We start from the raw sequence: 45,657 nt of genomic DNA on the forward strand, positions 1-45,657 counted from the left end.
TCGACCGCACCCTCGACTACACCGACCCGCACGCCACGGCGGGCACTCCCGTCACGTACGAGGTCGCGACCTGGACCTCGCCCGTGGTCGCGCCCGGCTTCGGCCTGACCGAGCTCGTCGCCTCGTGGAACGCCGTGACGCCCGGCGGTTCGTGGGTCGAGGTGCGCGTCCGGGGCACCAGCGCCGGCACGACGACGAAGGACTACGTCCTGGGCCGCTGGGCGTCCGAGGACCCCGCGGACGGAGGCGGCATCCACCGCACCTCCGTCGCCGGCCAGGGCGACACCGTGGCGACCGTCTTCACCGACACCCTCGCGACCCGCACCGGCTACTCCCTGACGGACTGGCAGCTCGAGGTCCGGCTCCTGCGTCCCCGCGGCACCTCCGACACGCCGTGCGTGTCCGTCGTCGGGGCGATGGCCTCGGCCCTGCCCGACGCCAAGAAGGTGCCGCGCAGCCCCAACGGACCCGCCTGCGGCACGACCCTCGACGTCCCCACCTACTCGCAGGAGGTCCACGTCGGGCACTACCCGCAGTGGGACAACGGCGGCGAGGCCTGGTGCTCACCCACCTCGACGTCGATGGTCGTCGCCTACTGGGGCGCCGGGCCGACGGCGTCCGAGACCGCGTGGGTCGACCCGCCGGTCGACGCCCAGGTCGACTTCACGGCACGCAACGTCTTCGACTACACCTACGACGGCGCCGGCAACTGGCCCTTCAACACCGCGTATGCCGCCACACGCGCCGACCTCCGTGGTTTCGTGACGCGACTGCGCACTCTCACCGAGGCCGAGGCGTTCATCGCCGCAGGCATCCCCTCGTCGTGTCGGTGTCGTTCAAGAAGGGCGAGCTCACGGGCGCGGGCTACGGCACGAACGGCCACCTCATGGTCGTCGTCGGCTTCACCCCGTCCGGCGACGTCGTGTGCAACGACCCGGCCTCGCACCTCGTCGCGAGCGACGACCAGGTGCGCGTCGTCTACGACCGGGAGCAGTTCGAGAACGTCTGGGTGCCGCACAGCGGGGGCATCGTCTACGTCATCCGGCCCGCCGACCGTCCGCTGCCCCCGGCGCCGGCACACGAACCCAACTGGTGACCTGACGCCCGGTCCGGCGTGGCCTCGGGCGTCACCGACCGAGGCCCGACCTCGGGTCGCGGTCGGTGATGCAGTAGAGGGCGCCGGCCGGGTCGCGGAGCGTGGTCCACCCGCCGCCGTGGTCGGCCGCGACGGTCGCGCCGAGGCCCACGTGTCGGGAGACCTCGGTCGGCCGGTTGTCACACGCCAGGTCGAGGTGGCCGGTGACCGGACCGGTCGCGGGCTCGACGAGCCGCTGCAGGAGCAGCCGCAGCGGGATGCCGTCCGGACGCACGAGGTGGCGGAACTCCGGGCGGCTCACGGACCCGCGCAGCGGCCAGCCGGTCAGCTCGGACCAGAAGGTGCACTCCGTCTCGTAGGCGGCGGCCGGGATGTCGAGGCACACCTGGTCGACGACACTCTCGTGCTCCTGGGGCCACCGGGTCGGCCAGGGACGTTGGGCGAGCGGCTCGTGGACGAAGCAGAAGACGAAGCCGCCGGGGGAGTGGAGCACGACGTACCCGTGCTCCGACTCGTGGACGACCTCGGCGCCCAGCCCTGCAGCCCTGACCGCTGACTCTGCGGCCGAGCTGACGTGCAGGTCCAGGTGGATCCTGGGCACGGCTGCATCGTCGGCGGCGGTGCGCTGGATCTTGAGGTAGGGGTCACCGACCGGTGGGAGCAACGTCGTGAACTCCGCGTCGTCCCCGCGAGCCGGCGACACGGCATACCCCGTCACTGCCGACCAGAAGTGGGTGCCCGCCGCGTGGACGTCGGGAGGGAGGTCGAGGAAGGCCGTGACCCAGCTGACCGTCGTCATGCTCCGAGAGTAGGCGAGGCAGACTGGGAGCATGCCGACTCCGACCTCCTCTGCGTCTCGAGGACACACCCCACCGGGGTGGCCGCCTGGCGTCCCGCCGGCCCACACGCCCGGCTGGGAGGACCGCGCCGTGCTGTGGCTGCTCGACCAGTGCCCGCCCGACTACCGCGCGTATGCCGGGTGGCGGCGTCACCCGATCGCGCTCGCGTGGCTGGCCGGTCGGCACCTCGACGGGCAGGTCGTGGCGATGCGGGACGCGTGGCGTGAGGCACGCGTCGCCATCGGGCCGCACGTGCCGGCAGACGCCCTGACCGAGATCCTCGGGCAGATCGAGGCCGAGGGGATCCGGCTGCTGGCGGCCTCGCGCTCGGCGCGGCTGCTCCACGAGGCGCTCCAGGGCAAGGTCTTCGCGCCCCGCCTCTGAGCGCGTCAGCCGGGACGTCGGGCGTCGGGTTGCCGGGTGGAGGTCGTGTGACGAGACCGACAGGGCCTCGTGCGCACGGTTGGGAGCCGCTGGACGTTGACCCGTAGACTCGATCGACCCACCCGAGTGGGTCGAGACACCACCGAGAGGACGAGGCAGCGTGGCCCTGCTGGAGACGATCACGAGCCCCGCGGCACTCAAGGCGCTACCGGCGACCCAGCTGCCGGCGCTGGCCGAGGAGATCCGCACCTTTCTCGTCACCGAGGTCTCCAAGACCGGTGGACACCTCGGCCCGAACCTCGGCGTCGTCGAGCTGACGATCGCGCTGCACCGGGTCTTCGAGTCGCCTCGCGACACCCTCGTCTTCGACACGGGCCACCAGGCCTACGTGCACAAGCTGCTCACCGGGCGGCACGACTTCAGCAAGCTCAAGAAGCAGGGCGGGCTCTCCGGCTACCCGAGCCGCGCCGAGTCCGAGCACGACGTCGTCGAGAACTCGCACGCCTCGACCGCGCTCTCGTGGGCCGATGGCATCGCCAAGGGCCGCCGGCTGTCGGGAGAGAGCGACCGGCACACCGTCGCGGTCATCGGTGACGGCGCACTGACCGGGGGCATGGCATGGGAGGCGATCAACAACATCGCCGTCGACAAGACCCTGCCGCTCGTCATCGTCGTCAACGACAACGAGCGCTCCTACGCGCCGACGATCGGCGGGCTCGCCGACCATCTCGCCACGCTGCGCACGACCCGTGGCTACGAGCGGTTCCTCGACTGGGGCAAGCGGTCACTCGCCAAGACGCCGGTCGTCGGCGGCGCGATGTTCGAGACGCTCCACGGCGTCAAGAAGGGCATCAAGGACATCGTCGCCCCGCAGGGCATGTTCGAGGACCTCGGCCTCAAGTACATCGGTCCCGTCGACGGCCACGACGAGCAGGCGCTCGAGCGGGCACTGGCCAAGGCCAAGGACTTCGGCGGCCCCGTCATCGTGCACGTCATCACCCAGAAGGGCCGCGGCTACCAGCCGGCCATCGACGACGAGGCCGACCAGTTCCACGGCGTCGGCAAGTTCAACCCCGAGACCGGCCTCCCGTTCGAGGTCTCGGGGCGCATCTGGACCGACGAGTTCAACGAGGAGATGGTGGCCATCGGGGCCGAGCGCCCCGACGTCGTCGCCCTCACTGCCGCCATGCTCATCCCGGTCGGCCTCGACGGCTTCGCCGCCGCCTATCCCGACCGCGTCTTCGACGTCGGCATCGCCGAGCAGCACGCCGTCACGATGGCGTCCGGGCTCGCCTACGCGGGCCTGCACCCGGTCGTCGCCGTCTACGCGACCTTCCTCAACCGGGCCTTCGACCAGCTCCTCATGGACTGCGCGCTCCACCGGGCCGGCATCACCCTCATCCTCGACCGGGCCGGTGTCACCGGCAGCGACGGCGCATCGCACAACGGGATGTGGGACATGACGCTCACCTCGATCGTGCCCGGGCTGCGCCTCGCCGCGCCCCGCGACGGCGAGCAGGTCCGACTCCAGCTGCGTGAGGCCGTCGACGTCTCCGACGGCCCGACGGTGATCCGGTTCCCCAAGGGCGACGTCGCCGACCCGCTGACCGCCGTCCGCTCGATCGGCGACGTCGACGTGCTCTTCGAGAACGCCGGTGACGACGTCGACCTGCTCGTCGTGGGCGTCGGTGCCTTCGCCGGGCTCGCCATCGAGGCCGGCGAGAAGATCGCCGCTCACGGACTCACCGTCCGCGTCGTCGACCCGCGGTGGGTGCTGCCCGTCAGCGACGACGTCGTCGCCCTCGCCCGCCGGGCGAAGGCGGTCGCCGTCGTCGAGGACAACCTCGTCAGCGGCGGGGTCGGCGCGGCCGTGACCCTCGCGCTGCGCGAGGCGACCGTCGACGTGCCCGTCCACACGTACGGCATCCCGAAGCGCTTCCTCGACCACGCCTCTCGCGGCCAGATCCTCGAGGAGCTCGGCCTGACCGGCGACCAGGTCGTCGCGGACCTCGAGCCGAGGCTCTGACATGAAGCTTCGGGACGCAGCCGACGTGACGACCGCCCCCATCGCTGCCCTCGGGCTCGTCGGCGGCTACGTCGTCGCCCGCGAGAGCGGCATCCGACCCCTCGGAGGCGTCGTGCTCGGTGCGGCCGGCCTCTATGCCGGACGTAGCTGGGTCGCCAAGGCCGGGGGAGCCGGCGCCGCGGGTCTCGCGGCCGTCTACCTCGGTGGCTTCGGCGCCTCGCACGTGCTGGCGAAGAAGATCGGTGCGTGGCCGGCGGTCCTCACCGTGGCCGCGGCCAGCGCTGCCGCATCCTGGGTCGTCGCCGACCGCCCTCGCTGAGTAGGGGCGAGACACATGCCGACACCTGCTTTGTGGTCTCCGGTCCCACCGCGGGCCGTTCGAGGCTGAACTACTTTCGCCGAAACGGTTGGGCGTCAACGGATCTCGTTGCAGCAAAGGCGCGAGCGCCCACCAGAGGTGGAGGACGTCGGTGTCCAAGCGGTGGAGTCTCGCGCTCGCGAGCGCCATGATCACGTTGTCGGTCGCGGCCTGCGGCTCTCCCGGCCAGCCGGGCGCACCGGCTGCCGACAACGGCACGGGGGCTGCCTCCGGCGGTGCCGGCGCCCCGTACAAGGTCGGCCTCGTCTACTCGAAGTCGGGCCCGCTGGCCAGCTACGGCGGGCAGTACCGGCAGGGCCTCACGGCCGGCATCGACTTCGCCACCAAGGGCACCGGCGCGGTCGCCGGTCACACGATCCAGATCACCGAGCAGGACGACGCGGGCGACCCGGCCAAGGCCGTGGCCTCGGCGACCGATCTCATCGGGCAGGGCAACACGATCATCGCGGGCTCGACGTCGAGCGGCGTGGCCCTGCAGGTCGCGCCGCTGGCCAAGGACAACAAGGTGCTCTTCATCTCGGGCCCGGCTGCCGCCGACGCCGTGACCGGTGCCAACCGCTACACTTTCCGGTCGGGTCGCCAGACCTACCAGGACGTCGCGACCGCGGGCAGCATCCTCGGTGACGTCAAGGGCAAGAAGGTCACGGTGCTCGCGCAGGACAGCGCGTTCGGCAAGGCGAACGTCGCCGCCGTGACGGCCATCCTCGGAGCCAAGGGGGCAACGGTGAGCGCCGTCGAGGTGCCCTCGGCCGCGACCGACCTGACTCCCTTCGCGACCAAGGTCAAGGGCGCAGCCCCTGACCTGCTCTTCGTCGCCTGGGCCGGTGCCAACGCGACGGCGATGTGGACCACCCTCGGCCAGCAGGGCGTCTTCGACTCCACGAAGGTCGTCACCGGGCTCGACATCAAGGCGACGCACGCCCTCTTCGGCGAGGTCGCGACGAAGATCAACTTCCTCTCCCACTTCTTCGAGGGTGCGGCGGACAACACCGCCTACCAGGCGCTCGACGCCGGCCTGAAGAAGCAGGGCGCCACCGTCGACCTGTTCACCAACGACGGCTTCGTCGCCGGCCAGATGATCGTCCACGCGCTCGAGGCCGGGGGAGACGACGTCGACAAGATGGTGACCTCCCTCGAGGGCTGGACGTTCGACGGTCCCAAGGGCTCGCTCGAGATCCGAGCCGAGGACCACGCGCTCCTCCAGCCGATGTTCACGGCCACCCTGAAGAAGGACGGCAGCAACGTGGTGCCACAGCTCGTCGACACCCTCGACGCGGCCACCGTCGCACCGCCCGTCACCCCCTTCAAGTGATCGGGCACCCTCCGTCGTGATCAGCGCAGAGGCCGTCGGCTGGAAGGTCGGTGGCGCCCAGATCCTCGACGACGTCTCCCTGACCGTCGGGGCCGGTGAGTTGCTCGGCATCATCGGCCCCAACGGCGCGGGCAAGTCGTCGCTCGTCAACATCCTCAGTGGGGTGACCAGTCCGTCCTCCGGCCGGATCATCCTGCAGGACAAGGACGTCACCGGAGCGAGCGCCACCCGGCGCGCCCGTCTGGGACTGGCGCGCTCCTTCCAGACGTCGGCACTCTTCGACGGTCTGACCGCGGGAGAGAACGTCCGTCTCGCCATCCAGGCCGCCGGGCCGGCGGCGTTCTCGCCCTTCCGCGGCGCCGGACCGGCATCGTCGGGCCAGATCAAGGCCCTCCTGACCCGAGTGCGTATGCCGGGTCGCGCGCAGACGCTCGCTCGTGACCTCTCGCACGGGGACCGTCGCAAGCTCGAGCTCGCCATGGCCCTCGCCTCCGAGCCCGCCGTGCTGCTCCTCGACGAGCCGATGGCGGGCGTGTCCGCAGAGGACGTCGACGGCCTGAGCGAGATCATCGGCGAGGTCCGGGACTCGGGGGTCGCCGTCGCGATGGTCGAGCACCACATGCACGTCGTGCTGGGCCTCGCCGACCGTGTCGCCGTCCTGCACCACGGGCAGCTGCTCGCCGTCGGTGCCCCGACCGAGGTGACCGCCGACGAGCGGGTCCAGCAGGCCTACCTGGGAGAAGCCCTGTGACCGAACGCAACCCATCCGCACCCGAGTCGTCGGAGGCAGCTCCCGTCCTGGCCCTCGAGGATGTCCACGTCCGCTACGGCGGGTCCCACATCCTTCAGGGCGTGTCCTTCGACGTCCCCGCCACCGGTGTGACGGCGCTGCTCGGGCGCAACGGCGTCGGCAAGACGACGACGCTCAGGTCGATCATCGGGCTGGCCCCGCGCACCGGCCGGATCCTGCTCGAGGGCACCGAGATCCAGGGCCGGACGACCGCACGCATCGTCCGTGGAGGCATCGGCTACGTCCCCGAGGACCGAGAGGTCTTCGGGGGTCTCACCGTCGAGGAGAACCTGCGCCTCGTCGACCCGGACCGTGGGGTCGACGCCCCCGTGGTGGCCAGGCTCTTCCCGGACCTCGTGTCCCGGCGCGGCCAGCGGGCCGGCACCCTCTCGGGGGGCCAGCAGCAGATGGTCTCGCTGGCCAGGGTCCTGCTTCGGGAGAACGTCCTCCTGCTCATCGACGAACCCACCAAGGGCCTCGCCCCGAAGCTCGTGACCGAGGTCGCCGACGTGCTCGCCGAGGTGGCCCGCACGACCCCCATCCTGCTCGTCGAGCAGAACCTCCCGCTCGTGCGTCGCATCGCGGACCGGGTCGTCGTGCTGGACGCCGGAGCCGTCGTGCACCGTGGCGCCACCGCCGACCTCGTCGCGGACGCGGACCTGACCCGCGAGCTGCTCGGGGTCTCGATGCGGCGGGCGGGTGTGGCATGAGCGACCTCGTCCTGCTCCTCGTCACGGGCCTCGGCCTGGGGGCCCTCTACTTCATCGCGGCGAGCGGGCTCAGCCTGATCTACGGGCTCATGGGCGTGCTCAACTTCGCCCACGGCGTCTTCATGACGGCCGGGGCGTATGCCGCGTGGCTGACGATGGGTGCCCTGCCCGTCGGTTGGCCGGTGGCCGGACGCCTCGTGGTCGGCGTGCTCGTGGCCGTCACGGTCGGGGCTGTCGTCGGTCTCGTGGTCGAGGTCGTCCTCATCCGGCCGCTCTACCGCCATCACATCCAGCAGGTCCTCGTCACGGTGGGCCTTGCCCTCGCGGGCGTGGCTGCTGCACAGGGGATCTGGGGCGCGGACCCGCGGCCGGTCGAGTCGCCTGCGTGGATGAGCGGGACGACGGACGTCCTCGGCGCACGGCTGCCCAATGACCGCTTCGTCTACCTGCTCGTCGCCGCCGCGCTCTTCGCCGGGCTTCTCGCGCTCCTTCACCTGACCCGCCTCGGCCTCGTGATCCGCGCGGGCGTCGAGAACCGGACGATGGTCGAGGCCCTCGGCATCAACGTGCACCGGACCTTCACCACCGTCTTCGCCCTCGGCGGTGCCGCGGCGGGTCTCGCCGGGGTGCTCTACTCGCAGTACGCCGGGGCCGTGTCACCCGCGCAGGGCGGCTCGCTGCTCATCTTCGCCTTCATCGTCGTCGTCATCGGCGGCATGGGCTCCCTCACGGGCACCGCGGTCGCCGCCGTCGTCGTCGGGCTCGTCCAGCAGCTCGCGAACTACTACGCGGCGAGCGGGGTCGGCGACCTGTCGGTCGTGCTGCTCCTCGCGCTGGTGCTCCTGCTCCGACCGACCTCGCTGAAGGGAGCGACGGCATGACGTCGCCCACGGACCACCTGACGCAGCCGCATACGCCATCCACGACCCCGGAAGTGGTGGCCGGGACGGTGACGCCCGTGGCGTCGGGGGTGGGCGACGGCGCGCGCCGGACCGTCCGGGCGCTGCTCGCCGTCGTCGTGCTGGCCGTGCTCGCCTACCTGCCCTACCTTCCGGTCGAGCTGCCGGGCGTCCTCCCGGGCCGGGTCAACGGGCCGGGCTCGATGCAGCTCCTCGCGACGTGTCTCGTGATCGGTGGCATCGCCCTGAGCTACGACGTGCTCTTCGGCCGGACCGGCCTGCTCAGCTTCGGGCACGCCCTCTTCGTCGCGGCCGGCAGCTATCTGCTGACGATCTCCCTCTCGACGTGGGCCCTGCCCCTTCCGCTCGCGGTGCTCGTCGCTCTGGCCCTCTCCACGGGGCTCGCCCTCGTCGTCGGCGCGATCGCGCTGCGCGTCGGCGGTATCGCCTTCGCGATGGTGACCCTCGCATTCGCCCAGGCCGCCTCGATCATCGTCATGCGCAACCCGGGAGGCGTGACCGGCGGTGAGGAGGGACGCCCGCTCGACCGCGACGCCGTGCCGGACCTGCTCGTCGGCGTCGCCAACGCGCCCTACCGCTACTGGCTGGCGCTGTCCTTCGTCGTCGTGGCCTGGGTCGTCGTCACGGCCCTCGTGCGGTCGCGGGCCGGGCACGCGATGGCGGCCGTCCGCGAGAACGAGCAGCGCGCCGCGGTCCTCGGCTTCGGGACCTACCGCGTCAAGCTGCTCGCCATCGTCGTCGGGTCGTCCCTCGGAGCCCTCGGCGGGGTCGTCCACGCCCTCGTGCTCGGCGGCTCGAACCCCCACCTGACGACCTCGGAGTTCACCCTGTCCCTCCTCGTCATGGTCGTGCTCGGAGGTGCGGGCAGCCGCTGGGGCGCCCTCGTCGGCGGCGTGCTCTACACGTATGCCGATGCCCGGCTCGTCGAGGTCAGCAACGCCGCGTTCCTGCAGGACCTGCCCGTCGTCGTGCGCCAGGTCCTGTCGCAGCCGTTGTTCATCCTCGGCGTCTTCTTCGTCGTCGTGGTCTACTTCGCTCCGTCGGGCCTCACCGGGCTCGGCGGCAGACTGATCAGGAGGTCAGGGTCCAGATGAGCACCACACCGTCCGCGTTCGTCATCGAGCTGCCCGAGGGAAGCCTCGCCATCCACGACCTGAGCCTGGGCACGCCGGCGCCCGACGCGCCCGTCGTGCTCGCCGTCCACGGCATCACGGCCAACGGCCTGTCGTGGCGCCGGGTCGCCGACGAGGTGGGTCGTCGCCACGGGCCCGGCGGTGTGCGCTTCCTCGCGCCCGACCTGCGTGGACGCGGCGACAGCCGCTCGGCGCCGGGACCCTACGGTCTCGGTGCACACGTGGACGACCTGACCTCGATCGCCACCGTGTTCGGCTCCGCCCCGGTGCTCGTCGGCCACTCCATGGGGGCGTTCATCGCGGCCCTCGCCGCGGCCCGGCATCCCGAGCGGTTCCCGGCGGCCGTGCTCGTCGACGGGGGCCTGGCCTTTCCCGTGCCCGACGACCTCGACGTCGACGCCGCTCTCCAGTCGGTGATCGGGCCGGCCATGGACCGGCTGTCGATGCGCTTCGCCGATCCGGCGGCATACCTCGGCTTCTGGATGGGGCACCCGGCCCTCGGACCGGTGCTGCACGGGCCCGGTGGCGACGCCGCTCGGGCCTACATCGAGCACGACCTCGTGCAGGATCCCTCCGACGGTCAGTGGCGCAGCACGTGCGTGCTCGAGGCCGTCCGTGCCGACGGCGCCGACGTCATGGCCGACCGCGAGACCCACGCCGGCCTCGCGACCGCGGTCGGGGAGGGGGTCCGGGCCGAGCTCGTGTGGGCCGAGCGCGGCCTGCTCGACGAGCCGCAGGGGCTCTACGACGAGTCACGGCTCGCGGCCCTGCACCTGCCGGAGGGCGTGCGGACGACCCGGGTCGACGCGAACCACTACGACGTCATCCTCGGGGACCCGGGCGTCGCATCAGTCGTCGACGCCGTCGACCGCCTCCTCCTCACGAGCTGACGACTACCGGGAAAGCGTTCACCGTCTGTGGGTGATGCCCGCCTGGCGCACGTCGGCCGATCCTGCCGTCATGACCGGTATCCACGTCAATGCAGACACGTTCGCCCGCGCCGAGACCGACCGGATGTTCACCGCGATCGCCCGGGATGCCGGCGGCGTCAACCAGCTCAACCACTCCCGGGTGCCCACACCGCTCGACCACCAGCCGGTGATCCGGATGAACCGCGACACGCTCTACAGCGCGGCGATCGTCGACATCACGAGCCGCGCGGCCCTCAGCCTCCCCGACACGGGAGACCGGTACCTCTCCGCCATGGTCGTCAACCGCGACCACTACGTGAACGCCGTGTTCCACGAGGCCGGCACGTACGAGCTCACGACAGACCGCTTCGACACCGACTTCGTGTGCGTCGCGATCAGGACGCTCGTCGACCCGGCCGACCCCGACGACGTCGCGGCCGTCAACGCCGTCCAGGACGCCATCACCCTCTCGGCCAGTTCAGCGAGCCCGTTCACGGCGCCGGACTACGACGACGGATCCCTCGACCGGACACGGGGCGCGCTCCTGGAGCTGGCCAAGGACTACCCGGGTTTCGACCGGGCCTTCGGCGCACGACAGGACGTCGACCCGGTGCGCCACCTCCTGGGTACCGCGGCCGGCTGGGGTGGCCTCCCGTCCGACGAGGCGACGTACGTCAACGTCAGTCCCGACCTGCCCGTGGGGGAGTACCGGCTCACGGTGCGTGACGTCCCTGTCGACGGCTTCTGGTCGGTCAGCGTCTACGACGGCGACGGGTACTTCGCCGACGACGGAAGCCGCGTCAGCCTCAACAACCTCACGGCGGACCGGGACCCGGACGGCTCCGTGACCGTGCACTTCGGGGGTGCGGCGACGGCCGGACGAACTGCCTCGGTATCACGGAGGGGTGGAACTACCTCGTGCGCCTCTACCGCCCGCGGCCTGAGGTCCTCGACGGCACGTGGACGTTCCCGGAGGTCTCGCGCCTCGGCTGACCGTGCTGTCGTGCTGTCGTGCACGGGTCAGGCTGGGGCCTGGAGCGCGCGGAGACGCAGCGCGATCTGCAGCTCGAGTGCGTGGTCGGGGTGCTGCCAGGACTCCCCGAGCAGGGCCGCGATGCGCTCGAGCCGTTGCGAGACCGTGTTGACGTGGACGTGGAGGGTGCCCGCGGCGTGGCGTGGGCTGCCGCCCGCGGCGAAGTAGGCCGCGAGCGTGCCCACGAGGTCGGTGCCGCGCCGCTCGTCGTAGTCGAGGACGGGGCCGAGCAGCTTGCGGACGTACTCGTCGACGTCCGGCGACGAGCCCACGATGAGCCCGGCGAAGCCGAGCTGGGTCGCCGCGGCGCCCTTGCCCCGGTGGCCGAGGGCGATGAGGGCTCCGACGGTGCGGTGGCCCTCCTCGTGCGCCTCGGTGATCCCGTCGACGTCGGTGACCGGACCGACACCGGCCACCGTGACGCACGTGCGCTTGCCGATCCGGGCGGCCACGGCGCGGGCCAGGCCGTCGGGCTCGGTGCCGGGCACGAGGGCGATGACGTCGCCGTCGTGGGAGCCGACGAGCGAGGCCTCACCGGTGGCGGCACTGGCGGAGATGAGCAGGGCCCGATGCCCGGTCGGCTCGTCGCCGCGGAGCACGAGCAGGCAGAAGGGTCGCTGGGGGTCGAAGCCGACGGCGCGGGCGAGCGCGAGGCGCTCCTCGCGCGAGCCGCGCGCGCTGACGAGGTCGCTGACGAGTCGGTTGCGGGCGGACTGCCTGGCGTCGGCGGCCTGGCGCTCGAAGAGCAGGACGAGGGCGGTGACGACACCGGCGCGCTCGACGGTGCGCTGGTCCGAGTCGCTGAGGGTCGGGCCGCCGACGTAGATCGTGCCGAGCCGTTCGCGGGCTGCGGTGACGGCGACGGCATAGACACCGTCCCGTTCGACGAGGCGACCGGCGGCCAGGCCGGGAAGCGCGTTGAGGGCCGCGAACGGGTCGCCACCGGCAGGGTCGTGCTCCGGCGCCGGGCCGGACGAGCTGTGGCGATGCCCGTTCTCGTCGACGAGCACGGCCCACCCTCCGAGCAGCTCGGCGAGGGCGTGCGTGATGTCGTCGACCCCACCGCCGCCGAGCACGAGGGAGGCGAAGCGGTCGTGGGCCGCGGCGGCCTTCTCCACGCCCTCGGCATACTGCCGCACGGTCTCGTGGGCGTCCGAGAGGGCGGCCAGCGCGTTCTCGGCGTCGGCGAGGGCGCGTGTCTGCACGAGGGTCACCGCGGCCAGGGTGGCGAGGTTGCCGAGGAGTCCGACCTCCTCGCGGGTGAACGGGCGCGACGACCGGTTGGCTGCGAAGAGCACACCGACGAAGTGCTTCTCGACGATGAGGGGCGTCCCGCAGATCGCGATGATGCCCTCCTCGCCCACGGCCCCGTCGATGGCGTTGGTGTGCCGGAAGCGCTCGTCGGCCCAGTAGTCGGCGGTCCAGTAGGGCTTGTGGGTCGAGGCGACGAGACCGCCGAGGCCGGCCCCGAGCGCCAGACGCACGGACTGGAACGCCGCCGAGACGGACCCGTCGGTGGCCCGCATGAAGGTGTCGCCGGCGTCGGGGTCGTAGAGCGTGAGGTAGGCGAGGTCGGTGCCGACGAGGCGGCGGGCCCGGCGGACGATCGCGTCGAGCACCGAGCCCGGGTCGCTCTCGGTCGCGAGCTCACGGGCCGTGTCGAGCAGGGCCGCGAGGCCGGCCTCGCGGTGCTGGTGGACCTCGCGGGCGCTCGTGATGCGCAGGGCCAGGTCCCGGGCCTCGGCCGGGGCGTCAGCGGCGGCGATCTCGGCGACGGTGGCGTCGGCGGCGAGCAGCTCGAGCAGGGCGATGACCTGGTCGGCCTGCTCGGTGCCCACGTGCTCGGCGGGCGGCTGCGTCTCGCTGCGGGTGGCCACGGGCAGATCCTAGGCGGGTCGGGTCTCGGGTGGGTCGGGTGAACGGGGCGACAGCGGGCTGGGCCCGTTCAGTGGGCCGTCCAGCCGCCGTCCATCGAGAACGACGTGCCGCTCATCGAGCCCGATGCCGGTCCGCACAGGAAGAGCGTGAGCGCCGCGACCTCGTCGGGCTCGACGAGGCGCTTGACCGCGACGGGCGCCAGCATGACCTTCTCGACGACCTCGGACTCGGGGATGCCGTGGGTGCGCGCCTGGTCGGCGATCTGCCTCTCCACCAAGGGCGTCCGCACGTAGGCGGGGTTGATGCACGTCGAGGTGACGCCGTGCGGGGCCCCCTCGAGCGCGACGACCTTCGAGAGTCCTTCGAGCCCGTGCTTGGCGGTGACGTAGGCCGACTTGAAGGCGCTGGCACGCAGGCCGTGGACGCTGGAGATGTTGACGACGCGACCCCACCCGCGGTCGTACATGTGCGGGAGGCTCTGCCGGATCAGCCGGAACGGCGAGGTGAGCATGAGGTCGAGGATGAAGTCGAAGCGGTCGAGCGGGAAGTCCTCGATGGGGCTCACGTGCTGGATGCCGGCGTTGTTGACGAGGATGTCGACCTCTGTGGGCAGGTCGGCCAAGGCATCGAGGTCGGCGAGGTCCGCCGTGATCGTGGCGACGCCCGAGTTCTCGGCCAGGGCTGCGAGGCCCTCCTCGTCCCGATCGACGGCGTGCACCTTGGCGCCGGCGGTCGCGAGGGCCCGCGCGACACTTGCCCCGATGCCGCTCGCAGCGCCGGTGACGAGCGCCGTGCGCCCGGTGAGGTCGATGGGGTCGTTGACCGCCAGGGAGCCGCGCTGCTGGCGGTCCGGGGCGTCGTCGCGTGCGTCGGTGCGGGCGTCGGCCATGCGGGAAGACTAGGTAGGCGATCCGGAGCCACCTGTGTGGTGACCTGACACAAAACCCGGCAACCCATGTGGGTCCCGCTCACCTTCGGTCACCGCGTGCGAAAGGGTCCCGGCGGCGGTCGCGGACCTGCCGCCGCACCGGGACCTTCGCCTCTGGCCCGCGCCGCGTCGTCCGCTCGACGATGAAGGGGTGGAGACCGTCGTGAGGACGAGATGTGGGACGGTGCAGGGCTTCGAGCACGAGGGGGTGCACACGTTCCTCGGCATCCCCTATGCCGCACCACCCGTCGGAGCCGCTCGGCTCCGGCCACCCCGGCCACCGGACCCGTGGCAGGGCGTCCGCGACGCGACGAGGCCGGGTGCCGAGCCGCCTCAGGTGGCGCCACCGTCGTCGGGTGGGCCGCCGGCCGGAGCGGGGGAGAGCTGGGACGACGTCACCGGCGCCTTCGAGCAGGTGCGACGCGCTGCCCCGTCCTCGGACTACCTCAACCTCAACATCTGGACGCCCGAGCCCGGTCCGGGCGGTCGGCCGGTGATGGTCTGGATCCAGGGCGGCATGTTCGAGCTCAGCTCGACGGCGGCGTACGACGGACGACAGTTCGCACGTGACGGGGTCGTGTGCGTCGTCATCAACTGGCGCCCCGGCGCAGAGGGCTTCCTGTATCTCGACGACGGCATCGCCGACCTCGGTCTGCTCGACCAGGTCGCAGCCCTGGCCTGGGTGCGCGACAACATCGCGGAGTTCGGCGGCGACCCGGGCCGCGTGACCGTCTTCGGGGAGTCGGCCGGGGCGATGAGCATCGGCTGCCTGCTGGCGATGCCGGAGGCCGCGGGACTCTTCCGCCGAGCCGTGCTGCAGAGCGGTGCCGCGCACCACGTGAGCGAGCCCGAGCACGCCCTGAGCATCGCCCACGACCTCGCCCACCGCCTCGGCGTCCCGCCGACGCGCGAGGCCATCGCAGGCACCGGGGTCGCGCGGCTGCTGACGGCCCAGGCCGACCTGAAGCGTGACCTGCTCGCCGACCCGGACCCGGAGCGCTGGGGCCCAGCGGTGGTGACGAGCACGATGCCCTGGCAGCCCGTCGTCGACGGGTCGGTGCTTCCGGGGCGACCGATCGACCGGATCGCCGCGGGCTCGGCCGCCGACGTCGACGTCCTCATCGGCACCAACACCGAGGACTGGCGGCTGTGGCTCATGGTGAGTGGAGCGTTCGCCGGGATCACCGACGACATCCTGTGCGGGCCGGTCAGCACCCATGGCCACCAGTGTCTCGAGGCCTACGGCCTCGACCCGCAGGTCGCGCTGCACGCCTACCGGGCGCACTACCCGCGAGCCGTTCCCGGTGACCTGCTGGCTGCGGTGCAGACGGACTGGTGGATGCGGATCCCCGCCATCAGACTCGCCGAGGCGCACGCGTACGCCCGCTCACCCGCGCCTTCCCCGGGAGCTCAGGCCGGGACCTACATGTACGAGTTCGCCTGGGGTGCGCCGGGACTCGGCGCGGTGCACGCCCTCGAGGTCCCCTTCGTCTTCGACACGGCGAGGGGCGACACGCCACTCTTCGGGCCGTTGCTCGGAGCGGACCCGCCCCAGGAGCTGGCGCGGACGATGCACTCCGCCTGGGTGGCCTTCGCGTCGACCGGAGACCCGGGTTGGGCGGCATACGACACGGACCACCGCAGGACGATGCGCTTCGACACCCCCAGCGCTGTGGTCGACGACCCTCGTGTCTGGGAGCGGGCGTTCTGGGAGGGCCTGCGGTGAGCGGGGACCACACCCTTCCAGTGGGCTATGTCGTCCGTCGGATGCCGACGGGACGCCAGCCCGTCCTCGACCGGCTTGCCGGGGCGAGCCGTCGGTTCCAGGTGCACGCGCTCGTCGAGCTCGACGTCACGACGGCCGCGGAGCGGATGCGGGCGGATCCGGAGGAAGGCGTCTCGTGGACCGGGTTCGTCATCGCCTCGGTCGCGCGGGCCGTGTCGTTGCACCCGGAGCTGAACGCCCGCCGGGCCGGTGGTCGGCTGGTCTGCTTCGACCGCGTCGACATCGGTGCCACGATCGAGCGCGGCACACCCGACCGCCCTGCCCTCGATGTCGTCGTCGTCCCGGGAGCAGACCGGCTCACGTGCGCCGAGACCACGGCGCTGCTCCACGAGGCCAAGGTCGGGCAGGCTCCGCCGCACGAGGTCACCCGCCCGATGGCCGCGATGCTGCGACTGCCGGGACCACTACGACGGGCGGCCATCCGCGCCGCAGGGGCTCGACCAGGAGTCTCGGCGCGCTTCGGTCCTGCGATCGGCGTGACGTCCCTGGGCATGTTCGCACACACCTGGGGCTGGGCGATCCCGCTGGCCCCGCTGACCGTGATCGTCACCGTGGGCAGCGTCACCGAACGACCCACGGTGGAGTCGGGGGCCGTCGTCGCGAGGCCGCGACTGCCCCTCACGCTGACCTTCGACCACGCCGTCGTCGACGGAGCGCCGGCGGCCCGCTTCGTCGACACGCTCGGCGAGCTCGTCGAGACGGCAACCGCCCTCGATGACGGCGCTCGCCGAACCGCTGCCGCTCCACGGCCGGCGCGCGACACGGCCTGACGCGGACGATCCCGCGAGGTCCCACTCAGATGTCGCGGAAGACCTCGATCGTCGCGCCGAGGGCGTTGAGGCGCTCGGCGAGGTCCTCGTAGCCGCGGTTGATGACGTAGACGTTGCGCAGCACCGACGTGCCGGGCGCGGCAAGCATGGCGAGCAGCACGACGACCCCGGGACGCAGCGCCGGCGGACACACGACCTCGGCCGCACGCCAGCGGGTCGGCCCCTCGACGATGACACGGTGCGGGTCGAGCAGCTGCACCTTGGCCCCGACCTTCGTCAGCTCGGTGAGGTAGATCGCGCGGTTCTCGTAGACCCAGTCGTGGATCATCGTGCTGCCCTCGGCGACCGCGCCGATGAGGGCGAAGAACGGCAGGTTGTCGATGTTGAGGCCCGGGAACGGCATCGGGTGGATCTTGTCGATCGGGGCGTGGAGCGGACCGGGGATGGTCGTGAGGTCGACGAGGCGGGTCTTGCCGTTGGCCGACGTGTACTCCGGCGTGAGGTCGTACTTCATCCCCATGCCGTCGAGCGTCGCGAGCTCGATCTCGATGAACTCGATCGGCACGCGTCGGATCGTGATGGCGCTGTCGGTGACGACAGCGGCGGCGATGAGGCTCATGGCCTCGATGGGGTCCTCGCTGGGGGCGTACTCGACGTCCACGTCGATCTGGGCCACACCGTGGACCGTCAGCGTCGTGGTCCCGATCCCGTCGATCCGGACCCCGAGCTTCTCGAGGAAGAAGCACAGGTCCTGGACCATGTAGTTGGGACTCGCGTTGCGGATGATGGTGGTGCCGGCGTGGCGGGCCGCGGCCATGAGGACGTTCTCGGTGACGGTGTCGCCGCGCTCGGTGAGCACGATCGCTCGATCCGGGCCGACGGAGCGGTCGGAGCGCGCCTCGTAGAAGCCGTGGGTCGCGGTGACCTCGAGACCGAAGGACCGCAACGCCGCCATGTGGGGCTCGACGGTGCGGGTACCGAGGTCGCAGCCACCGGCGTACGGCAGCTGGAAGGCCTCGTGCTCGTGGAGCAGGGGGCCGAGGAACATGATCACGGTGCGCGTGCGACGGGCGGCCGCGACATCGATGTCGTCGAGGTTGAGCACGGCCGGCGGGATGATCTCGAGGTCGCTGCTGTCGGGCAGCCAGCGCGTCTTGACGCCGATCGAGGCGAGCACCTCGAGGATGCGGTTGACCTCCTCGATGCGGGCCAGGTTGCGCAGCGTCGTGCGACCCCGGTTGAGCAGGGCGGCGCAGAGCAGCGCCACCGCGGCGTTCTTCGAGGTCTTGACGTCGATGGAGCCGGTGAGCTTCTGGCCGCCGACGATGCGCAGGTGCTGGGGGCCGGAGTGGCCGAGCGAGACGAACTCGGAGTCGAGCGCGTCACCGATCTTGGCGAGCATGTCGAGGCTGAGGTTCTGCTTGCCCTGCTCGATGCGCGTGACGGCGCCCTGGGAGGTCCCGAGGAGCTCCGCGAGGTCCGACTGGGTCATCCCCTTGTGGCGTCGCGCGTCGCGGATGAGTCCGCCGATCCGGGTCAGGTAGGTCTGAGGCACGTCGAAGAGGCTAACTCATATATGAGTTACGGCAAATCCGCCGCACGGCCGGAGGCCACGGACCGGGACGTCCGTCCCGGGGTCCGTGGCCTCCGAACAGCGATGGCGTATGCCGTGTGGCTGGGTCAGCCGCGTGCGTTGGCGACGCCGACGGGGAGGAATCGCGAGCCCGTGACGGCCTCGGCCACGCCGGTCCGGTCGAGGAGCGGGGTGATGCCGCCGTTCCAGAACTGGAAGCCGGCGCCGGTGATCATCGCGAGGTCGATGTCCATCGGCGCCTGTGCGACACCCCCGTCGAGCATCCGTCGTGCCTCGTCGGCCAGGACCGTGAGGACACGCTGGCGCACCTGGCCGAGGTCGAGCACGACCGGCTCGGCCGGCTTCTCGATGAGCTCGGCGACCTCGGGGTCGAGCACCGGACGGCCCGAGCTGAGGTCGTAGAAGCCGCGCTTGCCGGCCGCGACGATCCGCTGGAGCGTCGGCGAGGCGTAGAAGCGGTCCGGGAAGGCCCGGACGAGCGTCTCGCCGTTGTGCAACGCGATGGCCGGCCCGACGAGCCCGATGAGGACGAAGGGCGGCATCGGCGCCAGGCCGGCGAAGGCGCGGTCGACGACCTCGATCGGCGTGCCCTCGTCGAGGATCTTCGCGGCCTCGCCCATGAAGCGGCCAAGGAGTCGGTTGACGATGAACGACGGCCGGTCCGCGGCGCGGATGCACGTCTTCTTCAGCGCCTTCCCGACGGCGAAAGCCGTTGCGAGAGTGGGGTCGTCGGTGTGCTCGCCCGGGATGATCTCGAGCAGCGGCATGACGGCCACCGGGTTGAAGAAGTGGAAGCCGACGACGCGCTCCGGGTGCTCGAGCGTCGATGCCATCTCGGCGATCGACAGGCTCGACGTGTTGGTCGCGAGCACGCACTCGGCCGACACGACGGCCTCCACCTCGGCGAAGACCTGCTGCTTGACCGACATCTCCTCGAAGACGGCCTCGATGACGAAGTCGGCATCGGCGAAGCCGTCCTTGCTCGTCGACCCGGTCACGAGGGCCTTGTAGCGGTTCAGCTTGTCGGCGTTGAGGCGTCCCTTGCCCGCGAGCTTGTCCAGCTCGGCGTGGACGTAGCCGACGCCCCTGGCGACGCGGTCGTCGTCGATGTCGGTGAGAACGACGGGCACCTGGAGGCGCTGGAGGAAGAGCAGCGCGAGCTGGCTCGCCATGAGCCCGGCGCCGACGATGCCCACCTTCGTGACCTTGCGGGCGAGCTGCTTGTCGGGAGCGCCAGCAGGCCGCTTGGCGCGCTTCTGCACGAGGTCGAAGGCGTAGAGGCCGGCACGGAGCTCGTCGCTCATGAGCAGGTCGGCGAGCACCTCGTCCTCGGCGGCGAAGCCCTCTTCGCGGGTCGCGGTGCGAGCCGCCGCGAGCAGGTCGAGGGCGGCATACGGGCTCCTGGCCTGTCGGCCGGTCTTGACGTCGGCGAGGCCCTTGGCCTTGGCGATGGCGGCGTTCCACACCGTCTCGTCGCGGTCGACCTCGGGACGCACGACGGTGACCTCACCGGAGAGGACGCGGGCGGCCCAGGCGATCGACTCCTCGAGGAAGTCGGCCGGCTCGAAGAGCGCGTCGGCCATGCCGAGCCGGTACGCGTCGACTCCCTTGAGCATGCGGTTCTGGCTCAGCGGGTTGTCGATGACGACGGTGATGGCCTTCTCGACACCGATGAGGTTGGGCAGCATCCAGCAGCCGCCCCAGCCGGGGACGAGGCCGAGGAAGACCTCGGGGAGCGCGACGGCGGGCACTCCGGCGCTCATCGTCCGGTAGGTCGCCGACAGCGCCAGCTCGACGCCACCGCCCATGGCCGCGCCGTTGACGAACGCGAACGTCGGGACCGGCAGGTCGGAGAAGGCGGCGTATGCCGCGTGGCCGGCCCGGGCGATCTCGAGCGCCTGGTCGCGCGACCCGATGAACGGCACGCCGGTGAGGTCGGCGCCGACGGCGAAGATGAACGGCTTGCCGGTGACGGCCACGGCGACGATCTCGCCCGCCTCGGCGCGCTCGCGCAGGCGCTCGACCGTGGCGGCGAGGCCGGCGATCGACTGCGGGCCGAACGTGTTGGGCTTGGTGTGGTCGAAGCCGTTGTCGAGGGTGACGAGCGCCAGGGTCCCGGCGCCGCCCGGGAGGGCGACGTCGTGCACCGGGGTGCGGGTGACGACCTCGGACGCGAAGTCGGCTGCGGCCGTGGGCTTGTCGGTCGTGGTGGCGCTCACTGGGCGATCTCCTCGTCGGTCGTGGTCGTCGTCGAGGACTCGTAGTCCTCGTGGTGCGGGTTCTCCCAGATGACGGCGCCGCCCATGCCGATGCCGATGCACATCGCGGTCAGGCCGTAGCGGACCTCGGGATGCTCCTCGAACTGCCGCGCGAGCTGGGTCATGAGGCGCACGCCGGAGCTCGCCAGCGGATGACCCGTGGCGATGGCGCCGCCGTACTCGTTGACGCGCGGGTCGTCGTCGGCGATGCCGAAGTGGTCGAGGAAGGCGAGCACCTGGACGGCGAACGCCTCGTTGAGCTCGAAGAGGCCGATGTCGCCGATCGTCAGGCCGGCCTTGGCGAGGGCCTTCTCGGTGGCAGGGACCGGACCGACGCCCATGACCTCGGGCTCGACGCCGACGAACGAGAAGGACACGAGGCGCATCCGGACCGGCAGGCCGAGCTCGGTGGCGGCCGCCTCGGAGGCGAGGAGGCACGCGGTCGCACCGTCGTTGAGCCCGGCCGCGTTGCCCGCGGTGACGTTGCCGTGCGCGCGGAACGGCGTCTTGAGCTGGCCGAGGTCCTCGACGGTCGTGCCGGGACGCGGCGGCTCGTCGGCGGTGGCCAGGCCCCAGCCCTGCTCGGCGTGTCGCGTCGCGACGGTGACGAGGTCGCGCTGGATCTTGCCGTCGGCGTACGCCTGGGCGAGCTTGTCCTGGCTGCCCACCGCGAAGGCGTCGGAGCGCTGCTTGGTCAGCTGCGGGAACCGGTCGTGGAGGTTCTCGGCGGTCTTGCCCATGACGAGTGCGTCGGGGTCGACGATCTTCTCGGACACGATGCGCGGGTTGGGGTCGACGCCCTCGCCCATGGGGTGGCGGCCCATGTGCTCGACGCCGCCGGCGATGGCGATGTCGTAGGCACCGAAGGCGATCGAGCTCGCGGTGTTCGTCACGGCCGTCATCGCGCCGGCGCACATCCGGTCGACGGAGTAGCCGGGCGTCGTGTTCGGCAGGCCCGAGAGCAGCGCCGCCGTGCGGCCGAGGGTGAGGCCCTGGTCGCCGATCTGGGTGGTCGCGGCGATGGCGACCTCCTCGACCTTGTCCTTGGGCAGGTTGGGGTTGCGGTGCAGCAGCTCCCGGATGCACCTGATGACGAGGTCGTCGGCGCGGGTCTGGGCGTACATGCCCTTGTCTCCGGCCTTGCCGAACGGCGTCCGGACGCCGTCGACGAAGACGACCTCATTGAGTGCGCGGGGCACGGTGCCTCCCAGTGGATCGAGGGTGATCGCGATGGATCAGGGGTCGACGGGCCGGCTCGGACACCGGCGTCGGGCCGCGGCAGCGCGCGACCTCCTCGATACTACTTCTCGGTAACTTCCCGGCCAACGGGCCTCCGGGTGACCATCCTCACGACGGCCCGGCGAGCGAGGGCACGCCTCAGGCGGGAGGGTTCTCGGTGCAGGCGAGGGAGATGAGCGGCGCGGTGATCGTCGTCTGCCAGCGACGTGCCCCCATGGTCGTGAGCGCCTCGGCGACCTCGGCGGTCGACGGGGAAGCGGGACCCTCCCACAGGAAGCGGCGCAGCAGGTCGGGGGTCAGGAGGTTCTCGACCGGCACGGCGAGCTCCTCGGAGATCGCTCCGAGCAGCTCCCGGGCGCGGGCCAGGCGGGCCGCGGCGACGGGGTCGCGGTCGGCCCACGCCTTGGGCGGTGGCGGGCCGCTCGGCGGGAGGGCCAGGACGGGCAGGTCCTCGTCGGGCAGCGCGAGAGCGCGCGCGACGACCTCGATGATCGCCTCCTGGTGGCGGCGCACCGAGCGTGCCAGGCGGGGCTCGGCGGAGCCCACGGTGCGCGGCGGCTTCGTCGCCCGCTGGTTGGCGATGGCGATCTCGCTGATCGCGGCATCGGGCAGGACCCGTCCGGGGGAGGTGTCGCGCTGCTGGGCCGCGGCGTCGCGCCAGAGCCACAGCTCTCGCACGATGGCCAGGCCACGACGGCCGCGCACCTTGTGCATCCCCGACGTGCGCCGCCACGGGTCGACGCGGGGCTCGGGGCCGGTGAAGTCGAGCAGGTGATCGAACTCCTCGGCGGCCCAGGCCGCCTTGCCCTGCGACGCGAGCTCGGCGGCCACCGCGTCACGGAGGTCGACGAGCACCTCGACGTCGAGGGCGGCATACCGCAGCCACGGCTCGGGAAGGGGGCGCACCGACCAGTCGACGGCCGAGTGCTCCTTGGCGAGCTGGAGGCCGAGGTAGTGCTCGACCATGGCGCCGAGCCCGACCCGGGGCAGTCCGGCCAGCCGGCCGCCGAGCTCGGTGTCGAAGAGCGACTGCGGGTGCAGCCCGACCTCGGCGAGGCACGGGAGGTCCTGGGTGGCCGCGTGCAGGATCCACTCGGCGTCGCCGATGGCCTCGCCGACGGGGGAGAGGTCGGGGCAGGCGATGGGGTCGATGAGCCAGGACCCGGACCCCTCGCGCCGGATCTGGACGAGATAGGCGCGCTGTCCGTAGCGGTAGCCCGACGCCCGCTCGGCGTCGATGCCGACGGGCCCGGTGCCGCTGCCGATGGCCTCGGCGGCGCGCATCAGGGTGCGCTCGTCGACGACGACGTCGGGCACCCCGTCGCGGGGGTGGGTCAGTGGGACGAGCTCGGGGACGACGTCGGGTGCAAGGTCGGCGGCCTGGGCGTCGTCGAGGTCGTCGGCGGGCTCGTTCGGCTCTGCCGTCACCGTCGCTGCCCCGGGAGGGGGACGACGCCGTCGGGCAGGGGCGGGATGCCGGCGATGGTGCAGAGCATGTCGGCCCAGGCGCGCAGGTGGTCCGTGGCGTCACCGCCGACCGGGGTCCACGAGGCGCGGATCTCCATCTCGACGCTCGCCTCGCGGTCGGCGAGACCCGCGAAGCTCTCGCTGACCACGCGGGTCACCGTGCCGGCCTCGGCGGTCCAGCCGAGGTTGCGGTTGGCCAGCGAGTCGGTCAGCCACGACCACCCGACCGCCCCGAGCATGGGGTCGCCGGCGAGCTCGGGCTCGAGCTCGGCCCGTGCGAAGGTCACGATGCGCCACTGGCCGTCCCACGTGTCAGGGGCTGCCGGGTCGTGCAGCAGGACGAAGCGTCCGGTCGCGAGGTCGTCGTCGGGGTCGGCGACGTCGATGACGTCGGCGGTCAGGGCTGCGGCATACGGGGCGATGCGCGTCGGCGCCGGCACCTCGGTCAACCGCACCTCGGAGCGCAGACGGACGTCTCGCAGGGCGCTGAGCGTCCTGGCGAAGACCGCGCCGTGGTTGCCCGGCAACGTTCGCGTGTGCACCAGACGAGGGTATGCCGGAGTCGGGCGATCTGTCCTCAGGGCGCGCCGGACGCGCGTGGCGCGGGGGCACACGCTTGCCGTGGCAGGATTGACCGGTGCCGACCACAGCCCCGCCAGACACCCGCCAGAGCGATCTCGTCCGCGCTGCGCGCCGCGAGTCGGTGACCCGGACGCCGGTGTGGTTCATGCGTCAGGCCGGTCGTTCGCTGCCGGAGTACCGCGCCGTCCGCGAGGGCATCCCGATGCTCGAGTCGTGCATGCAGCCCGACCTCGTCACCGAGATCACGCTCCAGCCCGTGCGCCGCCACGGCGTCGACGCGGCCATCTTCTTCAGCGACATCGTCGTCCCGCTCAAGGCCATCGGCGTCGACCTCGACATCGTCCCGGGTGTGGGGCCCGTCGTGGCCCACCCGATCCGCACGGCCGCCGACCTCGACCAGCTCGTGCCCCTGACCCCCGAGCACGTCCCCTTCATCACCGAGGCCGTGGGCCAGCTCGTCCGCGAGCTCGGTGACATCCCGCTCATCGGCTTCGCCGGAGCGCCCTTCACCCTCGCGTCCTACCTCGTCGAGGGTGGGCCCTCCAAGAACCACGAGAAGACCAAGGCGCTCATGCACGGCGACCCCGAGCTGTGGGACGCCCTCTGCGCCAGGCTCGCCCAGATCTCGGGTGAGTTCCTCCGCGTCCAGGCGCAGGCCGGCGCCAGCGCCGTCCAGCTGTTCGACTCGTGGGCGGGTGCGCTGTCGAAGGCCGACTACGCCGCGCGCGCCATGCCGCACTCGTCGGTCGCTCTCGCAGCGGTCGCGGACCTCGACGTGCCTCGCATCCACTTCGGCGTCGGCACGGGCGAGCTGCTCGCTCTCATGGGGGCGGCGGGTGCCGAGGTGGTCGGGGTCGACTACCGCGTGTCGCTCACCGACGCCGTGGACCGCCTCGGGCCGACGTATGCCGTCCAGGGCAACCTCGACCCCGCCCTGCTCTTCGCGCCGTGGGACGCCCTCGAGCGCCGCGTGAGGGAGATCGTCGAGGAGGGGCGCCAGGCGCCGGGCCACATCTTCAACCTCGGCCACGGCGTGCTGCCCACCGTGGACCCCGACGTGCTGACCCGGGTGACCGAGCTCGTCCACGAGTGCTCGAGCCGCCGATGACGACGGCGGCACCGTCAGTCGCTCGCTCCAGCCTCACCATGCTCGGTGGGTCGGTCGCATCGCGCGTGCTCGGGGTCGTGCGCAACGGCCTCATCACCGCGATCATCGGCGCCAAGCTCGCCGGTGATGCCTTCTCCCTGGCCAACACCCTGCCCAACGTGCTCTACGTCCTTGCCGCGGGCGGCATCCTCAACGCGGTGCTCATCCCGTCGCTCGCGCGGGCGATGAAGCTCGAGGACGGCGGCCAGGAGTTCACCGACCGCGTCATCACGGTGGCCCTCACGGCGATGGCGGTCATCACGGTCGTCGTCATGGCCGCCGCCGGAGGGTTCGTCTGGCTGCTCGCCCGCAACTCGTCGCCGGACTTCAAGGACCTCGCGCTCGCCTTCTCGCTCATCTGCCTGCCACAGATCTTCTTCTACGGGCTCTTCGCCCTGCTCGGGCAGATCCTCAACGCGCGCGGGCAGTTCGGCGCCTTCGCGTGGGCCCCCTTCATCGCCAACGTCGTGGCCGTCACCGGGCTGGTGCTCTTCCTCTTCGTCTTCCCGAAGGACGCACCCCGCGGAGCCCCCGGGCGCGACCAGCCGCGGGACCCGTCCGAGTGGACCGGGCCGATGATCTGGCTCTTCGCCGGCTCGGCCACGTTGTCCGTGATCGTCCAGGCGCTCTCCCTCATCCCTGCGCTGCGGCGGACCGGCTTCCGCTACCGCCCGCGATGGGGCCTGCGCGGCGTCGGCCTCGGTGGAGTCAGCCGCCTCGCCCTCTGGGCCTTCGGCGGCCTGGCGGTGTCACAGGTCGGCTTCTTCATCAGCCAGGGCGTCCTCAACAACGCGACCGCCTCCGCCACGACGCTCGGTCTCGAGGACGCGGTACGCGGCCCGGCGGCATACGCCATCGCGTTCACGCTCTTCATGCTGCCGCACGCGTTCATCACGGTCTCGATCATCACCGCGCTCTTCCCGCGCTTCTCCGCCGCCGCAGCGTCCGACGACAAGGCAAGCCTGCGCCGGGACTTCCGCACCGGCCTGACGATGCCACTCGTGGCCAACGTGCCGATCATGGTCGCGGTCATCGTGCTCGCCAACCCGATCGTCGCGCTGCTCAACCCCGGCATCGAACCGCGCTCGGTCGAGGTCTCCGCCAGCGTGCTCATCATCATGATCCTCGGGCTCGTGCCCTTCGGGCTCGACCTGCTCTGCTACCGCATGTTCTTCGCCCTCGAGGACGGCAAGCCCACCGTCATCATGCAGGTGCTCCTGACCGGCATCAGCGCTCTTGCCGGAGTCGTCACGCTCTTCATCAACCCGGTCTGGGCCATCGGTGTCATGGCGATGGGGCAGACCGTCGGCAACGTTGTCAGCTCCATGGTCGGCCTCTACCTGCTGCGCCGGCGCATCGGGACGCTCGGGCTGGGCGCCGGTCTCGTCACGGCCTCGCGGGTCGGCGTCGCGGCCGCCGTCGCCGGCGTCGTCGCGTGGGGCGCCACCCAGGTGCTCGACCCGATCACGAGGTCCGCGGTCGAGGGGTCGACCTCGGCCCTCAAGCGGATGTTCGCCAGCGCGCTGGAGATCGGTCTCGTCGGTCTCGTCTTCTTCGTCATCTACCTCGGCATCGCCCACGCCATGCACGTGCGGGAGGTGCGGCAGGTCGGCGACATGGTCCGCCAGCGGCTCGGTCGCTGACCCGAGCCGCCGACGGCTCCTGCACTGCTCTCGGCTCCGGGGTGTCAGTCGTCCGTCGTCGAGGCGGGCGCTGAGGCCGGGGCTCCCGCGGGCTGCGGGGTGGGGCCTGCGGCGGGGGCGGTGTTCACGGCGGAGGCCGCTGCCGGCGTACCCGCGACGCGGCGACGCCACAGCCGCAGGGCCAGCAGGGTGAGGGGCACGAGGAGGACGAGCCACGGCAGGAGCGCCGCGAGCCCGGTGAGGATGACGGTGAGCGAGCCGAGGAAGCTTTCCCACGCCGTGCGCAGCCCACCGCCGAGACCACTCTCGGTCTGCACGGGGATCGTCGCGTCGGTCCAGAGCGTCACGGTGACGTCGCTCGTCGTCGTCATCGCGTCGAGCTGCGCCAGACGCTGGGTCAGCGAGTCGAGCTCGGCCTGACGGCGGGTCAGCTCGCTCTCGAGAAGGATGACCTGCTGGAGGTCCGTCGTCTTGGTGAGCAGGGCACGCACGCGGGTGATCCCGTCCTGCATCGGCTCGATGCGCGCCTTGGTGTCGACGTAGGTGTCGGTGACGTCCTGGGACTGGGACGAGCGGTACGACACCGTCCCGATCCTCGACAGCTGCGTCAGGACGTCGTCGAGGGTCTTTGCCGGGACGCTGAGCACCATCCGGGCCTCGTCGACGCCGACGGTCGGCAGGGACGAGCCCGACTCGAGGCGGGGGTCGACCCCACCCGGGCCGGTGGGACCACCCGTGGGGTCGACCGAGGTGACGACGTTCTCCGAGGTCACCTGCCCTCCGGCGTCCGTGGCGATGACGCGGGCCCGAGCCGCCGACCCGGTGAGGTCGGTCACCTTGATCCCGAGCCACGCGGAGCGCGCGATCTTGGGCTCGATGACCGCGACCGAGGCGGCGACGCCGTTCCCGAGCGTGCCCGTGTCGGCGGCGGGCGCCTTGGCTCCGGCCGAGGCGTCGGCCTGCGGCGCGAGGTCCGGCCCGACGACGCCGCTGCCCGTCACGGCACCACGACTCGCCTCCCCGGCTGAGGCCGCGGACGAGGAGGATGAGGTCGAGGCGCCCTGAAGAGCCTTGAGGCCCAGAGGTATCGCCAGGGCGAGCACGGCGACGGCCACCAGGACCATGGCGAGGAGGCGCCGACGGCCGGGTGGGAGCTGAGAGAGACGCGGCAGGTGTGGGGTGGCGGTCATGGCGAGCCTTTCGACGGGTCGCCTCCCGTGCCGCACCTGGTGGTGGTGCTGTGGTGCGCACGGTGTGCGTGGCGACGTCCCTTGTCACCAGAGACACGCAGCCGGACCCGATCGTTGCGCCGCCCCGACCCGGTCGAGGACGAACGAGTGGCGGTCGACGAGCTCGCAGCGCGAGCCGTCGTGCCGGTCGACGAGCGGCAGCCGGGCCACGACGGCGACGGTCCGGTCCTGGCCGAGACGGGCAGCGAGGAGGTGGAGCGTCAGGGCGCCGGCGCGGGCGTGCTCATGCGCCCAACATGTCCTCATCGGTCGGGGCCCGGCCACACCGCCGGAGCCGGGATGGGAGAGTGGCGCCATGGGCAGGACGGTCGCGGTCATCGGCGGTGGGATCAGCGGGCTGGCGGCCGCCTGGGAGCTCAGTCGCCCGGGCGCCGACGTCTCCGTCACGGTCCTCGAGGGCTCAGACCGGCTCGGTGGGAAGCTGCGCCTCGAGGACGTCGGCGGGGCGCGCATCGACGTCGGCGCCGAGTCGGTGCTGGCTCGTCGCCCCGAGGCCCTCGCCCTCATCGAGGAGCTCGGCGTCGCGGACCTGACCACGCATCCCGGCCCCGTGGGCGCGTCGATCGTGTCGCGGGGCCGGCGTTGGCCGATGCCCCGCGGCACGGTGATGGGCGTGCCGGCCGACCCGGAGTCGGTGCGGGGGCTGCTCAGCGACGACGAGGTGCAGCGCCTGGCGCACGAGCAGGTCGACGGCCCCGTCGTCGGTGACGTCTCGGTGGGCGACCTCGTCGACGCCCGCCTGGGCCGCGCCGTGACGGACCGCCTCGTCGAGCCCCTCCTGGCCGGTGTGTACGCCGGGCACGCCCGCGAGATCTCCGCCGAGCAGGCCGTCCCGGTCCTCGCGGCCGCCGCGCACGAGGGTCGACCACTGCTCGACGTGGCCCGTGCCGCGGCCGAGGTGGCGGCGAGCGGACCGATGGCCGGTCGCCCCGTCTTCGCCTCTCTCGTCGGCGGCCTCGGGACGCTGCCCGAGGTGCTCGAGCGCGAGCTCGTAGCCGCGGGTGTCCGCGTGCGCCGTGGCGCGGTGGCCCGCGGGCTGCGCCGCGACGGCGACGGGTGGGTCGTGTCGACAGGTCCCACGACCGACGTCGTCGAGGAGCGCTTCGACGCCGTCGTGCTCGCCGCCCCCGCAGCGCCCGCCTCGCGCCTCCTGCGCGAGGTCGCACCCGAGGCCGCAGCGGCGCTCGCGACCGTCGAGTACGCGTCGATGGCCATCGTGACGTTCGCCCTCGAGGGTGCCGCACCGGCCGTCCTCGACGGCAGCGGCTTCCTCGTCCCGCCCACGGAGCCGCTGACGATCAAGGCGTCGACGTTCAGCTCGGTCAAGTGGCCCTGGCTCGCCGCCGCACACCCCGAGCGGACATTCCTGCGCGCGTCCATCGGCCGCCACCGCGAGGAGGTCGCGCTCCAGCGCTCCGACGACGAGCTCGTGGCCGTGGCCCTCGCCGACCTCCGGACGGTGCTCGGTCCCGGCGTGCCCGGCCCCGTCGACGCGCACGTGCAGCGCTGGGGTGGGGGACTGCCGCAGTATGCCGTCGGGCACCGTTCGCGTCTCGCACCCACACGCGAGCTGCCACCAGGGCTCTCGCTGTGCGGGGCGGCATACGACGGTGTCGGCATCCCTGCCTGCATCGCGTCCGGCCGCACGGCCGCACGGTCGATCCGGTCGGTCCTGACCCGCTGACGTCGGGGTCCGAGCCGCTTGGGATGATGGGGCCATGAGCGAGCGCCTGACCCCGGCCGAGATGCGGGAGATCAACGACACCATCCGCTACTGCATGTGGTCGGTGTTCAGCACCGTCACGCCGGTCGGCGACGACCGCGACGCCGTCACGGCGGACCTCGAGGCGTTCCTCGACGAGATCGCCGGCGAGGGGGTCGTGGTCCGGGGCCTCTACGACGTCGCGGGGCTGCGCGGCGACGCCGACTTCATGGTGTGGTGGCACGCCGAGACGATCGAGCAGCTCCAGTCGGCCTACCACCGCCTGCTGCGCACCGAGCTCGGCGCGCACCTCGAGCCGGTCTGGAGCAACGCCGCGCTGCACCGCCCGGCCGAGTTCAACAAGAGCCACGTCCCCGCCTTCATGGCCGACGAGGTCGCCCGCAAGTACGTCTGCGTCTACCCGTTCGTCCGCTCCTACGAGTGGTACCTCCTCGAGGACGCCGAGCGTCGCGACCTGCTTCGCGAGCACGGGCAGATGGCGCGCGACTTCCCGGACGTGCGGGCCAACACCATCGCCTCGTTCGCCCTCGGAGACTACGAGTGGTTGCTCGCCTTCGAGGCCGACGAGCTGCACCGCATCGTCGACCTGATGCGCGAGCTGCGCGCGTCGCGCGCCCGGATGCACGTGCGCGAGGAGATCCCGTTCTTCACCGGGCCCAAGGTCGAGCCGGCCCAGCTCGTCGCCAACCTGCGCTGACCCCGGCGACGCCCGCGCACACCACCGAACCCCCGCCTGCACGTGCAGGCGGGGGCTCAGTCGTCGATCGCCTTGGCGATCGCCGCGATGACCGGGATGAGCAGGAACACCAGCCACGACTCGGTGCGCAGGAATGCGGCGAGCGCGATGAAGGGGGCGAGGCTCAGCAGGACGCGTGCCACCGTGCCGCGTGGCCCCTGATGGGGCGCCGACGGGCGGGACACGGCACCCCCGCGCGCCGGCGTGAGCCGCGGACGGGGCTCGGGCAGGTCGACGAAGAGCGAGGTCAGGTCCCGGCGCACGACGGCGTCGGTGGCCCGGCCCCGCCGGTCCTCGTACTCGTTCGCGTCGAGCCGGCCCGCGGCGTGGTGCTCGGCGAGCGCCGCCAGCGCCTCGTCGCGTTCGGCGCTGCCGATGCGGATGTCGCCGTCGTCGACCATGGGACGAATCTAGGCGCTCAGGACTGCGACGGTCCCTCGTCCGGCTGGAGGCGCAGCGAGATGGAGTTGATGCAGTAGCGCTGGTCGGTCGGGGTGTCGTAGCCCTCGCCCTCGAAGACGTGCCCGAGGTGCGAGCCGCAGTTGGCACACCGGACCTCGACGCGCTTCATGCCGAAGGCGCGGTCCTCGATGTACTCGACCGTGTCCCCGGCGAGCGGGGAGTAGAAGGACGGCCAGCCGCAGTGCGACTCGAACTTCGTGTCGCTGCGGAAGAGCTCGCTGCCGCAGGCTCGGCACGAGTAGACGCCCTGCGTCTTGGTGTCGGTGTACTCACCCCGGAAGGCCGGCTCGGTCCCGGCCTGTCGCAGGACCTTGTACTCGGCCGGCGTCAGCGCCGCGCGCCACTCCTCGTCGGTGCGCTGGACGGCATACGGCTTGTCGGAGGTGTTGTGGTGGCTCATGTCCAGACCAACGCCACGTCACCCGGGTTTGTGCCCGCCCTGCGACGGCGTGGTCCTTACGAGGTCTTACGGGCCGGGTGAGCGCGTGCCACGAGGGCCCCGGCGGGTGGCCGGGGCCCTCGTGCTGCTCGGCCCGGGATGGTCCGGGCCGGGCAGGGTCGCTGCGTGCCGGACTACTTCTTGTTCGGCGGGACCGTGCAGGTGGCCGTCGCCGTGTTGCCGGCGGCGTCCGTGGCCGTGACGAGCAGGTCACCACGGACGGTGACGTGCCAGTCGACCATGCCCTCGAAGGGGACCGACGACGGCGTCGCGCCGAGCGCCTGCGTCATCTTGATGTACGTGCCGGGGCCGTACGGCCCGAAGGTGGCACCGGTGGCGGTGTCGGAGACCGTCACCGTCGTGCCCGGCAGGTTGTCGGCGGCGACGAGCTGGTAGAAGCCGGCCTTCTTGTAGCCGGGCGGGGTCACGCCGTCCGGGTTGACACCGGGACCGCACGAAACGGTCGGCGGGGTGACGTCGTTGACCTTGATCATGACGGTCTGGACGAACTCCGGCCCGGCCTCGGCGCCGTTGACGAGGAAGGTCGTCGTGCACGTCAGCGTCGAGCCCTGGGGGGCCTCAGCGGCGACGGTGATCGCCTCGTCGAGGACGACGTCGCTGCCGCTCGTGACGGTCTGGGGCAGCGACGGCGTGAACGCGATCGACAGACCCGTGGCGCACGAGACGTTCGCCGTGACCTCGGCCGGCAGGTTGCCCAACCCGGCGAGGATCGTGCTCGCGACATTGCCCGGGGTCACGCTCGGGAAGAACGTCCCCGACGTGGCGGCCGCGATGCGCTGCGCCTGACCGGTGGCGTTGAGGCCGTCGGCGCCTCCGGACTCGACGTTGATGGCGATGACCTGGGCGCCGACGCCCGTCAGGGACGCCGTGGCGTCGGCCTCGCTGTGCCCGCCGCTCGGGTCGTGCCCGCTCGCGTCACCGAACCAGACGACGATGCGTGAGGAGTCGGGACGGAACGCGATGGCGTTGCCGCCGGAGCCGACCTCCCACAGGGCGTTGATCTGGCCCTCGGGCGTGTCGCCGCCGCCGGACGCCGAGAGGCTGTCGATCGCAGTCTGGGCCGTGGCCTGGCTGCCCGTCAGGCCGGTCTCCACCTGGAAGAACTCCGCCCCGTCGCCCACGTCCTTGTACGACGCGATGGCGAACTGGGCCTGTGGCTGGGCTCCCTGGACCGTGGAGACGATCGAGCCCATCTCGGACTTCACGTTGGCGATCGCCGGACCCATGCTGCCGGTCTCGTCGACGACGAGGACGATGTCGGGCTTCGGCGGGATCTCCGGCGTGCTGACGGTCTTGGTGACGTGGACGGTGTCGCCCGGGTTGACGGACGCGTCGTAGGTGGCCGGGCTGACGCCGGCCCCCATCGCGAGGGCGGGCGTGGCGACGAGCGCCCCGGCTGCCGCGATGCTGAGTGCGCCGCGGCGCATGGTGCTGAACACGGGTGTCCCCTTTCGTGGGACGAGACGGTGAGAAGCGGCGCGCGGAGCAGGTCCTCGCACCCCGAGGCGGGCAGGTGGTGACCGTGACCCCGAACGGCACCTCTCGACCGCGACCGGCCCGACGGGCGGGCCGGGGAACGATCGGGGTGTGCGGCTCGCCGCCCGTGGTCCCCGAGGCTCCCGAAGGACGGTGCCCCGAACGTCCGATTTGATACGTCTGGTCCGCATACCGTCCCTGCGGCGGCACGCCCTCCCACGACGTGGGCGGGTCGTTTGCGACGATGGGCCCGTGCAGGTGCGCCGTCTCGTCTCGCGTCCGGTGCTCGTGGCCGCGGCCGCCGGCACGGGTTCGGTGCTCGGCGCCGCCGGAGGCTCGGTGGCTGCTGCTGCGTACTTCGCCCGCCGCGTCATCACGCCCGACGAGCTGCAGCCCGACGACGTCGAGATCCTGCGCCACGACGCCGGGACCGTCACCTTCTCCGTCACTCCCGAGACGGTCGTGCCCGGCCGTTACGGCGTCTGGCTCGACGGGGGAGCGGGGCACGCGCGGGTCGGCGAGATCGTCGACGCGGACCCGGAGTCGGTGACGCGCCGACTCGTGGCCGTCGACCGGGGCGCGATCGAGACCGGGCCCGCCCGCTGGAACCAGTACTACTTCTGGGACCGGCCGTCGGTGAGCCTGGGCCTGCCCGACGAGGACGTGGCCATCCTGTCCGACGTCGGTCCGCTGCCGGGCTGGGTGGTGCGTCGGGAGGACGGCTCGACCGGGTCCGACTGGGCCGTGCTCGTGCACGGACGCGGCGCACGCAAGGAGGAGACGCTCCGGGCCGTGCCGGTGCTGCGCGAGGCCGGGTGGACGAGCCTCGTCACGGCGTACCGCAACGACCGCGACGCGCCGCGAGGCCCGGACGGGCGCTACAACCTCGGCCTGTCCGAGTGGCGCGACGTCGAGGCGGCCATGGGGTATGCCGTGTCGCACGGTGCCCGACGCATCCTCCTTCTCGGGTGGTCGATGGGCGGCGCCATCGTGCTCCAGGCGCTCGACCGGTCACCGCTGTCCGACTACGTCGTCGGCGTGGCGCTCGACTCCCCGGTCATCGACTGGGGCGTGGTGCTGCGTCACCACGGCCGGTTGCACCGGGTGCCGGGCCCGCTCGTGCGGGTCGCGACCGACCTCATGGGCTCACGCCGCACGCGCCGGCTCGTCGGGGTCCACGAGCCGATCGACGTCGCCCGCACCGACTGGGTCGCACGCGCGGGCGAGCTCCGTTCCCCCATGCTCGTCATCGCCTCGGACGGCGACGACTTCGTGCCGATCGGTCCCGCGGTGGCCCTGGCGGGTCGCCGGCCCGACCTCGTGCGCCTCGAGCGGTGGGACACCGCTCGGCACTGCCGGGAGTGGAACTACGACCAGGACCGCTGGGAGCGCGTGCTGCGCGACTTCGTCCACGGGTTCGACGAGCGTCGCTGAGCCCCCGTCGTCCCCGTCGTCAGCGTCGGACGTACCAGCGGCCCATCAGCGTCGCGTCCTGCTCGACGAGCACCTCGAGGTCGAGGTCAGTCGGAATGCCCTCGGGGCCGACCGGCCGCGGGTGCTCGCCGCCGACGACGTGCGGGGCGATGGTGAAGCACAGCTCGTCGAGCCGGCCGGCCGCGAGGAAGGAGCCGAGGAGGCTCGGCCCGCCCTCGGTGAGCACGTGGTCCCATCCACGGCGGTGCAACGCCTCCACGAGGGCTGCGACGTCGACCGCCTCGTCACCACAGACGAGGACGTTGGCCTCGCCGAGGTCACGGCGCGCCGAGTCGAGCCCGGGCGCCGAGGCCGGAACGGCCATGAGCGCCCGCCCGTCCCGACAGCCGCTCAGCGTCGGGGGCACGTGCCCGCGGTTGCTCACGGCGACGAGGGGCAGCGCGTCGGGGAGGCCCTGGTGACGGCGTAGCTCGACGAGTGGGTCGTCCACGGACAGCGGGGGATAGCCCTCGGCGCGGATCGTCCCGGCCCCGACCACGACGACGTGGCTCAGGGCTCGGAGCACCTCGAAGACGACGTGGTCGGCGTCGTTGTTGATCGAGCCCGAACGTCCGTCCGCGCCCGTCGCAGCGCCGTCGAGGCTCGTCACCATGTTGCAGCGCACCCAGCGGTCCTGCGGTGCGGCATAGGCGCCGAAGAGCCCCGCCGCGTCGAGGTCGGAGAGGGCGGGACGTCCGGAGTGACCGGGCACGAGCAGGCGCATGGGGCCAGTATCGGCGACGGTCTGTCACGCCGCGCGGATCGGTGACCTCACATCCCGTCGCGCCGGTCTCCGGTCGGGCAGGATGACGCCATGGGCAAGGGCGCGAAGGGCAAGAGCAAGAAGTCAGGGAAGTCGTCGGGCAAGGGGGGCGGCAAGATCTCGAGCAAGAAGGCGGCCAAGCTCGAGGCCCAGGCCGCCGAGGACGAGGTCATCGCGGCGCACGAGGAGGCGGCCGTCGAGGAGATCCAGGACGTCGCCAACGCCCTGCGCGTCGGCAAGGGCTTCGTCCTCGCCGACGTCGACACGTCGGGGACTCCCGGCTTCACCGGGAAGAAGCTCGAGGGCAAAGCGGCGCTCAAGGCCTGCGAGGCCGAGCTGTCCGACCTGCTCGAGCGGCTGTTCGCGGAGTCCACGACGGGCTCGAAGCGGTCACTCCTGCTCGTCGTGCAGGGCATGGACACCTCGGGCAAGGGCGGCATCATGCGTCACGTCATCTCCGTCAACCCGCAGGGCGTCAAGGCGACCGGCTTCAAGGCACCGACGAAGGAGGAGCTGGCGCACGACTTCCTCTGGCGCATCGAGAAGGCCCTGCCCGGCGCAGGCCAGCTCGGGGTCTTCGACCGCTCGCACTACGAGGACGTCCTCATCGTGCGAGTCCACGACGTCGTGCCCGAGGCCGTGTGGTCCAAGCGCTACGCGCAGATCAACGCCTTCGAGCGCAAGGTGATTGCCGCGGGCACGACCGTCATCAAGGTGATGACGCACATCTCGAAGGAGGAGCAGAAGGCGCGGCTCATGGAGCGCCTCGACCGTCCGGACAAGTACTACAAGTACAACCCGGGCGACGTCGACGAGCGCGGCCACTGGGGCGACTACATGGAGGCGTACCAAGCCGTCCTCGACAAGACCTCGACGGTCGGGGCGCCCTGGCACGTCGTGCCGTCGGACCGCAAGTGGTACGCGCGCCTCGCGGTGCAGCAGCTGATCCTCGAGGCCCTGCGCGGGATGAACCTCCAGTGGCCGCAGGCCGACTTCGACGTCGAGGCGGAGAAGAAACGCCTGTCGGCTAGCTGACGCACCAGGCACGCGACGAGCGTCGGCGCTCGACGTGCGTCGACCCGAGGACGTATGCCGCCCAACGGGTTTCGCGTGAGCGCCTGCCTCGTCAGCCGGTTCGTTCGATGACGGCCGTCGCCGCGCCGGCGAGGTCGACGTCGAGCGATCCGAACGAGTGTCCGCGTCGACCCGCGATCCGGCTGGCGACGAAGGCGTCGGCGACGGGGCCGGGGGAGTGTCGGACGAGCAGGCTCGCCTGGAGGCCGAGGGCGAGGCGCTCGACGACGACGCGTGCACCGAACGACGCCTCCGGCGACGTGGGATCGAGTGAGCGAGCTTGCGCGAGAGACGACTCCACGTGGGCGTCGAGCTCGGCGCTCTGCCCGCGGACCTCGTGCAGCTCCTTCGTCAAGGCCTCGAGCGTCGTCGGTTCACGTGTCACGGCACGCATGACGTCGAGGGCGTTGACGTTGCCCGAGCCCTCCCAGATCGAGTTGAGGGGCGCCTCGCGGTAGAGGCGCGCGAGACCGTTCTCCTCGACGTAGCCGTTGCCGCCGAGGCACTCGAGCGCCTCGGCCACCATGGGCGCCGTTCGCTTGCACACCCAGAACTTGCCGAGCGCCACGCCCAGCCGGGCGAGCTCGGTCTCTCCGGTGTCGACGGCGTGGGCGAGGCGGAGGCCGAGGACGGTCGCGGCTTCCGCCTCGAGGGCGAGGTCGGCCAGCACGTTGCGCATCAGGGGCTGGTCGACGAGCAGCGTGCCGAATGCTCGCCGGTGCCGGGCGTGGTGCACGGCCCGGGCCACCGCATCACGCATCGTCGCCGTCGAGCCGAGGATGCAGTCGAGGCGGGTGGCCCCGACCATGTCGATGATGGTGCGCACCCCGCGGCCCTCGTCGCCGAGTCGGCTGCCCCACGTGCCCTCCAGCTCGACCTCGCTCGAGGCGTTGGAGTGGTTGCCGAGCTTGTCCTTGAGGCGTTGGAGGGCGAAGGGGTTGCGTGTGCCGTCGTCGAGGGCGCGCGGCACGACAAAACAGGTGAGGCCGCCCGGCGCCTGGGCGAGCACGAGGAAGACGTCGCTCATCGGGGCCGAGCAGAACCACTTGTGGCCCGTGAGCCGGTACGTCTCGCCCGGCAGCGCCCCACCCGGGGTGGCGACCGCTCGGGTCGTGTTGGCGCGCACGTCCGAGCCGCCCTGCTTCTCCGTCATGCCCATGCCCGAGATCGCCCCGGCCTTCTGCGACACCGGCCGGATGCCGAAGTCGTAGTCGCGGCTCGCGAGGGCCGGGAGCCAGCGGGCACCCAGGGTGGCGTCGTGCCGCAGGGCCGACCCGGCGGCATACGTCATCGAGACGGGGCAGCCGTGTCCCGCCTCGACACGTGACCAGAGGACGAAACCGGCTGCGCGACGCACGTGGGCGCCGGAGTTGGCGGGCGACGTCCACGGCTCGGCCGTGAGGCCGGCGCCGACGGACTGGGTCATGAGCCAGTGCCACGACGGGTGGAAGTCGACCTCGTCGACGCGGTTGCCGCGCGCGTCGTGCGTGCGCAGGACCGGTGGGTTGGTGTCGGCCAGCCGCCCGTGCTCCTGTGCCTCCGGGGTGCCGGCGAGGGCCCCGAGGGGGGCGAGGTCCGAGATGGCCGCGGTGCCGGCCCAGCGCTCCACCGCCTCCCGCAGAGCGACGTCGTCGGAAAGGAAGTCACCGCCGACGAAAGGGGGCACCTGGTTGGTCACCTCGTGTGTGCTCACCCGCCGAGACTAGGCGCCGACCGGCCGGCGCGAGCCGCCGGGCGCGTGTCGCGCCGGTCACGCGTGCGACGCGTGGTCGCTCCGCCGTTAGCCTCGGAGACGATGAGCGTGCGGACGAGGATGCGGGCAGTGCTGGAGCGAGTGCCGTTGGGCGTCCCGCTCGCGCGACTGACCCTGGAGACGATCCGGGTGTGCCTGCGCTACCGCGTCACCGGGCTCGCGGCGGAGGGCGCCTTCTTCATGCTGCTCAGCCTCCCGCCGCTCGTCCTCGGGCTCTTCGGCGGCCTCGGCTTCGTCGGCGGCTGGATCGGTGCCGACACGATCAACAGCGTCGTGTCGGCCATCGAGGTCTACGCCTCGCGCTTCCTGTCCGAGTCGAGCATCAACGAGCTGCTCCTGCCGACCATCAACGACGTGCTCAAGGGCGGGCGCGTCGACATCATCTCGGTCGGCTTCATCCTCTCGCTGTGGTCGGGGTCGCGGGCCCTCAACGTCTTCGTCGACACCGTCTCGATCATGTACGGGCAGAAGGACGCTCGCGGCATCGTGCACATGCGCGCCTTCAGCCTGCTGCTCTACACGCTCGGCATCCTCGCCGCGATCCTCGTGCTGCCCCTCATGCTGCTCGGGCCGGGGCTGCTCGCCTCGTGGCTGCCGGACGCGGCGGCGACCGTGACCAAGGCGCTCTACTGGCCGACGCTCATCGTCTTCAGCGTGCTGCTGCTCGCGTCGATGTACCACGTGTCGACGCCTCGACGGAGCCCGTGGCGGCGTGACGTGCCTGGCGCCCTGCTCGCCATGGCGATCTGGGTCGGCGCCTCGTACGTCGTCCGGATCTCGGTGGAGGCGTCGATGGGCGGATCGTCGATCTACGGGCCGCTGAGCACGCCCATCGTGCTGCTCATCTGGCTGTACGCGCTGGCCGTGGCGATCCTCATCGGCGCGGGCCTCAACGCCGCGGTCCGCGTCCTGTGGCCCGTCGACCTGCACGAGGGCGCGGACGTCCGGCTGGTCAACTGGGCGATGGAGGGCGCGGGAGGGCTGATCTCTCGCCCTGACCCGGAGGCGGGTGGCGATGAGTCGACGGCGGATGCCGACCCGCCCGCGACGTTCGACGGCGTCGACGTGCCGGCCGACGACGTCGGGGCGCACGGGCGCCGAGGGCGTGACCAGCAGTACGTGAGCAGCGACCACGGACCCATCAAGGCGGCCATCCAGCGCGGCGTGGGGGAGGGGGCCAGGGACGTCATCGATACCGCGACCGGGGCCTCTGCTCGGGGCTCGGATGAGGCTCCGAATCAGGCCTCCGATCAGGCCTCCGATCAGGCCTCCGATCAGGCCGCGAGACGGGGCTGAGGGGCTGGCATCGTGCCGACGACGGCCGGTTTTGTATCTCGTGGATCGATCGGCTAATGTCTACCAAGCACCGAGCGGGGAAGTTACACCGCTGGTGTTCCCGCGGACGTAGCTCAGTTGGTAGAGCGCAACCTTGCCAAGGTTGAGGTCGCCGGTTCGAGCCCGGTCGTCCGCTCGGAGGCAAAGATCCACTTGCCTTCCACGGTGGAGTGGCCGAGAGGCGAGGCAGCGGCCTGCAAAGCCGCGTACACGGGTTCAAATCCCGTCTCCACCTCGGTGAGACACCACGCAGTACCAAGCAACACCCAAGGGCGATTGGCGCAGCGGTAGCGCGCTTCCTTGACACGGAAGAGGTCACTGGTTCAAACCCAGTATCGCCCACCAGCACGAAACAGCCCCTGACCAGCGGAAACGCCGGTCAGGGGCTGTCGTGTTGTGTGGGCTCGGGCGGGCAGATCTCGGACTGAGTGACCAAGTGAGTGACTATCGATCCGGATCGTCGGTCAAAGCTCCTGGCCGAAGATGCGGACGTTCGGCCACGGCCCCAAAGGCCCGACGGACGACCGTCGGTGGGACTGGGGGAGTGGCATCCGGCACCCCCGTGAGGTCGACGTGACTCCATGTCAGTGCGCGGAGCTCTTCGGTGCGCGCGCCGGTGAGGAGCGACACGCAGACGTACGCGTTCACGTCGGACGTCTCGGCCGCGGCCAAGAGCGCCGCTGCCTGAGCGAGAGGTGAGTGCTTTCGACGGCCGGCCCGGCCGTCCTGAGGGCTCGTGGCAGAGCAGGATGACGTTGCGCTTGACCCTGTCTCGCGCCATCTGGCGGTCGATGGATCGTCTCAGGATCGACATCATCTTGCCGAGGGTCGAGGAGCTCGCGGTCCTGGCTTCGTAGGCGAGCCAGACGTCGACATCGTCGGCTGTCCGCGTGTCCCGTTAGCTTCTGCGCCAGAAGCGCGGCCACCGGATCCAGGCGGCGCCACACCGACGCCCCGATCGCATCCCGTATGCGTCTTCCCTAGTACAATTCAGAGCGAACCGGACAGTGCACCCGCTGACTCCGTGCGGGGCATGTGTGCGACGCAGGACGACCCTGGGGAGGCCGCTGTGCCCGTTCCACACAAGCGCCTCGCCCGGTTGACGCTCATCGCCTCGCTTTGTGCGGTGGCGACGATCGCGATGGTGGCCTTCGCGATCTGGGAGGCCCTCCAGGTCCCGACACCCGAATCTGGCGTCGGCTACCTCCCGGTCGCACCAGACCCGCGCGGGCCCGGACTTCCGCTGGTGCTGGCACTAATCGCGACGGTCGTCGGTCACCTGTTCGCGCTGGCCGCCGCGCACACCCGGGTGAGCATGCAGGTGCTCGCCCGTGACCCTCGGATCCCGCCGGACGTGTCCGCCGAGGTCAGACGCATGCGGCAGCAACTGCTTGACCGCCACGACGGCCAGGACGACCCGCGCGCCACAGGGGCCAGGACCGCCCTCAACGACGGGATCACGGCCGCCGCACTCGCGGGCAGCGCGCTACCCGCGAGTGACGCGCTGGCGGGCCGCGACGTCGCGGTCCGGGTCACCGTCCTCGTCCCTGCCCACAACGAGGAGCTGCTCCTGCCGGCCGCCGTGGGGTCATTGCGGGCCCAGTCGCGGCCACCCGACCGAGTGATCGTGGTCTCGGACAACTCCGTCGACGCCACCGTCGCTACGGCTCGCGGCCTAGGCGTCGAGGTGATCGAGACCGTCGACAACACGGAGAAGAAGGCGGGCGCCCTGAACCAGGTGCTGCACGACCTGCTGCCGACGCTTGGCATCGAAGACGTCGTCATGATCATGGATGCCGACACGATGCTGACGCCGGACTTCCTCCGGGTCGCCCTCGAACGCCTCGAGGATGACCCCGACCTCATGGCCGTGGGCGGCGTCTTCTACGGCGAGCCGGGCGGTGGACTCGTGGCGCAGCTGCAGCGCAACGAGTACACGCGCTACCAGAGGATCATCGGCCGCAACAAAGGCCGGGTGTTCGTCCTCACCGGCACCGCCAGCCTCATCCGCGGCTACGCCCTGGCGGAGGTCGCACGACGGCGCGGAACGCTCATCCCGGGTCCGCCGGGACGCGTGTACGACACGTGGGCTCTGACCGAGGACAACGAGCTGACCCTGGCGCTGAAATCCCTTGGAGCGAGAATGGTTTCGCCGCAGGAGTGCCGCTGCGTCACCGAGCTCATGCCGAATTGGCAGGCATTGTGGCGGCAGCGCAGCCGCTGGCAGCGCGGCGCGCTCGAGAACCTCGCTGCCTACGGACCGAGCCGCACGACTGCGCTCTACTGGGGGCAGCAGATCGCCATCGGCTACGGCGTCATCGCCCTCAACGCGTACCTGCTCCTCATGTTCGTGACGTTGCTCTCGGCGTCCAGCTTCGCCATATCCCTGTTCTGGGCGATCATCGGCATGATCTTCGTCGCGGAGCGTGTGGTCACGGTCTGGGCGGCAGGCTGGCGCGGCCGGCTGCTGGCCCTACCCCTGCTCATCGAGCTCGCCTACGCCCTCTTCCTGCAGGCGGTCTACGTCAAGGCCCTCGTCGACATCGCCACGGGACGAGCGTCGGGTTGGAACACCGTGGTCCGTCAGGAGGCAACGCTGTCATGATGTACGCCGGCATCGTGCTCCCGACCGAGACGCTCCAGACCGCCTGGTTCCAGTGGCTGGCTGGGTTCGTGGCCCTGAATACGCTCGCGTATGCCGCGTTGAGCCTCGCGAAGCTCATCCCTCGACGCAAGAAGTGAAGCTGCTCCCGTGTAGCGCGGCGCGACGTCGATGGTGGCCCGGCGCAGCGTGCCCACCACCGAGGGCAGGAAGGCCGTGTCGGGGCCGCGCCCGGAGGGCGTCGAGCTGCGGGTGAAGCTCTCGTGACAGGGTCGTCGACGTCGCTCGGTCCGCGCCATCGTGCGCGTTCCTCGCCCCTCCCAACAGCCCAGAACTTGACGTCTCGCTCGTCCCTACTGTCCAGAACTGATTTCCCGGGCCTCGCCACCTGGACTGCCCGCCAGACTCGCCAACTCCGACACAGCCCAAGATGTCTCCGGACTTCCCCTTGCCGACGCCGTCGGACGCTGTCCCCCAGGGCCACTCCTCGCTCCACACGTCTGGCACCAAAGTGGGCCGCGGAGCCCGCGGGTGCCCCGCCGGACGGGTTCGATGGGAGTGACGATGTCGATCCGAAGGATGACCTTGGTGTCGGGCTACCGCTACCTCATTGCTTCGGTGGCTCGCGGCGATGCCGGTGCTCCGACGTCGTCCCCGCTTATGGCCATGTCGAGCTCGGCTACGCCACCACTGCGCGTCGCGCTCAAGGGGGACGGTCGACACCACGCATGCATTCGTCTCCTCGACAACGATGCGTGAACCGCTGTAGGTGATGGCCACTCGTGGCCGCGAGCGCAACACCCTCTACGTAGACACGATGTACGACCCAGATGCGAGTACCTCTCACCAAGACCCTGACCTGCTCCATCCGGTGGACGTTCTCGACCGAGTTCTCGAGCAGTCTGGTGCCGATCTGAGCGCCACCGAAGGTCGCACGAAGGAAGCGGCCACTGCAACCAGCCCGGCACGCCGGGCCGCAGAGGGGGCAGCGGTCACGGCCATCCAGCGTGCTCGTCGCAGTCGACAGGTTCCCGGAATTCGTTCAATCAGCCGCGAGTTGTGACGGTCCGACCGGCATCCGTCAGCGGTTGGAGCCTGGGAGAGGTGCGTTGCGGCATGAGCGGCAACTTCCCCTTGCCGCTGGACGCACCCGTAGGGGACGCTCTTGTGTCATGGACCCGAAGTCGGAAGCCCACGAGGTCGAGCAAGTGCGCGTGAGGCTAGGGGAGCGGTACCCGCAACTTGACGCCGAGGTGATCGAGGCTGCGGTACGGCTGGCGCATTCGGAGTTGACCGGCGGCATCAGGGACTTCGTGCCCGTGCTCGTGGAGCATTCGGCGCGCGAGCGGCTTGCGGCCATCGCCGGCCGGGATGACGTGTCCGAGAGTGCTCAGGGGTAGACCCGGGTCATCAGGCGCCGCGCCCGGTGACTACCGGCACGGTGTCGGACATGGCCTTGCCGGGAAGGTGTTCGCGGCGTCGCCGAGCAGCCGTGGATACCCCGACGCCTCACCTCTCGTCCAACGCCCACGACCGTCCACGAGGAGCACGTGTGATTTGCTGCCAGTTCATCTTCAAACCCGGTGCGTACGACGAGGACTTCCACCGCCTTGACGAGCAGATCGACGACTACGCCCGTAACCTGCCGGGCTTCGAGCGGGTCGAGAAGTGGCTTGCTCCCGAGGGTGGTGTCGTCAACGCCATGTACTACTTCGCCGACCAGAAGTCGGTTGCCCTGCTCGCCCGGTTCCCCACCCACCGCGAGGCCAAGGGCCAGGTGCAGCGCTGGTACGACGGCTACCGGATCGTCATCAGCGAGGTCAAGGCAACCTACGGCGACGGGCGCCTGACCTGAGCGACATGTGGGGGCTGGTGGGCGTCGCACCTCAGGGCTCGCGTTTCCCGATCCGAGTCCAGCCGGTCCAACCACGCTCGGCGAGCAGCTCTCGCAGCCGCCCGACGGCCGGGTGGGAAGCATCGGCGAACGAGTCCATGAGTCCGATGAACGCGGCGTCCGGGGTGTCCTCGTCCTGCCGGTTCAGTTCTCCGCTTGCCGCCGCGTCCTCGAGAAGCTGGCTCATCAGGTCGGCTGTCTGGTGAAAGAGCTGCTCGTCGGCTCCGTCCTCCGTGATTCGGCCGATGAGCTGGTAGAGGCGGACAACCTTCGGGTTGGCGAGCTGGGCCACCTTCTCGGCCATGATCGCCGGTAGCTTCTCGGGCCATCGCGCCGCCATCAGGATCCAGGCGTCTCTCTCGGGCCGGATGACCGCCTCCGATGCTCCGATGGCTCGCAGCCGGTCCAGGTAGTCGACCACCTCCATCGGGAGAGCCAACGAATCGCCCGAGCCCAGCCGCGCGATCCGCCGCCGGTGCTCCTGAAGTGTGCGGATCTGTGCACGTAGGTGCCGGTCGATCTCCGCGGTCGCGGCGGCGAACGTGTCTGGATCAGCATCAAGAAGGTCGCGAACCCGGGCCAGCGGCACGCCGGCCTCGGCCAAGGTGCGGACCCGGATGAGTCGCACGACCGCCGCGGCGTCGTAGGTCCGGTAGCCGGAGTGGTCCCGTTCTGGCTCTGGCAGCAGTCCGATCTGGTGGTAGTGCCGCACGGCGCGCACGGTCACTCCGGCGTACCTCGCGAGCTCGCTGATGGTGATCATCGGTGTGATTCCCGTGTCTCGTGAGATGTTGCGGCGGTAGGTCAGGAGGCCGAAGGCGAGTGCCACAACAAGTCTGCCGACTCAGCAGGAACTCGTCACACGACTTTCGCAGGACGTGCAGGTGGTCGGCGAGGCGGGAGTTGCCAGAACGGCAGCAGCCGAGCCCGGGTACCGGCTCACATGACCCCCGGGACCCGGGTGGTGAACGAAGTCATAGGACGGCCCACCTGCACCCGTGCCACGATGAGGTTGTGACGTCTGCGGGCGAAGCGACACCGCCGGCCGCGCGGCAACCAGACACTGCGGGACCGGATGCGACGCGCCCGGGCGGCATCCACGGCCACGATCACCGCGCTTGGCCGGACGCTCCCGCTGGCGCTTGGCGCGCTGGGCATCGTCTTTGGCGACATCGGCGCGAGCCCGCTCTATGCGATGCAGACGGTCTTCAGCATCGAGCACAACACGGTGCGGGCCAACCGAAGTGATGTTCTCGGCGTGATCTCCATGGTCCTGTGGTCGATCACCCTCGTCGTGTCGATGAAGTACGTGTCACTCGCCATGCGGGCCGACAACGACGGGGAGGGCGGCATCCTCGCGCTCGTCGCGCTCCTGCGCCGCCACCTGCAAGGCACTCGTCGGCTCGCAGCGGTCATGGCGATGGGCCTGCTCGGCGCCGCCCTGTTCTACGGGGACGCGGTGATCACGCCGAGGAACGAGACCTCGAGGGCCCGCTCCAGCTCTTCCTCAAGGTAGTTCGCGACCACCCCGAGCTCGTCCGGCGCGTTCCCGGGGTGGCCGTCTTCCCGCACCCCAATGCGACGACGACGCCGCTCGCTCTGCGGGCCAACGCCGACTTCAACCACGTCGTCCACGAACAGGTCATCCTCGTACAGATCGTCAACGAGAACGTGCCCCACATCCGCCACGTGGACCGCGTCGAGGTCGACGACCTGGGCGACGCCACCGACGGGTTCGTGCACGTCAAGGTGCACGTGGGCTTCACCGACAGCCAAGACATCCCCAAGGGACTGGCACTGGCCGTCGGAACATCGCGTGCGCTCGACGTCG

The 45,657-nt window shown here is 71.3% G+C and carries 40 protein-coding genes, 3 tRNA genes and 2 pseudogenes; 29 read left to right on the top strand and 16 right to left on the bottom strand.

The genetic code is table 11. The features are described 5' to 3' along the window. Positions 1-416: 416 nt before the first annotated feature. Positions 417-1,096: pseudogene (locus AC1DW8_RS14535) on the top strand (peptidase C39 family protein). A 31-nt stretch (positions 1,097-1,127) separates the two neighbouring features. Here the strand turns inward: AC1DW8_RS14535 and AC1DW8_RS14540 are convergent. Further along, positions 1,128-1,895, bottom strand: a complete 768-nt coding sequence (locus AC1DW8_RS14540) for a VOC family protein (protein ID WP_478094877.1) — start codon at positions 1,893-1,895, stop codon at positions 1,128-1,130. Positions 1,896-1,926: 31 nt separating this feature from the next. On the opposite strand from AC1DW8_RS14540, the gene AC1DW8_RS14545 reads away from it, so the two are divergent. The 10 genes and pseudogenes from AC1DW8_RS14545 to AC1DW8_RS14590 form a co-directional block, all read left to right on the top strand. After that, positions 1,927-2,319 (top strand): hypothetical protein, encoded by a 393-nt coding sequence (locus AC1DW8_RS14545; protein WP_156023365.1) that lies wholly within the window; start codon positions 1,927-1,929, stop codon positions 2,317-2,319. 160 nt (positions 2,320-2,479) lie between these two features. After that, a complete protein-coding gene (dxs, locus tag AC1DW8_RS14550) occupies positions 2,480-4,345 on the top strand; it encodes a 1-deoxy-D-xylulose-5-phosphate synthase (protein ID WP_478094879.1) in 1,866 nt (621 codons plus the stop codon). 1 nt (position 4,346) lies between these two features. Next, positions 4,347-4,664 carry a hypothetical protein gene (locus tag AC1DW8_RS14555; RefSeq protein WP_478094880.1) on the top strand — a complete coding sequence of 106 codons (318 nt, stop codon included), beginning with the start codon at positions 4,347-4,349 and terminating at the stop codon, positions 4,662-4,664. A gap of 151 nt (positions 4,665-4,815) precedes the next feature. Further along, the gene (locus AC1DW8_RS14560; RefSeq protein ID WP_478094882.1) at positions 4,816-6,036 is read left to right on the top strand and encodes a substrate-binding domain-containing protein; all 1,221 of its coding nucleotides are present in this window, start codon (positions 4,816-4,818) and stop codon (positions 6,034-6,036) included. 16 nt (positions 6,037-6,052) lie between these two features. After that, positions 6,053-6,787, top strand: a complete 735-nt coding sequence (locus tag AC1DW8_RS14565) for an ABC transporter ATP-binding protein (RefSeq protein WP_478094884.1) — start codon at positions 6,053-6,055, stop codon at positions 6,785-6,787. Then, entirely contained in the window at positions 6,784-7,536 is a 753-nt protein-coding gene (locus tag AC1DW8_RS14570) for an ABC transporter ATP-binding protein (RefSeq protein WP_056780963.1), read from the top strand. The genes AC1DW8_RS14565 and AC1DW8_RS14570 overlap by 4 nt, the downstream gene beginning before the upstream one ends. After that, positions 7,533-8,417, top strand: coding sequence for a branched-chain amino acid ABC transporter permease (locus AC1DW8_RS14575; protein WP_056780959.1), 885 nt, complete (start codon positions 7,533-7,535; stop codon positions 8,415-8,417). The genes AC1DW8_RS14570 and AC1DW8_RS14575 overlap by 4 nt, the downstream gene beginning before the upstream one ends. Continuing rightward, complete coding sequence (locus tag AC1DW8_RS14580) at positions 8,414-9,550, top strand: branched-chain amino acid ABC transporter permease (RefSeq protein ID WP_478094886.1); 1,137 nt, start codon at positions 8,414-8,416, stop codon at positions 9,548-9,550. The genes AC1DW8_RS14575 and AC1DW8_RS14580 overlap by 4 nt, the downstream gene beginning before the upstream one ends. Further along, entirely contained in the window at positions 9,547-10,479 is a 933-nt protein-coding gene (locus AC1DW8_RS14585; RefSeq protein WP_478094888.1) for an alpha/beta fold hydrolase, read from the top strand. The genes AC1DW8_RS14580 and AC1DW8_RS14585 overlap by 4 nt, the downstream gene beginning before the upstream one ends. A 217-nt stretch (positions 10,480-10,696) precedes the next feature. Continuing rightward, positions 10,697-11,317 (top strand): annotated as a pseudogene (locus tag AC1DW8_RS14590) (DUF1254 domain-containing protein); the annotation flags it as partial. Between the two features lie 203 nt (positions 11,318-11,520). Here the strand turns inward: AC1DW8_RS14590 and AC1DW8_RS14595 are convergent. Beyond that, on the bottom strand, positions 11,521-13,410 hold the full coding sequence (locus AC1DW8_RS14595; protein WP_478094890.1) for a helix-turn-helix domain-containing protein: 1,890 nt from the start codon (positions 13,408-13,410) through the stop codon (positions 11,521-11,523). A gap of 68 nt (positions 13,411-13,478) precedes the next feature. Next, the gene (locus AC1DW8_RS14600; RefSeq protein WP_478094892.1) at positions 13,479-14,300 is read right to left on the bottom strand and encodes a 3-hydroxybutyrate dehydrogenase; all 822 of its coding nucleotides are present in this window, start codon (positions 14,298-14,300) and stop codon (positions 13,479-13,481) included. 202 nt (positions 14,301-14,502) lie between these two features. Here AC1DW8_RS14600 and AC1DW8_RS14605 point away from each other — a divergent pair, with 202 nt between their 5' ends. Both AC1DW8_RS14605 and AC1DW8_RS14610 read left to right on the top strand, forming a co-directional pair. Then, complete coding sequence (locus AC1DW8_RS14605; protein WP_478094894.1) at positions 14,503-16,065, top strand: carboxylesterase/lipase family protein; 1,563 nt, start codon at positions 14,503-14,505, stop codon at positions 16,063-16,065. Between the two features lie 41 nt (positions 16,066-16,106). Next, a complete protein-coding gene (locus AC1DW8_RS14610) occupies positions 16,107-16,895 on the top strand; it encodes a 2-oxo acid dehydrogenase subunit E2 (protein WP_478094896.1) in 789 nt (262 codons plus the stop codon). Between the two features lie 25 nt (positions 16,896-16,920). Here the strand turns inward: AC1DW8_RS14610 and AC1DW8_RS14615 are convergent, their stop codons facing one another. The 5 genes from AC1DW8_RS14615 to AC1DW8_RS14635 form a co-directional block, all read right to left on the bottom strand. Further along, positions 16,921-18,450 (bottom strand): helix-turn-helix domain-containing protein, encoded by a 1,530-nt coding sequence (locus tag AC1DW8_RS14615; protein WP_478094898.1) that lies wholly within the window; start codon positions 18,448-18,450, stop codon positions 16,921-16,923. Between the two features lie 125 nt (positions 18,451-18,575). Next, positions 18,576-20,708, bottom strand: a complete 2,133-nt coding sequence (locus tag AC1DW8_RS14620) for a 3-hydroxyacyl-CoA dehydrogenase NAD-binding domain-containing protein (RefSeq protein ID WP_478094900.1) — start codon at positions 20,706-20,708, stop codon at positions 18,576-18,578. After that, positions 20,705-21,946: a thiolase family protein gene (locus AC1DW8_RS14625; RefSeq protein ID WP_056777461.1), complete on the bottom strand. Its 1,242-nt coding sequence runs from the start codon at positions 21,944-21,946 to the stop codon at positions 20,705-20,707. Before AC1DW8_RS14625 ends, AC1DW8_RS14620 begins: the two co-directional genes overlap by 4 nt. A gap of 178 nt (positions 21,947-22,124) precedes the next feature. Next, entirely contained in the window at positions 22,125-23,414 is a 1,290-nt protein-coding gene (locus AC1DW8_RS14630) for an HRDC domain-containing protein (protein WP_056825253.1), read from the bottom strand. Continuing rightward, entirely contained in the window at positions 23,411-23,995 is a 585-nt protein-coding gene (locus tag AC1DW8_RS14635) for a DUF3000 domain-containing protein (protein WP_020145570.1), read from the bottom strand. Before AC1DW8_RS14635 ends, AC1DW8_RS14630 begins: the two co-directional genes overlap by 4 nt. Positions 23,996-24,090: 95 nt before the next feature. Here AC1DW8_RS14635 and hemE point away from each other — a divergent pair, with 95 nt between their 5' ends. Both hemE and murJ read left to right on the top strand, forming a co-directional pair. Beyond that, on the top strand, positions 24,091-25,143 hold the full coding sequence (hemE, locus tag AC1DW8_RS14640) for a uroporphyrinogen decarboxylase (protein WP_478094904.1): 1,053 nt from the start codon (positions 24,091-24,093) through the stop codon (positions 25,141-25,143). After that, the gene (gene murJ / locus AC1DW8_RS14645; RefSeq protein WP_056777832.1) at positions 25,140-26,825 is read left to right on the top strand and encodes a murein biosynthesis integral membrane protein MurJ; all 1,686 of its coding nucleotides are present in this window, start codon (positions 25,140-25,142) and stop codon (positions 26,823-26,825) included. The genes hemE and murJ overlap by 4 nt, the downstream gene beginning before the upstream one ends. A 44-nt stretch (positions 26,826-26,869) precedes the next feature. On the opposite strand, the gene AC1DW8_RS14650 is transcribed toward murJ, so the two are convergent. Both AC1DW8_RS14650 and AC1DW8_RS14655 read right to left on the bottom strand, forming a co-directional pair. Further along, on the bottom strand, positions 26,870-28,015 hold the full coding sequence (locus AC1DW8_RS14650) for a DUF4349 domain-containing protein (RefSeq protein WP_478094906.1): 1,146 nt from the start codon (positions 28,013-28,015) through the stop codon (positions 26,870-26,872). A gap of 84 nt (positions 28,016-28,099) precedes the next feature. Next, entirely contained in the window at positions 28,100-28,372 is a 273-nt protein-coding gene (locus AC1DW8_RS14655) for a hypothetical protein (RefSeq protein WP_156415592.1), read from the bottom strand. Between AC1DW8_RS14655 and hemG the strand changes: the two genes are divergently transcribed. Both hemG and hemQ read left to right on the top strand, forming a co-directional pair. After that, the gene (hemG, locus tag AC1DW8_RS14660) at positions 28,371-29,759 is read left to right on the top strand and encodes a protoporphyrinogen oxidase (RefSeq protein WP_478094908.1); all 1,389 of its coding nucleotides are present in this window, start codon (positions 28,371-28,373) and stop codon (positions 29,757-29,759) included. The genes AC1DW8_RS14655 and hemG overlap by 2 nt on opposite strands. A gap of 34 nt (positions 29,760-29,793) precedes the next feature. Next, positions 29,794-30,495, top strand: coding sequence for a hydrogen peroxide-dependent heme synthase (hemQ, locus tag AC1DW8_RS14665; protein WP_056777443.1), 702 nt, complete (start codon positions 29,794-29,796; stop codon positions 30,493-30,495). Positions 30,496-30,551: 56 nt separating this feature from the next. On the opposite strand, the gene AC1DW8_RS14670 is transcribed toward hemQ, so the two are convergent. The 3 genes from AC1DW8_RS14670 to AC1DW8_RS14680 form a co-directional block, all read right to left on the bottom strand. Next, positions 30,552-30,935 (bottom strand): DUF1707 SHOCT-like domain-containing protein, encoded by a 384-nt coding sequence (locus AC1DW8_RS14670; protein ID WP_056777440.1) that lies wholly within the window; start codon positions 30,933-30,935, stop codon positions 30,552-30,554. 17 nt (positions 30,936-30,952) lie between these two features. Beyond that, positions 30,953-31,396, bottom strand: a complete 444-nt coding sequence (gene msrB / locus AC1DW8_RS14675) for a peptide-methionine (R)-S-oxide reductase MsrB (protein ID WP_020145578.1) — start codon at positions 31,394-31,396, stop codon at positions 30,953-30,955. Between the two features lie 173 nt (positions 31,397-31,569). Further along, positions 31,570-32,895 (bottom strand): vWA domain-containing protein, encoded by a 1,326-nt coding sequence (locus AC1DW8_RS14680; RefSeq protein ID WP_478094912.1) that lies wholly within the window; start codon positions 32,893-32,895, stop codon positions 31,570-31,572. A 289-nt stretch (positions 32,896-33,184) separates the two neighbouring features. Here AC1DW8_RS14680 and AC1DW8_RS14685 point away from each other — a divergent pair, with 289 nt between their 5' ends. Then, complete coding sequence (locus AC1DW8_RS14685) at positions 33,185-34,366, top strand: alpha/beta hydrolase family protein (protein WP_478094914.1); 1,182 nt, start codon at positions 33,185-33,187, stop codon at positions 34,364-34,366. A 19-nt stretch (positions 34,367-34,385) separates the two neighbouring features. On the opposite strand, the gene AC1DW8_RS14690 is transcribed toward AC1DW8_RS14685, so the two are convergent. Beyond that, positions 34,386-35,129, bottom strand: a complete 744-nt coding sequence (locus tag AC1DW8_RS14690) for a dihydrofolate reductase family protein (protein ID WP_478094916.1) — start codon at positions 35,127-35,129, stop codon at positions 34,386-34,388. 90 nt (positions 35,130-35,219) lie between these two features. Here AC1DW8_RS14690 and AC1DW8_RS14695 point away from each other — a divergent pair, with 90 nt between their 5' ends. Further along, positions 35,220-36,203 (top strand): polyphosphate kinase 2 family protein, encoded by a 984-nt coding sequence (locus AC1DW8_RS14695; protein ID WP_056825269.1) that lies wholly within the window; start codon positions 35,220-35,222, stop codon positions 36,201-36,203. 91 nt (positions 36,204-36,294) lie between these two features. Here the strand turns inward: AC1DW8_RS14695 and AC1DW8_RS14700 are convergent, their stop codons facing one another. Next, a complete protein-coding gene (locus AC1DW8_RS14700; protein ID WP_478094919.1) occupies positions 36,295-37,935 on the bottom strand; it encodes an acyl-CoA dehydrogenase family protein in 1,641 nt (546 codons plus the stop codon). Positions 37,936-38,037: 102 nt separating this feature from the next. Between AC1DW8_RS14700 and AC1DW8_RS14705 the strand changes: the two genes are divergently transcribed. The 8 genes from AC1DW8_RS14705 to AC1DW8_RS14740 all read left to right on the top strand — a co-directional run bounded on the left by AC1DW8_RS14705 (position 38,038) and on the right by AC1DW8_RS14740 (position 43,787). Then, complete coding sequence (locus AC1DW8_RS14705; RefSeq protein WP_478094921.1) at positions 38,038-39,291, top strand: YihY/virulence factor BrkB family protein; 1,254 nt, start codon at positions 38,038-38,040, stop codon at positions 39,289-39,291. Between the two features lie 102 nt (positions 39,292-39,393). Continuing rightward, positions 39,394-39,466 (top strand) — tRNA-Gly (locus tag AC1DW8_RS14710). Positions 39,467-39,494: 28 nt separating this feature from the next. Then, positions 39,495-39,565, top strand: a tRNA-Cys gene (locus AC1DW8_RS14715). A gap of 35 nt (positions 39,566-39,600) precedes the next feature. Further along, positions 39,601-39,675: transfer RNA gene (locus AC1DW8_RS14720), tRNA-Val, on the top strand. Positions 39,676-40,399: 724 nt separating this feature from the next. Continuing rightward, positions 40,400-41,935, top strand: a complete 1,536-nt coding sequence (locus tag AC1DW8_RS14725; protein WP_478094923.1) for a glycosyltransferase family 2 protein — start codon at positions 40,400-40,402, stop codon at positions 41,933-41,935. Further along, entirely contained in the window at positions 41,935-42,072 is a 138-nt protein-coding gene (locus tag AC1DW8_RS14730; protein ID WP_478094925.1) for a hypothetical protein, read from the top strand. The genes AC1DW8_RS14725 and AC1DW8_RS14730 overlap by 1 nt, the downstream gene beginning before the upstream one ends. Positions 42,073-43,104: 1,032 nt before the next feature. After that, entirely contained in the window at positions 43,105-43,332 is a 228-nt protein-coding gene (locus AC1DW8_RS14735; RefSeq protein ID WP_478094927.1) for a three-helix bundle dimerization domain-containing protein, read from the top strand. A 152-nt stretch (positions 43,333-43,484) separates the two neighbouring features. Beyond that, the gene (locus AC1DW8_RS14740) at positions 43,485-43,787 is read left to right on the top strand and encodes an antibiotic biosynthesis monooxygenase family protein (protein WP_478094929.1); all 303 of its coding nucleotides are present in this window, start codon (positions 43,485-43,487) and stop codon (positions 43,785-43,787) included. A 31-nt stretch (positions 43,788-43,818) separates the two neighbouring features. Here the strand turns inward: AC1DW8_RS14740 and AC1DW8_RS14745 are convergent, their stop codons facing one another. Continuing rightward, positions 43,819-44,655, bottom strand: coding sequence for a MerR family transcriptional regulator (locus AC1DW8_RS14745; protein ID WP_478094931.1), 837 nt, complete (start codon positions 44,653-44,655; stop codon positions 43,819-43,821). Positions 44,656-44,901: 246 nt separating this feature from the next. On the opposite strand from AC1DW8_RS14745, the gene AC1DW8_RS14750 reads away from it, so the two are divergent. Beyond that, complete coding sequence (locus AC1DW8_RS14750; protein WP_478094933.1) at positions 44,902-45,342, top strand: KUP/HAK/KT family potassium transporter; 441 nt, start codon at positions 44,902-44,904, stop codon at positions 45,340-45,342. A gap of 38 nt (positions 45,343-45,380) precedes the next feature. Further along, positions 45,381-45,657: KUP/HAK/KT family potassium transporter (locus tag AC1DW8_RS14755; protein WP_478094935.1), on the top strand; the 277-nt coding region annotated here is incomplete at its 3' end.

The organism is Terrabacter sp. P2_E3 (assembly GCF_056403915.1).

Excerpts from the sequence above, each read along its gene's own strand:
- AC1DW8_RS14580 (WP_478094886.1), top strand. The coding sequence starts at position 8,414 with ATGACGTCGCCCACGGACCACCTGACGCAGCCGCATACGCCATCCACG.
- murJ (WP_056777832.1), top strand. The coding sequence starts at position 25,140 with ATGACGACGGCGGCACCGTCAGTCGCTCGCTCCAGCCTCACCATGCTC.
- AC1DW8_RS14655 (WP_156415592.1), bottom strand. The coding sequence starts at position 28,372 with ATGGCGCCACTCTCCCATCCCGGCTCCGGCGGTGTGGCCGGGCCCCGA.
- AC1DW8_RS14670 (WP_056777440.1), bottom strand. The coding sequence starts at position 30,935 with ATGGTCGACGACGGCGACATCCGCATCGGCAGCGCCGAACGCGACGAG.
- AC1DW8_RS14555 (WP_478094880.1), top strand. The coding sequence starts at position 4,347 with ATGAAGCTTCGGGACGCAGCCGACGTGACGACCGCCCCCATCGCTGCC.
- AC1DW8_RS14600 (WP_478094892.1), bottom strand. The coding sequence starts at position 14,300 with ATGGCCGACGCCCGCACCGACGCACGCGACGACGCCCCGGACCGCCAG.
- AC1DW8_RS14545 (WP_156023365.1), top strand. The coding sequence starts at position 1,927 with ATGCCGACTCCGACCTCCTCTGCGTCTCGAGGACACACCCCACCGGGG.
- AC1DW8_RS14540 (WP_478094877.1), bottom strand. The coding sequence starts at position 1,895 with ATGACGACGGTCAGCTGGGTCACGGCCTTCCTCGACCTCCCTCCCGAC.
- AC1DW8_RS14695 (WP_056825269.1), top strand. The coding sequence starts at position 35,220 with ATGGGCAAGGGCGCGAAGGGCAAGAGCAAGAAGTCAGGGAAGTCGTCG.
- AC1DW8_RS14585 (WP_478094888.1), top strand. The coding sequence starts at position 9,547 with ATGAGCACCACACCGTCCGCGTTCGTCATCGAGCTGCCCGAGGGAAGC.
- msrB (WP_020145578.1), bottom strand. The coding sequence starts at position 31,396 with ATGAGCCACCACAACACCTCCGACAAGCCGTATGCCGTCCAGCGCACC.
- AC1DW8_RS14705 (WP_478094921.1), top strand. The coding sequence starts at position 38,038 with ATGAGCGTGCGGACGAGGATGCGGGCAGTGCTGGAGCGAGTGCCGTTG.
- AC1DW8_RS14650 (WP_478094906.1), bottom strand. The coding sequence starts at position 28,015 with ATGACCGCCACCCCACACCTGCCGCGTCTCTCTCAGCTCCCACCCGGC.
- AC1DW8_RS14750 (WP_478094933.1), top strand. The coding sequence starts at position 44,902 with ATGCGACGCGCCCGGGCGGCATCCACGGCCACGATCACCGCGCTTGGC.
- hemG (WP_478094908.1), top strand. The coding sequence starts at position 28,371 with ATGGGCAGGACGGTCGCGGTCATCGGCGGTGGGATCAGCGGGCTGGCG.
- AC1DW8_RS14575 (WP_056780959.1), top strand. The coding sequence starts at position 7,533 with ATGAGCGACCTCGTCCTGCTCCTCGTCACGGGCCTCGGCCTGGGGGCC.
- AC1DW8_RS14730 (WP_478094925.1), top strand. The coding sequence starts at position 41,935 with ATGTACGCCGGCATCGTGCTCCCGACCGAGACGCTCCAGACCGCCTGG.
- AC1DW8_RS14610 (WP_478094896.1), top strand. The coding sequence starts at position 16,107 with ATGCCGACGGGACGCCAGCCCGTCCTCGACCGGCTTGCCGGGGCGAGC.
- hemQ (WP_056777443.1), top strand. The coding sequence starts at position 29,794 with ATGAGCGAGCGCCTGACCCCGGCCGAGATGCGGGAGATCAACGACACC.
- AC1DW8_RS14735 (WP_478094927.1), top strand. The coding sequence starts at position 43,105 with ATGGACCCGAAGTCGGAAGCCCACGAGGTCGAGCAAGTGCGCGTGAGG.
- AC1DW8_RS14690 (WP_478094916.1), bottom strand. The coding sequence starts at position 35,129 with ATGCGCCTGCTCGTGCCCGGTCACTCCGGACGTCCCGCCCTCTCCGAC.